The organism is Paenibacillus plantiphilus (assembly GCF_927798095.1).
Lineage (GTDB): Bacteria > Bacillota > Bacilli > Paenibacillales > Paenibacillaceae > Paenibacillus_Z > Paenibacillus_Z plantiphilus.
The window spans coordinates 1-57,671 of sequence record NZ_CAKMMF010000031.1 but is presented as its reverse complement, the minus strand read 5'-3'; the positions used below and the strand labels follow the sequence as shown (position 1 = coordinate 57,671).

The following is a 57,671-nucleotide window of genomic DNA, read 5'->3' as shown; positions in this document are numbered from 1 at the left end:
TACAATAATTATACCGCCCCCAAGTCCAACAATGCTGCCAAACACAGCAGACGTAAGCCCCAGCAGAAGAAGCAGCAGTATGTCGAATAACTCTAGCATGTCAATTATCCCTCTTATCGCCATTCATCACAAGCAGCGGTTTTTCGTCCTCGTCACCCCTGTGGCGCATCCGCCATCCGCAATGACAACATACGGCTCGCAATTACTATTTTACTCCAGCTTATAGCAATTCCGCCACCCTTCTTGTCAATGAATGGAATAAAGAGGGCGATGGATGACTCGGCGCTCCTGGTGAAGCTTTCAACAACCCCGTTCCGTTATGGAACTGCCTGCTTTGCTGTAATTTCACGCTTCGTTAACCTATGCCGCCCTCTGCAAGAACATTCGCACTCTATGCTCGCAGCGAGAGTCCGTCTACAGGCGAAGGGGCAGCGGACGCTTGCGGTACAATCCTCCGTGCGCGTGCAGGACAGGCGCACACAACAAAGAGGACCGCCGAATACAGGGGTCCTCTTTGTTCCTTCTGCCCTTTCAAGCCGAAGGCTGCGCTGTCTTGATCATGCCATACAGACTCGGCTCTAAACGCCTACAATGTTGTAGCCGTTGTCTACATAAATGATCTCGCCTGTAATTCCACGGGACAGATGGCTCATCAGGAACATCGCCGTGTCTCCAACCTCTGCAGTTTCCGTAGTTCTGCGCAGCGGCGCTCTCTCTTCCACTTGGCGCAGAATGGAGTTGAAATCTTTGATCCCCTTAGCAGCCAGTGTTCGGATCGGCCCAGCAGAGATAGCGTTCACACGCACGTTGAATTGTCCAAGATCAGCAGCCAGATAACGAACCGATGCTTCCAGCGCCGCTTTGGCTACACCCATAACATTATAATTGCGAAGCGCGCGCTCTGCGCCCAGATACGTCATCGTCATCATGCTTCCGCCCTCAGTCATAAGCGGATAGACACGCTGCGCCACCGCTGTGAGCGAGTACGCGCTTATGTCATGCGCCAGTGCAAAGCCTGCACGGGAAGTATCGGCGAACATGCCCTCCAGCTCCTCCGTCTTGGCAAAAGCAATGCTGTGCACCAATCCATGGAGAACGCCAAAGTGCTCCTTAAGCTGTGCCGCCAGAGCATCAATCTCTTCATCCACCGTTACATTGCAGGGCAGAATAATCGAGTCTGGAATCGTATCCGCCAGCTTGCGGACCCGTTCCTCAACACGCTCGCTCTCATATGTAAATGCAAGACGTGCACCCTGAGCAGCCAAGGATTGCGCAATCGCCCATGCGATGCTGCGGTCATTCGCAACACCCATAACAAGTATATTCTTACCAGCTAATAGTCCGTTCATAAACAATAAATCCTCCTCTCCCTTGCGGGAAAATCATTGCATTTCTGTTACCCAAAATACCCCATTTACCACAATAATTCAAGCATTATATAAGTAATGCGAATGGCAGACCTCTCTCACAGAACGCAGACGCATCGTATACTATGCCTTCTATACTCAACTCATCAATCGATCTCAATCGTCGCGCCATCAATAACGCGGATGCCTTGGCCTGCTGACTCCAACGCCCGCATGTCCTCCATCAGCTTGAACACCGCAGCATCCTTCTGCTTCGCTTCCAGCATAACATCAAGCCGCTCCAGCGATCCGGCGACTTCTTTCAGAAATCGCACAACAGGTCCGGCTTCCACATAGTCGGCATGGCTTCGCGGTTCCTTATCGCTCTTCGGACTGGAGGCGTGCAGCTTGGGAGGCAGCGGCTGAAGCGCTGATGCCTGACCGTCAGGCACCATAAATTCATTCGCCCATGTCCGCACAATACGCGGCCACAGCTCGCCGTACAATGCGCTGCCGCTTTCACCGCCGTCGTTAACGGCATGATGATGGATGTCCAGCACCATAGGCGTCCCGACAAGCTCCGCTGCTTCCAATGTCTCACGAACGGTGTAGGTCTTATCGTCATTCTCCAGCGTTATTCGTCTGCGAAGCCGCTCCGGCAGTGCGCTGAACTGCTTGACGAACCGCTCTGAGGACAGCGGCTTGTCCCCATAAGCCCCGCCCATATGAATGTTGCATTTGGCTGAATCATCCAGTCCCATCGCCTCCAGCATGCGGCAATGATACACCATATCCTCCTCGGATTTGGCAAGCACCTCTGGCCGAGGCGTGCTGAATACGCAGAAATGGTCAGGATGCAAGGACACCCTCATGTTATGCTCTCTTACGAAGTCGCCGATTCTAGCGAAGCCGTCTGCAAGAGCAGGCCAAGGCGACCAGTCCAGCAGCGCATCATGCGTCACAAGCGGAATCAGCTTCGAGGAGAAGCGATACATGCGGATGTCATTAGCGGCGCAGTGCCGCAGCAGCCGCAGCGTATTCCTCAGATTCTCTTCAGCAAGACTCTCCAGCCTGCGCAGTCCTGCTTCGCGATCCGTCAGCTTGGAGAAATTCGCATACGTCATCGTTCGCGATGGAGATGCATTCTCAAGCTGCATACTCATCGCAACAAAACCGAATCTTACAATCACGCATTCTCTCCGAAGAACATCTCGAATGCCAGAGCGGTCTGGACGCGCGCTTCCTCTTCCGTCAGCTTGCGAACCAGCTCCATCTCCACCTGTGTAATTTCCTCGCCCTGAAAGTTGATCTCGGCGATCGACACGAGAATGCGCACGATGGCAATAGCTTCATTATCCGGTGTATACGCAATAACCTTCTGTCCGGTAGGATAGACGCGGAAACCGCTCTTGACCATTTTGCCCCGGCCGTATTCCAGCAGCTCGTACAGCTCCTGTGCCGATTTGAACTTGCAGACTGAATTAAACTCTGTCCCGAATCCCATCATTCAACCTCCATGTGTGCGAATGCAATATTGATAGTGCTTGTCCCTTCAAGCCCGCAGACTAGACGGGGCTTCCTCCATAATCAATACGCTGCTTCTCCGAATGCCGGATGACAGCCAGCTCAATAAGCGTATCCAGCAGCTCTGGATACGATACGCCGCTTTCCTTCCACATAAGCGGATACATGCTGTATGGCGTAAATCCCGGCATCGTATTCACTTCATTAATGAATAGCTGGCCATCCGATTTGCGCATGAAGAAATCAACGCGAGACAGTCCTGAGCCGTCAATCGCCAGATAAGCGCGAAGAGCCATTTCCCGAATGGATTCCGCTATTTCATCAGCGATACCAGCCGGAATATGCATCATCGACTTGCCATCCATATATTTTGCCTTATAGTCGTAGAATTCACTCGATGTTGCAATCTCGCCGCATACAGATGCCCGCGGCTCATCATTACCAAGGACGCTCACTTCGATTTCCCGCGCATCGACGAACTCCTCCACAATAACCTTGCGGTCAAAGCGGAGCGCGTAGCCGACAGCGTCAATAAGCTCCTCGCGGTTCCGCGCTTTGGAAATACCTACGCTGGAGCCCAGATTGGCAGGTTTAATGAAGCATGGATAGCCGAGAGACACCTCGATCTCCATAATAAAGAACGCTGGGTCCTTCTCCCATTGCGTCCGGTTGAAATGGCGAAACACGCATTGCGGCAGACCTTCCTGCGCGAATACCTTCTTCATCATCACCTTATCCATGCCAACCGCCGAAGCAAGAACGCCTGCCCCGACATATGGAATATTGGCCATCTCCAGCATGCCCTGAACCGTGCCGTCCTCGCCGAAAGTGCCGTGCAGCAGCGGGAATACAACATCAAGCGGCTTGCGATCATTCGATTGGTCCCCGCCATCAACCGCTGCGCCAGACAATCCGTTCAACAGAGGCTTCAATGCGTCCAGGCCAGATTGAGCATCATCGTCCGCAAGTCTCAGCTGTTCAATGCCGGTTGGCGGATTCAGCAGCGTCTCACCCGAACGCCACTGTCCCTCTTTGGAAATATAGAAAGGTTTAATCACGTATTTATCATAGTTGAATGCTTTCATCACCGCCAGAGCAGTTTGCAGCGAAACCTCATGTTCGCCAGAACGTCCCCCGTATACGAGTCCAACGCGAACTTTCTCCCCCATGACCAATCCTCCGGTTACATATAATTTCATACCTGTACATTCCGATGCTCCTGCTTGTATCCTGCCTTACATAAACTCATCAGCAATATGAAAAAAACGATATTTGGTGGATTCCGTCCAAGCGTAAGAATCTTGATAATCCCAGAATCTGTGGCGGCTTGCAACCGTATTGGCATTCACAAGCGGCATGCCCTGCGCATCGAAGGCCGTTACAATCGTACTATGCTGAAAGCGGTTGTCGCCGCCCCAGTCATACGTAATGACATCCCCTAATTCCAATTCCTCGGGGGAATGAACGACCGTTGCTTTGAGACCCTTTTGCCTCGATCCCGATAGAAAAATCTGCAGCGCATTGGATACAGCCCAGCTGTAGCTCCACTGCTCGCGTCCGCCGCTCCGGCCGCGATACCACCAGCCCAAATCTCTTCTACCAGTATAGTTCATCGGTGCATGGCCTGCAAAGAGGCATTGGGATACATAATTCGTGCAATTCACATCGAAATTCTCATACGCCGGGTTCGGCTCCTCCCACCAGCGGTCCGCATAAGCAGCCGCCAAATCCCTGCGATATCGTATCCCTGCGCGCGGATGATTAAAAACAGGCAAAATATCATAATTTATATAGGGTATGGACTGCGCCTTGTACAGAACTCCTTCAACATTCTCTTCGAGGTAAAGAGAAGGATCATGACCGTCTGCCGCGCTGAATCTTGGACGCCGCTCCGAGACAATCGGCTCGATGCGCGTAATGCAGTATCGGCCGTCATCCCTGCTAAGCCAGATGCGCTCACGTTCACAGCGTTCTTCTGTGTAAGCCCGGCCGGACTGTTCCATCGTGCGCTTAATATGAAGACCGAGAATAACAACGATTTCAGCGCCTGAGCTGGATTCACTGACTCGCAGCAGCTCTGCCTTCGTCTGGCTGTGCGTGGGCAGCGCACCCCTCAGCAGCTCCTGCTCCTTCATTCTATACATCCGCTGGCTGCAGCGGGATAAGTGATCGCCATCTTTTACAAGGCCGTCGAATACGGGGGGATAACGATCAATCTCAGCTTGATTGAACACATTGACATAGTTATGAACAACAGCCTTCCAGCCTTGGGCCACTGGCTCTTGAGCATTCCCATTGCTGCGGCTTGCGACACTCCGTTTACCGCCACGGCTCGATTTGCTCGGCGTTCTCGGCATTCATATCCCTCCCTGCAGTCATTCTGGACAGACAAAGCTGTTTCATTATATGAGTGAATAATTGAAATCATGTAAATGTTAAAAAATTAGGAGAGCTACCGTCTTTACGAAACCACCGGATTAACGCTATACTAGAGCTATAAGTGATTTATGAAATCGTGTTTCACAGAATGAAACCATAACAGGAGGCGTCAATCCGAATGACTCATCAAAACGAATACTCCGTTCGCACTTCGCTGGAAGTCGGCGGAAAGCCATTCGCTTACTACCGTCTGCAAGGGCTGGAAGAGCAAGGCGTAGGCAACATTTCCAAGCTCCCATTCTCCATCAAGGTTCTGCTCGAAGCCGCTGTTCGTCAATTCGACGGCCGCGCTATAACGAAGGAACATGTCAAGCAGCTTGCAACATGGGCTGATGGCCGTGAAGATAAGGAAATCCCTTTCATCCCCGCACGTATCGTACTGCAGGACTTCACAGGCGTACCTGTTGTCGTAGATCTCGCGGCAATGCGCGACACCGTTAAGAAATCCGGCGGCGATCCCAAACAAATCAATCCGCTCGTGCCAGTTGACCTTGTTATCGACCACTCTGTCATGGTTGATGCATTCGGCAGCCCGGAAGCGCTTGAATACAATACGAACATTGAATTTCAGCGCAATGGAGAGCGTTACCGCTTCCTTCGCTGGGCTCAAACGGCTTTTGACAATTTCCGCGCTGTACCTCCGGGAACAGGTATCGTTCACCAAGTAAACCTGGAGTATCTGGCTTCCGTAGCAGCTACCAAAACAATCAGCGGCGAAACTGTCGTTTACCCTGATTCACTAGTAGGTACGGACTCCCATACAACGATGATTAACGGTCTTGGCGTTGTAGGCTGGGGAGTTGGCGGCATCGAGGCTGAGGCTGGCATGCTCGGCCAACCGCTGTACTTCGTTATGCCGGATGTTATCGGCTTCCGTCTGACAGGCCAGCTCTCCGAAGGCGCTACAGCAACTGACCTTGCGCTGACGGTTACCCAAATTCTTCGTAAAAAAGGCGTTGTCGGCAAATTCGTCGAGTTCTTCGGTTCCGGCCTGTCCAACATCAGCCTTGCAGACCGTGCAACAGTCGCGAACATGGCTCCTGAATACGGTGCAACTGTCGGATTCTTCCCTGTTGACAGCGAGACGATCAACTTCCTGCGCCAGACTGGCCGTACAGAGGATCAGATCGCGCTTGTCGAAGCTTACTACAAAGCTCAAGGCATGTTCCGTACAGATGACACGCCAGAGCCGGTATTCTCCGATATCGTAGAGCTTGATCTCTCGACCATCGTTCCTTCGCTTGCTGGCCCTAAGCGTCCGCAAGACCGTGTGGAGCTGACGGCAATGAAGGATGCATTCAATGACATCATCCGCACGCCGATCGACAAAGGCGGCTATGGCCTTACCGACAACAAGATTGAAGAATTCGTTGAAGTGAAGCATAAGAACGGCTCCGTGAGCAAGATGGGAACAGGCGCAGTCGTAATCGCCGCTATTACGAGCTGTACGAATACGTCCAACCCAAGCGTAATGCTCGGCGCCGCGCTCGTCGCGAAGAAAGCTGTAGAGCGCGGCCTCAAGAAGCCGGCCTACGTTAAGAGCTCGCTCACACCGGGATCGCTTGTCGTTACCGAATACTTGAAGCGTGCCGGCCTGCTCGAATCGCTTGAAGCGCTTGGCTTCCACGTTGCTGGGTATGGCTGCGCGACCTGTATCGGCAACTCCGGCCCGCTTCCTGACGAAGTAAGCAAGGCAATTGCTGACAATGATATGACAGTTGCGGCAGTATTGTCCGGTAACCGCAACTTTGAAGGCCGTGTTCACGCACAGGTCAAAGCGAACTATCTCGCATCGCCGCCGCTTGTTGTCGCTTACGCGCTCGCCGGCACCGTCAATATTGACCTTGCCAACGATCCGATCGGCTACGACAGCAGCAACCAGCCGGTATATCTCAAAGATATTTGGCCAACGTCCAAGGAAATCGCTGACACTATCGCAATGGCGATGAGCCCTGAGATGTTCCGCAGCAAATATGAGAATGTATTCACGCAGAATGAGCGTTGGAATGCAATCGATGTGCCGCAAGGCGAAAGCTACGAGTGGGATGCCAAATCGACCTACATCCAGAACCCGCCGTTCTTCGAGAACCTGGGCGAGGTGGGCGATATCTCTGATATCAAGAACTCCAACGTGCTCGCTCTGCTGGGCGACTCGGTTACGACCGACCATATCTCGCCTGCTGGCAACATTACAGTGAAAAGCCCAGGCGGCAAATATTTGATCGATAATGGCGTTCCGCAAGTAGACTTCAATTCCTACGGCTCACGCCGAGGCAACCATGAAGTTATGATGCGCGGCACGTTCGCCAACATCCGTATCCGGAACCAGGTGGCTCCAGGCACAGAGGGCGGCGTAACGACTTACCTGCCGACTGGCGAGGTTATGTCGATCTATGACGCATCGATGCAGTATCAGAAGAACGGCTCCAACCTGATCGTTATTGCAGGCAAAGAGTACGGTACAGGCAGCTCCCGCGACTGGGCGGCCAAAGGAACCTTCCTGCTCGGCGTGAAAGCCGTTATCGCTGAAAGCTTCGAGCGTATTCACCGCTCCAACCTTGTCGGCATGGGCGTTCTGCCGCTGCAATTCCAGGAAGGCCAAGGCTGGAAAACGCTGAACCTGACTGGCCGCGAGAAATTCGATATTATCGGTCTGAGCAATGACGTGACGCCAGGACAAACCGTTCAGGTTGTCGCAACGCGCGAAGACGGCACAACCTTCGAATTCCCGGCAATTGTACGTCTCGACTCCACAGTCGATGTCGATTACTATCGCAACGGCGGTATTCTCCAAACCGTGCTGCGTCAAATGATCGCAAACAACGCATAATTATGTAGTATCGGGGGCTATGCCCCTGAATACGATAAAGAGGCTGTACGATAAGTCCAATATCCAATGAGACAGCCCCGAATGATGTGAAAAGATGCCTCCAAAACCACTATAAAAGTGGGGCTGGAAGCATCTTTTTCTTCGTAAATAGGGGACTTAACAGCCCCGTTCAATAGCTAAACCGCCAGCCATCGCCACTCAACAACGCGAACAGTAAGTTTTTCCGGCAAGCAGGCAATCACACAGGAAGCCAGCCAAATTTCTTCCTCTCTGAGCGACGGGGATAGTGCCCTTAAGAACAAAGTACCCCTATCCAGCTCTCCTGCGATTGCCCCACTATTTCAGCATCGTCCCGATATGACGGGCTGCCTCCATGATCGCTGGCGCTTGCTCGCGCATCTTGTCCAGCGTCAAACGATTGGCAGGACCGGATACGGACAGCGCAGCGATCAGCCTGCCCGCGCGATTGAAGATCGGAGCCGAGACGGCTGCTGCGCCTTGCTCACGTTCCTCTATACTGGTGGCATAACCTAATTCCCCTATCTCCTCCAGCTGCTCTTGAAACTGGATCTTGTCTATTGAAGCTGGCCAGGTGTTGTCCGCCAGAAGCTCCTCGCGTTTGCTCTGCTCCTCGAAGGCGATCAATATTTTACTCGATGCCCCGACATATAGCGGCAGACGCGCGCCGATAAGAGCTACCCTGCGCACCGCCTGATTGCTCTGCAGCGCTTGAATGCGAATCCGCTCATTGCCATCTCGAATATATAGGCTGATGGTCTCCCCCAATTGATCGCGAAGCTGCTCCATCTCTGGAAGGCTAATAACAGCGGGGTCATCCGCTCCCCACATATTAGCCGACAGCTCCCATATGCGAAGCCCCATGCGATAGCGGTCCGAAGCAGCATCCCTCTGGACGAAGCCTCTTTCCTCCAGTGTTGCCAGCATCCGATGGACGGTGCTCTTATGAAGCCCTACCTTCTCGGCTATTTCAGTCATCGCCCATTCATTCTTCATCGTAAAGCAAAGCAATATATCAAGCGCCCGTTCAACCGCGCGAACAGTCGATTTATTTTCTACTGACATGGTGTATCCACCCTCTCTCTCAGTTTCATTGAATGAAACCGAGTTACATTCAGTATAACCCAATCCTGATGCAATGGTAAAGCGGTATGCTAGAAGTTCCCATATATTTTACAGCTATATTACAAGTCGCTAACATTACATCGACATACATTGACATGTCAGGTGCTGGACCATACGATAGGAGTATAGAACTAATAAAAACGCTTACATTATCTACGGCCTACAGAGGGGGGAGTACACCATGAGTTCAACTATCATACCTATGCTGCCAGCAGGCGGCAACTTCACACCTGATCTCCTTTCCCCTGAACCGGGTCCGAAGCCAGCCGCTATCGGCAGATCCCGCCGCAAGCATGCAGCTATTGCTGTATTATCTGCTTTCACGGCGTTAATTCTGCTCACTGGACTCGCTTTTCACGGGTATGTCGCCTGGATTATTGCTCATCCTTATGTGGCTCCTCTGACCTCGAACCCAATGGACGCTAAAGGTCTGGCCTACTCTGATGTATCATTCCCAAGCAACAGCGGTCAAACGGATGTTCACGGATGGTTCATCCCGGCAGTGCCAGCAGATTCTCCAAACGCTAGCGGAGCAGTAGAATTGGCTTCCGCAGCAGCAGCCGACTCTAAGCGAACTGTTATTTTCAGCCATGGCTATGGTGCTAATCGCGAAGAGACATGGGTGCCCATGTATGAGCTTGCCAGTCTCCTGCACCAATTAGACTATAATGTGTTGATGTTCGACTACGGATACGCCTACTCCGCAGATCCTTCGCCAGCAACGGGCGGTCACGAAGAATCACAACAGCTACTCGCCGCTGTGAACTATGTCCGTGAGCAAGGCGCTGAGCAGGTTATCGTCTGGGGCTTCTCCATGGGAGCCGGAACCGCATTGCAAACAGCGCTGCAGACGGATCAGATTGACGCGATGATTCTCGACAGCCTGTTTCTGCCGAGCCCGGAATCGCTTTACTCCAATGTGCGCCAGCATTTGGAGCTGCCTCGATTCCCTTCTCTGCCGCTCATCGAATGGATGCTTCCCTTCTGGACGGGTACGAAGTTTAATCAAATTCCAGCAGACCAGGTAATGGAAACAGCTTTCTCCATCCCGTTGTTCATCATTCATGGAACGAATGACGCCAAGGCTCCGCTTGTAACCGCAGAGCATATCGCTTCAGGCCAGAGTGAGCCGTTATCCCGCGAATGGATCGTGCAGGGCGGCAAGCATGAGCTGATTTTCCAAACCCGTCCCAAAGAATACATTCAGCGCGCCGCCCTGTTCTTGAGTCAGGTGGACGCTGCGTTCAAGCAGGAAGCCAGCAACAGCTGACCCACAATGCTGTGCGAGCCAGCTTGCAGCGCTAATGCAGTGCTTACAAACACAACATAGAATAGCCCTCATTGGAATACATCTAGTAGTGGATGCATTCGAATGGCGTTTGGCTGATAAGCCGTCCGATTCCGGGCGGCTTTTGTTATGCGCCTCAGAGATGTGAGGAGGAGTGGTCGTGCTTTTTGTATATGGTTCATTCATGCCTTTACGAGTGCTTGAAGAAATTTGCTTCTGGAAAATGCAAGAGATGGAGCATACCGTTGTCATTCGCCAGATCGTCCCCAATCTGGAGCAGCCTTATGTTGAGCTGCTGAAGGCTTGGGAGCCGATATTCGCCCGCACTGAGAAGATCGCACAGCGGGTGCTGCAAACCGCTTTAATTTGTCCTACCGACCTTTCACCGGCAATCGCCAAGCAGACAAATGCGCTTCTGCAAGTATCTGCCCTTCAATCCAGAACCTTTGTTGCGCAGCTAACCCACTTGCTAACAGCTAGTCCCGCTGTGGCAGCCAGCCCCATCGCCGTGACCGTAATCCATCACATCATCCGTGAATCGGACTACTTCCTCTGTGTACTAGCCACCCTGGTGCATCCTCATCAGCCGCATGGCCTGACCGGACGCGAGCCAGAGCTCCCGGCGACAGGTGACGAAGCCTCATCTCCTGCGGTTGGGACTTTGAATGAGACTGCGGATGGGACTGCGGACGGGACTGCCGCCGCATCTGACGGCGTTCCCAGCTCATCGGAATCCGGCATCGAGCGTGACAATCCCGCTGGGATTACGTCGCCTCCCGAGGCAGAAACCATTCAAGAAGAGACAGGCGCAGAGGCCATCGCAATATCGCGCGATGACCGTGTGCGTCCTGCCCCAGTTCCAATCGGCGGCCATACGCTGCCGCCTCTTCCCTATCCCTATAATGCGCTTGAGCCCTACATTGATGCAACGACAATGCGCATCCACCACGACAAGCATCACCAGAGCTATGTTGACGGTCTGAACAAAGCCGAGAAGGAGCTGGAGACTGCGCGTCAGCAGAACAATTTCGACCTCGTTAAGCATTGGGAGCGGGAGCTCGCCTTCAACGGCGCGGGACATTATTTGCACACCATCTTCTGGGACACCATGTCCCCCCAAGGCGGAGGTCCCGCTACCGGCCCCATTGCGGCGCAAATTCAGCAGGATTTCGGCAGCTATGATGCGTTCAAGAAACAGTTCAGCGCAGCAGCCGAAAAGGTCGAGGGCGGCGGCTGGGCCATTCTGGTCTGGAGTCCGCGAAGCCGGAGACTTGAGATTCTAACCGCTGAGAAGCATCAGAATCTGTCGCAATGGGATGTCATTCCGCTGCTGCCGCTCGACGTGTGGGAGCATGCCTATTACCTGAAGCATCAGAACAAACGCGCCGACTATATTAAAGACTGGTGGAATGTCGTCTACTGGCCTGCCGTGAATGAGCGGTTCACGAAAGCTAGCAAGCTGGTATGGGAGCCTTACTAGACGCATTGTGCTTCTCTTCGCCCGCTATCCCCCGCAGCCAGGCGATATCCTGCGACAACGCGCGATAGGGCTGCGGTCCGAACCACTCCAGTGACGCATACAGCCCGGATTGCTCAATCGCCTCAATGATCGGCCGATACTCCAGCGCACCTTCGCCAAGCGTCACAATCCCATCCCGGTCGCCGCTGGCTGAATAGACCTGATTCGGCTGGAAGACGCCAAGGCGGTCCGCTGACGAGACATTTTTAAGATGAAAATGCTGAACCCAGGGCTTCAACTGCTGGTAGGAAACGAGCGGATCATCTCCAGCCTCCCACAAATGCAGGAAATCCAAATTAATGCCAAGGCTCTCATGCCCTACCTCATCCACAAGCAAACGAACGGAGTCGAGCTGATCGGCCAGTGTATCGGGATGCGTCTCAACGAGCAGCTTCAGCCCATTGTCCGAGCAAATTTCGCACAACTTACGGAGCCGCTGAGCATACTGCTTTCGTTCCGCTGCCTTCACATTCATGCTGGGACTTGCTCCGGCGAACGTTCGGATTCGATCTGCGCCGAACCATCTCGCCAAGGCCGCAAGTCCTCTTAATCGTTCTACAGTCGCGGGGAAACGCTCCTCTGATGCAATGTCCAGATAGTCGCTGATCATCGTAATTCTCAGCCCCCGGCTATGCATAATTCTGAGCTGCTCCTTCGTCCGCTCCTGCTCCTCACCCGCCAGATAAGAGGCGTGCGCGCCCCACAGCTCAATCCCATTGAAGCCCTGCTGCGTTGCAAATTCAACCAAGCTGCCAAACGATACAAGCCCATGACGGAACGAAATGGTGCACAGTGCGTATTTCATCAATTGTCCCCCTTTCTCCCTTCGATTCAAGTAAGCAGCCGCTCCGCAGGTGAATAGACCGACTCCTTCCACAGCCAATACTGCCTGTCTATCTCGGCTTTAATGCTGAATTCAATCGCATCCGCACGGTCCAGCTTCGACAGAATTTCCGGCAGGAGCGCCAGATCCTTCGTCATCGACATCTTCACCGCCATGAACTGAATCGTGTTGAAGACCTGAACCAGATCGCGGATCTGCTGGCACCAATGCTCATAATTGTCAGCAGAAAGGCCCAGCTCATCGCGAAAATACATAAGCGCATAATCATAGCTGTACTTGCGGATAACGAGAATATTCAGCTGCTTGACCGCTGGCATCAGCATTTCCAGCGAACGTCCATCCCGCCCCTCAGCCATGCTTAGCACAATGTCTCTCAGTCGGGAGATCAGCTCATTGCCATCCCGCCGCATCGTTGCTCCATAATATTCATCAATAACGTCAGGAGCAGGCGCTGTTATCGTATCTGCATCAATAATATAGCCGCCGCCAAACTCATTTCCGAGAAAAGCCTCGATCACGCGTTCCTTCGGAAGGTTCCCCTCCCAGCGGAAATCGGGGTCGAACATAAACCATTCATCCTCATTGTCCGTCTTGGAGAGCATCAAATAATGGGGAAACGGCTTCTGCGCGAACTTGTTCTCTCGCTCTGGCAGGAACGACATATCAATCTGTACGACGATATAGCGGTGCTCCGGCTTATTATCCAGCAGCTCCAGCAGCACATCCAGATTCGATTGGCGATCCTTCGCGGGATCGTACCATTCCGAGATCGACACGCCAAAAAATTTGCGATACCAATTCACGAAATGATCATGGCTCGTCCGTCCGGAATAGTAGGTGATGCAGCCATTCTCCGTCACATCGAAATACGAGTCCCACACACCGAAATAATAAGGCCAGTGATTGACCTTGCTCCGCCTCTTAATAATTTCGCAGAAGCAGCTGACCAGACAATGCACCTTAATCATCCTTCAGTCACCCCGATCCTAGAAGGAACAGGCTCGCTCAAGGCATCTGCATCCCGCTGGCCTTCAATCGGCGCAAGCCGCTCCAGAAAATCAAGCAGCGAGCCGATTGTAGCGAATGCCTTGGCGTCCACCTCTTCCTCAGGTATGCTTAACCGCAAATCCTGCTCAATGAATACAAGCAGCTGCAGCAGCATAATAGAGTCGACCCGCAAATCCTCATTAATTCGAACCGGGTCCTCCAGCGGCATAGCAATAGGAAGCTTTAGCCTATTTTCCATTACGGCCTGCAAAGCGCTTCTTAATTCATTACGACATGCCATCATACGTCTCCAATTCCCCCTTCTCCTCCAGCTCTTGTATCCATCTCCGGCTTAATTTGCCCGTTGCTGTGCGCGGCAGCTTATATGCCATTCGTATCTCCGAAGGAACCTTGAATGACGGCAATCCTTCCTGACACCAAGCCCGAATGTCGCTCGGCAGCACACCCCCATCGGCAACTGCTATTGCCTTCACGCTCTCTCCCATTATCGGATGCATGCCCCGATAGACAGCGGCTTCCTTAATACCGGGAAGCTGTGCAATCCTCTCCTCGACCTCAAGCGGGAATACTTTCTGGCCCCCGATATTAATGACATCATCCATGCGGGATATATAGATCAGACTTCCATCTGACGCCCTGTAACCAAGATCGCCTGTTGCAATGTCCACTGTACCGCCCGATATATTGGCAGAGATGACAATTTCTGCTGGCATTGCCGCCTGATCGCTCGTCGATACCGTCAAATGGCTCAGCGGCTTCCCAAGATCGGCAGCACTCGTCATTTGCTGGGCAACGCTTATACAGCCGACCTCCGAGCAGCCATACTGGCCCATAACAGCGACATCCGTCATTCGCTCCAATAGGTGCAATAAAGGTTGCGGCATCGACGCGCCTGAGCTCATCAGCCGATGGAAACGGAAGCCCTCCGGCGCAATACCTGCGATCACATGATGCAGAAGCGGCACGCCGTAGACTAGATGCTCCGGTGTATCCCGAATAATGCCAAGCGCAAACTTCGGATTGGAGTTGGTCACAACGACGGGCGCAATGCCTCTCTTCAATGCGGCGAGTACGCCGCAAATCAGGCCGTACGAATGCGACACTGGCGCAAGCACAACAGGCTTGCAGCCCGCAGCCTCACCGAGCGCTGCATTATAAGCGTCGATCTCCCTCTCCACTTCCTGCCAGGATCTTCTCACAAGCTTCGCATTGCCCGTCGTGCCTGAGCTGTATTGCAGCAGGGAAGGCTCCACATCCGATTGCAGGAGCTGCTCCGCAGCCCCCTGCCCCTCCAAGTGCGGTTGAAGCTGGACCAACGCTTGCGCCGATTGCAGCATCATTGCGCGGCAGCCTGCCTCTACAGCCAGCTGTTGCGCACGATCCGGCGGCGTATCGCCATGGATTAGAAGCACCGATGCCCCGCGCTCTCTTAACGCGAGTATAGCCGCGATGACATCAATAGGGTCCTTCAAGCAGAGAGCAATCCGACTGCCCCCGCTTCTCGCGATTGGCTCCATATCCTGCATCGCCCTTAGACGGGCGCTGAATAGGGCAAGCCCTACCTCTTCGCGATTAATCGTCAGCATGACAGGTTCTCCTCTCGTTCTCGGTTCATCGATGCCAGCCCCCTGCTCGCGCTATGCAAAGGATTGGGAACCTCATGCATCAGCGCCTCCGAGGAAACAAATAACCGCTTCTTCGTCAATTGCTCCAGCCGGGTCGTCTGCGCATATACATCCAGTCCCTCCAAGCGGGATGCCAGCTCAGGGAATTTGCGCAGATGCGCCTCAAGCGTTCCCGCAGCCAATGCCCAGAAGTCTGTCTCCGCATAGCCGTATTTGTCAGACAGCAGCATCGCAAGCTCGCCTAGATTAATACAGTACAATGCGCCTAGAAGAAGATAGCGGAGCGGCTCCACATTCTCCTGCTCGAAGAACTTGAATGGAGCAGCCTCAGCAAATACCCGATGCACGCCGCCGAAATCCGGGCAGATATCAGGGTTGCTCAGAAACGACCGGCAGAACATCGCATCCTCGTGAAAATCCTTCAGCGCCACCCTGCCGGGCAGGCCATTGTGATGAATCAGCACCATGTTCTGAGCATGGGATTCCAGCGCAACGCCATGTGCGACCAGCAGGTGAACCACAGGCAGCACGCAGGTTTCAAACAATCGGGTCAGCCACGTCTGCAGCCCGTTAGCCTGAACCCACGGGTCGATGAACGGCGTGCCATCAAGCTCCAGCGCGTTCAGCGCATGGAATGGAGCCGCCTGCTCGTCTGTCAGCAGATGCGGTTCAAGCCGTTCGCGCCAGACACAGGAGAGAGCGCCCTCCATAAGTCCTTTATCTATGGATGAATCCCGGTTAACAGGGTCGTATCCGATTCCGGCAAACTCTTTTAACAGAATCACTCTCGCTTCATGCTTCAAATAAGGATCAGAATCTACCAGCTGCTGAAGCCATGCCGAGATCGCTGGCGCCACCGCTGCATAATGCGGCTCAATGTGACGGTAGGACGACGTATTGAGCAGGCTCAGCGACAGCTTCACATAAGGCTTGGCGGCATCCGACATATTGGCCAATGTCCGAATAGACTGCTGTGGACGGTATTCGTCCTGTGAGGGACCGAGCGGGATGATCCTTCGGTTCCGCAGCTCATGCAGCAGCGAAGGCCCTGCAATATTGTGCCACTGCCAAGGATGGACCGGCAGCAGAGCCACCTGCTCCAGATTCATCCCTTCACCCAACAGTCGTTCTTCAAAAAGGTTCAGTTGGCGCTCGCCGAGCTCACTTCTCCATAATTCATGAAAAGCAAGCCCTTCGCTGATTGCCATCGCCGCTTCCTCTCTACGTATGGCAATCCAGTACGGACGGATTCCTTCACCGGACTCTGGTCCGTATGCAAGCCCGTCCTGCGGGGTAAAGCCAATGCGGGACTTGTAGCTGGGATGATACGGATGACCGTCCATCGCTGCTGTTTCCAGCGCATCATAGCCCCTCCGGCTGTGCAGCCGCTCACCGCTCTTCTTTCGTGCATGCTGGGCAATCGTATCGTTGAGAAATGTTCTCTCCAGCTCTTCCGCGAATGCGGACAGTTTATCGGGGTCCGCGCCAGAGAATGCGATAACCTCCTGCAGAAACTGCCCGATGGAGTCGGCCTCCTTCTTGCCTTCCTTGGATATCCGCAGAACAGAATCCGCGAGCAGGCGAATTCGTCCGAACGTCAATCTTCTGCCCCCTCGACAGTTGTAAGTAACTGGCGTCCCGTCCGCATCTCGTCCATGCAGTATAAACAGCGTTTCCTTGCCGAGCTGAACCGTCTCAACGGATACAATCTTCTCGAATATCGCGGATTCCAGCAGCTGCCGGAATATTCTGCGGCGTACGTCCACATAAGCTTCCGATGCAATTGCCTCGAATAGCTGTGTATCCCAATCCAGCACTCGCTCCATCTCTATCCTCTCCTCCTTTGCTATCGCTATAGTCGGGCTCCTAATTAAGCCCCCAACTGCAGCTGATTCAATCCGGGTCAGGCTGCCTGTTCAACTGCAGCGCTTGCTCGCCAATGCTTGCGCAAGCGGATGAAAGCTGCAAACAGGAGCAGATTAGCGGCGCTTATAATCGCTGCACCCACGAATGGCGCAGACAGACCTGCCTGCTGCACAAGCGAAGTTGCCAGCAGCGGCGAAGCCAGCTCGCCCAAATTCTGAAAGGCGACAATAATGCCGAAATGCACATGCAGCTCTCTGCCCTCGCTTTGATTGAACAGCATCATATCCAATGCGGCCATCGTCAGCGCCATGCATAGTCCGAAGGCAATTCTGCCTGCGGCCAGCAGAAGCAGTGAATCAGCAGCCTGGAGCAGCAGTCCTGCTGCCATTAAGGCCATGCCAATTCCATATACTCTTGTCAGCTTCTCGGGCGTGCACCACCGCCGAATGAGCGGCAATGCCAGAACAGCCATCAGGTTCGGAACCAGGAACCACCACCCGCTTCGAACCGTATCCATGCCGTATGCGGCACTCTCCATATAAGGCGTAAAGTAAGGCCGAATCATATTGCACGCAATCATCATACTGAAAAATAATGCCCCTATCAGCAGTACAGTCCCATTCCAGCTCTGTGCAAATCCCCTCCAAGCAGCAGCCGCACGCCGTCCCATTGTCAGGCCGCTACGGGAAACATTATTCCCTGAAGCCGCATGCGTGGAAGCAGCATTGCTAGAAGCAGCATGCGTGGAAGCAGCTCTTCTAGAAGCAGTACTTGCGGAGGCAGCACTTCCGGAAGCATCACTCGCGGTCTGCTCGTCCGTTTCGCCCCAGCCCGCACTTTCAGCCTTATCGCTGCTGTTCCGCAGACCTCTTAAAGCCCATACGCATATTCCAAGCTGAATAGCGTCCAGAATAGCGGCGAAATAGAACAGCGACAGCGGATTTTCCATTTCCAGCATGCGGGCCCCTGCCAGCGTGGAGAGAATAACAGCCGCATGGTACACCGCGTGGAATACTCCGGCGGCGCCTGCTCTCTTTTCCTTCCCTGTCAGCTCCATAATCATCGGATAAATAAGAATGTAGCTGCTTTTGAACAGAATCAGAATGATCGTAACGGCAATGAATTGCCCTGCTGTTTCGGCAGCCGCCATCAATGCGGTGCAAATCGCTGTGCCCAACTGGCCGACGAAGAGCAGCTTCTTGGCTGCGAATCGTTTGGTCAGCATCCCCCACAAGGGCGAGAAAATGACCGCCGCCAATCGGCAGATGAACAAATAAATCCCTGTGAAGGCGAACCCTTCCACCCCGAACACTTTGGAGAAAAACTGCGGGTAATACGGTGACAGCAGCACCTCCGAGAACAGGCCGAGGAAAACGCAGCCCAGCAGCACGAAGCGAGCGCGGGCGGCGAGCCGTACAGCCTGAGGAACAGATACCGTAACGACTTCCCTCATCGCGCTCCGAACTGCTGAAACACATTTCGGTCACTGACCGGATACACAACCCGTCCCGCGACAGCATTAAGAATGACACTGTTGCGGTATGCGCCCAGCCCCAAATCCGGTGCGCCGACGCCATGGGTATGCAGCTCTCCATTTTGCACGAAAATGCGCCCCTCGACCGGTTCTCTCAGCTTTAGCCTGTAGTCCTTCTCTACGAAATATCTTCCCTGATCATCCCATTCCACAAGCTCATGAAGCGGGTCTAAACAGGCCGGTACAGGATGCGCATATCCTGTTGCAAACACGATTGCCTCGCTGTCATGCAAGAAGGCTGTTCCCTGCTCCCGATGGCAGCAGTCCAATCTATAATTGACGCTATCGACAGCAACAGCTGTTGCTGCTGGCGTACCTACTGATACAGCAATTCCTGCAGCTACTTGTGCTCCTGCTAGTACTGGCGTGCCTGCTGATACAGCAACTCCCTCTGATATTGGCGTACCTGCAGATACTGGCGTGATGCTCATGACCTCGGTATGCGCCAGCAGTCTGACGGGCGGTTTTGCGCCTCCGACGCTCATGTCGTACAGCCGGTCGTAGATCGCCGCAATCGTTACGGCGCTGATGCCTTTGTACAGCAGATGCTGGCGGCTTCTGACGTCATCCTTCTGCTCCTGCGGCAGCCCGTAGAAGTACTGGGTGTAGTCCGGCGAGAAATGCTCCAATCCAAGCTTGGAATATTCCATGGGGAAAAATCCCGGCGACCGCGTGAACCAGTCCAGCTTGTAGCCCCTCTCCGGCTGCTCCTCCAGCAGATGGAGGAATACCTCGGCTGCGCTCTGGCCTGAGCCGACAACCGTCACCGACTTCGCCTCGCGGCAGCGCTCCAGCCGCTCCATGAATTGCGCGGAATGAAAAACATCCTCTGACGGGAGACCTCTGAATGGCTCGCCGACAGACGGCACGCTTCCAACACCCAGTACCAGATCGCGGGTATAGTAGACGCGGATGCTGCCATCGCCGCCCTTCACCTCTACCGCATATTGCGCCGCTCCTTTGCCCGCTTCCTTGCTGCCAGCCTCACCAGCGCCGCTGCGCTCACTCGCTGACAGACGGCGAACTGCCGTCACCTCTTCACCGAAGCGGCATGAATCAAGCTGGTTGGCCGCCCACTGGCAGTAGTGATTGTATTCCTGACGAGGAATTTGAAATTTCTCCAGAAAGTAAAAATGATACAGCCGCCCCTGCTCCTTCAAATAATTCAGGAAGCTAAGACGGTGCGTAGGGTCCGCCATCGTTACCAAATCGGCGAAGAATGGCACCTGCAGCGTCGTTCCGTCCAGCAGCATGCCTGCATGCCACTGAAATTGCGGCTTGCGGTCGAGGAAGAGCGCGTCGACCTCAGAGGCAGCCTCCAGCAGAGCTGCGAGCCCCAGATTGAAGGGTCCGATACCGATACCGATCAGATCGTAGACCCGATTTCCGTTTTCTTTTGACGCCGCCGTATTCATTGCCTTATCCATCAATCCCGCCCCCGTCTTCCGGATGATTCCGATAGGCGAACATCAATGCCCCGGTTTTATCTGGCAGCTCCACTTCCTTACGGAATCTGAACCCGCATTTGTGAAAAATATGAATCATCTTCGCATTGCGGATATCCGGCTCGGCAACAAGCTTCTCCGTCTCGGCATGCTGATATTGAAACCGCATCATCGCCTGCAGCAGCGGAGCCGCCAGCCCTTTCCCGAGATATTGCGGGGGACCGATCAGCAGATGAATGCCTTGATCCGCAGCCGCCGCCTCATAATAACGGCCAATGATATCCGGCTGTGCCCAATAGGACTCGAAATAGCTCATCGGCTCGCCATCCAATAGCCCGATATAGAGCGATTGATGCGTATCCGCCAGAAACTTCTCCAGATGCACGCGGTATTGCGCCTCCGGTATATTTAGATTCCAGTAAGGGACTACATGCGGCTCCTGCTGCCAGGCATGCAGCCGGGCAAAGTCGCGCTCCATGGACACCTTGCGGAACCCAATTGTCATTCCGAGCGTTGCATTGTATTCCTGATAAACGCAGTCTTCATTAGAAGATAGCGGCGGTTGTTGGTTAGAAGCGGCCTGCAAGCTGCGGCACCTCCTTCACGAGCGGGTTCGGTATGCTCACATAGACGGATTGCGCTTCAAGCGAGCCTACCAGCTCATCCATATCGTAGAGTCGAGTCAGCAGATTTGCTTTGCACGGGAGATGATCCCATTCCAGCAAACTTTTCAGGAAGATAGACGGCTCGCGGTTCATCGGCACGAACGCTTCCAGTGCTTCCCTCAGCTTAGCGAGCAGCAAGCTCTCGCTTGCAAGTCCGGCGTAGCCGAAGCCATTAATCAGACCGAACATATGATTCAGCACCATATAATAACGGAAGCGTTCGTCAGCAACCGCATCCTCGCAGACAGTCAGACTTTTGGACCCGATGCCGGGAAGCAGCTTCTCCAGCGTCTGCTCTGTCGATTTGCAGAAATAGTACCCCTGATTATCTCTAAAATAATAATGGACCGGATAACCGTCCTTCAGCCTCACAACGCTGTTCTGCTGATGCGCCTCCAGTGCAATGCCCCATTGCTGGTACAGCCACACCATAGGCTCCAATGACAGCTTCAGATAGCGGTTGAACCAGTCCAGGCTGACCTCTGCCTCGCTCCGGCCTTCCCGCTTGGCAATAGCGCGAATCGAATGCGCAAGCAGCGTTTCTCCTCCAGGCAGCGGGTCCTGCACAAGAGCAGCGACCATAACAGCGCCCTCCGCCAATTCTCCACGAAACGGATTATCGCGCAATACAAGCTCGAAGCCAGACTCCTCATCCTCCTGCCCCTCAAAGCGGAGCGTTATGAATGCAGGGTCCGCAACAATATCGAAGCCTGCGAACCGATTGCAGATCCCGCCAATCTCAGTGCCCATCAGACGATGGACCTCCACCCCGCGCTCCAGCTCTTTATACTTGTTCACGCGCAGCGAATTCGTGACCTTCACAGGGATGGAGCATTTGTACATGAACTGTGCATCGGGATGATAGATCGTCCGCAATGAAGAGGTTGCCATGAAGGAGCGGCCGATTGCGCCCAGATCCTGCAATAGTCCATGCGCGATCGCATCCTGCACAGGCTGCTGCTTGCGCAGCTGCTCCGCTTGCAGCGGGTGCACCGGAACGAGCGACCAATCCTCCGCTGACGCAAATTGCTCCAGCCACTCCGCGCTTACGGATGAATCCCCGCGCAGATCGCGCTTGATCAGCTCCGTAGCGGACAGCCCCAGCGCGGAATCCTCAAGCACGATGGAGCGATGTGCACGGAAGTAATGAAGCGGGAACGCTCCTTGCAGCTCGGGTGAATAAATCGCATTCTGCTCCTCCGGTATCCCTTGGCGGCTCTTCGGTGTAGGATGGAGCAGATGCCCATACAGGAGCGACTGCTCTGCAGCAATGAAGTCCATCGGCTGAGACTGCTGCTTCGACTTCATCTGCTGTTCCGCCTCCAGCCGTGCCTGCACGAAGCTCTCCACATTGCGGCAGCTCTGAATGGCCCGCAGCATTAATTCATCCGTGCTTGCGCCCTCATTGGCAGACAGCGACAGCTCTTTTCCCAGCAGCGCAATAAGTGTGACATAATCAGCTTCGGTCGCGCTGTCGGCGTCTGCGCCATCGCCCGTTCCCGGCAAATAATAAATCGGAAAGTCAAACCTGTGTCGGCCGGTGGGAGAATAATAGTCCACTCCTGCCAGCAGGGTTACATTTTGCTTTGCGAGGCGGCATACCAATGTACCTGCGGCGCCAGCCGCAACAGCTGCGGCCCCGCCTTTCAATCCCGCCAGGAAGCGGTACTCAGGCCGCAGCGAGTCTTCCGCCGGCAGCTCTCCGGCAGCGTATATCAATCCATCCCCCGTTTCTCTCAAATAGCAGTTCAGCATATTTTGCATCGCAGCCTGATCGGCAATCCTCTTGGCAGCGCGGCTGTTTTCATTGAACATCCTATACTCTCCCCCTTGAATCTAGTGATACGGCAAGCTCCCTTGCCAATGCCTCTCCCGTCTCAACCACCTTGCGCAAAATAATTGCCGTATGCTTGACCTCCGTCCGTGGATTCAACAGGGTCAGCTTCAAGCATCGCCGCCCGTTCACCATCGTTCTGGCCAGCACCGCCCAGCCCTCTCTCAAGAGACGCGACCGGATGGCATTATTAAGCTCATCTGACCATTCGCCCGGCTCTGTGCCTTCCGGACACCATGCTGGAGCGTAACGAAACACAACCGTGCTAAGCGCAGGCTCCGCGATCAGCTCCAGCTGCTGCTCCTCGCGGATGAGCCGCGCCGTTGCAAGCGCAGTTTCCATCGTATGGTCCACCATCTCCCCGAACGACTGCCTTCCATAATGCTGCAGCGACAAGTACAGCTTCAATGCATCGAAGCGGCGGGTTGTTGCAATGGATTTGACCACCAAATTCGGAACGCCATCCTCTTCATCATCCTGCGGATTCAAGTAATCCGCATTTAGCCGAATCGTTCCAAACCGCGACTTGTCCTTCAACAGAAAAGCGCCGCAGCTGATGGATTGATAGAACCCCTTGTGGAAATCAACCGTAATGGAGTCCGCCTGTTCAAGCCCTCGCAGAAGGCCGTTATAGCGTTCACTCATCGCAAGCGTCCCGCCATAAGCCGCATCCGCATGCAGCCAAATTCCATATTGCTTCGCAATAGCAGCCAGCTCCGGCAAAGGATCAATGCTGCCAAAGTCGGTTGTTCCCGCAGTTGCCACAATGGCAAAGGGCAGCAGACCGCCATCAACAAGCTCCCTTACCCGGCGCTCCAGCGCCTCTGGACGAATCCGGTGATTATGGTCCGTCTCGACAGTTACAACCGCTTGCTCGCCAAGCCCCAGCAGTGCAGCAGACTGTTTCACAGTAAAATGCGCCGCCTCTGAGCAAAGCACCCTCATACGGCAAGCAGCCACGGGCAGGCCTCGCTTCTGGATATTCCAGCCCCATTTGATCCGGGCATATTCATTGCGCGCCAGCAGCATCCCCATAAAGTTGGATTGTGTCCCTCCACTGGTAAACACGCCATCCGCTGAAGAGCCATATTTGTACAGGCGCAACAGCCATTCAATAACTCTTTCTTCCAGCAGCGTTCCGGACATGCTCTGATCCCATGAATCCATCGATTGATTCGTTGCGCCAATCCAGGCCTCCGCCGCTATCGACATCATGAGAGGCGGACAATGGAGATGCGCGATGCATGCCGGATGCGTAACGACCGCAGAATGCCGCAGCACCTCTGCACCGACGCGCTCCAGCAGCGTCTTCATGTCCGTGTCGGGCTTTTCCGGGCAAACTGGCTGCCTGCCAAGCGCTGCCGCAATTTGATTCGGCTCCGCCCCGCTGTATGGCTTGCTTGCAGATGAGAATTCCCGCAGCAGCACATCAGACACGAGGTCCATCATCTCACGGTAAACCTCTTGGCTCTGCGGCGACTCCGTCAGGAACATACCCGCAAATCGCTCCGATTTGCGCGTCCCGGCGGGGGACTCCGCAGAACTCCGGCTTCCGGTATTCTCCCTCGCAGTTTGCGGATCACCGGCTGTCGCCTCTGCTGATTGTGAGCCCCCGACATTCCGCTCTGCGCGTTGCGTGTCATCGGCTGTCGCGTCCTCGGGCTGCAGCACATATGTCTTGGGGCTGCTCATATCCGCGCCTCCTGAAGAACGCCCAGCAGGACCCGTTCTGCCGCACCAACTGCATCATGGAAGATCGCCGCTATCTCCTCTATTTGCTCCTCTGTCACAATAAGCGGAGGCAGGAATCTCACCACACTGCCATGACGGCCTCCGAGCTCAATAATGAGTCCCCGTTCCAGACAAGCCTGCTGGATCGCTCTGGCCATCTCCGGCATAGCCGGATAGCTGCCCAGCACATCCGCACCCCCGCGCTTATCAACAATCTCAACACCAATCATCAGCCCGCGGCCTCTGACCTCTCCAATACACGAGGACTGTTCCTGTATCTGGCACAGCCTCTCCTGCAGCCTGCCGCCAATAGTGGTTGCATGCTCGTCAATCCGGTTCTCACGGATAAAAGCCATCGTAGCCAGGCCAGCCGCCATAGCCAATTGATTCCCGCGAAAAGTTCCGGCATGCGCCCCTGGCCCCCATACATCCAACTCCTCGCTGTACACAACTACCGAGAGCGGAAGACTGCCCCCGATTGCTTTCGACAGCACCAGAACATCGGGTACGATTCCTGAATGCTGGAATGCAAACATAGCGCCTGTACGTCCGAAACCCGTTTGCACCTCGTCCATAATAAGCGGAATACCGCTCTCCTTCGTAATACGGCGAACCTCGCGCAGCCATTCATCAGGAGCGGGGATAACGCCGCCTTCTCCCTGCACAGCTTCAACAATCATTCCGGCTGGGGAAGCAATGCCGCTCTCAGGATCATTCAGCGTTCGTTCGATGAATTTGCTTCCAACACGCCAGCCCTGCTCCCCGCCAAGCTCAAAGGGGCATCGGTAGGAATAAGGATACGGCAGAAAATGAACATCCGGCATCAGTCCTGCTATATCTCTCTTAGGCTGCAAATTGCCCGTCAATCCAAGCGCTCCATGCGTCATTCCATGATATCCGCCCTGATAAGAGAGCATCGATCTCCGCCCTGTCGCTGTCTTCACAAGCTTGACTGCAGCCTCGACGCCATCGGCTCCCGATGGACCGCAGAATTGAATGCGAGCCCGGGAGGCAAACGATGGCGGAAGCAGACGGAACAGCTCATCGACAAACGCCTCCTTCACAGGCGTAGTCAGATCCAATGTATGAAGCGGAAGACCGCTCTCCAGAACATCACGTATGGCCTGCACGACAACGGGATGGTTATGCCCCAAAGCGAGTGTGCCCGCGCCAGCCAGGCAATCATAGTACATTTTGCCGTCAGCGTCCTTCACCCTGATCCCTGACGCCTCACGAATAGCAATCGGGATTTTCCTCGGGTATGTTCTGGCATTGGATTCACGGCGCTTCTGGCTTTCCAAATAATGCGAATTACTTGGAATCACATTATATTCCTCCCTCGAAAATGAGAATCATTATCATAATACTACCTGTATGATTGTAAATGATTCTCATTATCATCGCAATAGGAAGTTTGTTTTATTCTGCGGGGTCGAAGCAAGAAAGCTGTTGACGCTGATAAGGTTCTCCTTGAGCAGTCAGCTCCAGCACTTGGAAAAGCCGTCTCTTCGGTCAGCCCTCGCTGATCTCGCTGCGGCTGTAAGCCGATTTCGCGACATGTTTAAATAAGCAGCGGCAGCCTGAACATAATTAAATGTTGTAGACTGTCGCTGCTTATTGAGCTGCTGTAGACGAAGCTCAATAGGGCCTCCGCATCGTTGCTCGCTGTAACCCATGTATAGCTCCATTTCTCTCAATCTTCATTAGATGGTGCTGGGTCACTTTTTTCGACATTGCTACCACCTTTGTATGCCTTTATTCCATTATTCGTCACAATCACCATGCCATTATCTATTAAGGAGGGTGAATAATTGATAAAGTCATCCTCTTGATATCGCCATTGCTCGTTACCTGTATTTACATCTAGAGCAAATAGAGTGGAGTACCCTGCATATGCTTTGCGCTGTTCATTCTGTCCTTCCCATACACTAATATAGAGTGTGTCTTCGGCAACGATAGGGTCATTGAATGTTCCACCATAAATGTGCGCGAACCATGGCGTCCCCAATACCTTCTTCCATAATTCTTTGCCAGTCTTTCCATCCAGCATGACAACCTCGCCACTTCTTACATAAGTTAGAAGCACCTTGTCATCTAACAAGATCATATTAGCCCTCGGTCCCATTCCCTCTATTTCTTCAAGCACATATTCCCATTTATGATCGTGGCTCTTTAGATCAAATGCATGGATACTTCTATTAAAGTCGTTGTACTCCGCTATCATGAGGTTATCACGAACAGCGATACTTAATGCCTGCATTTTCATTTCTATAATATCGATTTCTTTTCCTGACTTCTCATTGAGCACATGTACCTGATCCATAGAAGGTATATAAAGCTTATCACCTACAACTATTGGTGTGCTAAGAACTCTTTCTCCGAAGCTCCAGCTTTCCTTTCCTGTTTCGATATTCAATGCCTTAAATGTTGTGCGGCCGTCTTCAAGAATTTCATGAAATAATATATGATTTAACGAGCCCACGGACATTGCAATCATTGTATCTTTGTTGCGCTCTCGTTCCCAAACCAACTCTCCTGATTGTGCTCTCAGCGCATGTATACCCGTCTTATCAATGTAGCTGACTATTCCTTCTACTAATACTGGCTTTAATATTCCGCCGTTAGTCTGATGAGTCCATTTCTGTTCACCTGTCTTTGTATCAACCGCATATAACGTCTGATCGTCACTAAAGTACGTTGTAGCTTCAGTAACCAGTGGACCACTCAATTCACCATTAAAGTCTGATTCAAGTGCCCAGGCAACGCCTGATACACCTTCTATGGCTTTACCTGGATAGACTCCTGTTTGAGCGTTCGAACTACCATTATTACTGCATCCTGAGATAATTAATAGGATTGCAATTAGGACTGGCGCTAACACGTTATTCAACATAATACCCCCTACGATCTACTTAAGTAAGCCTTGATTACTTCTGTTACTTTTGCTGTAGCTCCATTATCACTGAAGTCGGTCACATTAGTCCGACCAATAGAAAGAGTGCCCCAGCTGTTACCGTTTTTATAGAAAGAATGCCAGCCAAATGCGAATAAATTACATTTAGTAGAATTGAGAATGTTATAAAATTCCGTGTAATGGTATGTAATTTAGGTTGTCATCGAACATTTGAACTTGCCCCGAGGTCTATATAGGGATATATATCTATTATTCCATGTACTAAGACCTACTGCAACTAAATATACCATAAAATATCTATTAACAGTATATTGTGGATTATTTAATTCAAATGAAAAATATTGGAGAAAGAATCAGGAAACTCGACACTCTCCTGTATGAGAAAACAGTAACAGCGTGGAAATAAGTTATAGTACGTGGCGGCACCATACCTTGAGTTATGTAAAATGATGAATAGAGAAAAACAAAAAAAAGCACCTGACACGGCGCTTCTTCAGATAAATTTAGTGGAGGCGAAGGGATTTGAACCCCTGTCCGAAGACATCGCCACACAGGCATCTACGGGTGTAGTCACGGTTTTGATGTCACCTTAGCAAGTACCCTTACCCCTACTGTCATCCAAATTTAGTGTTCAATTTGTATCATTCCCGTTAACCGAAGCCCATTGATACATAGGGATAAATTTAGAAGTATTTGCGTTCCAGCTTAACGGGGTTTGCAAATACCCCAACGTATCTGCATTATACAAACCGATCACACGTTGGAAAGGCCATATTTCATATACACGATCCCCTTGCAGGTCGATCGGATAAGCCCCGCTTACGCCCATGACGCTGCCTTCAACTGGTTTTTTCAATTTCCCGTTCGAATCATACAATTCAGACAAGTACGATGGGTCGCGCTTGCTGATGTCCAGAATGTATTCCTTCTGCAAGGATCGATTCACAATTCGAACCTTGTAGTTGTCCTCATAGAAAACAGAGGCGTCACTGTATGTTTCGTAGAACCATTCATTGTTATAGAGCTCGCGAAACACGTTCTTCATAAAGGAAAAGATGTAATTGTAAGTAAATCCACCGCTACCGCCAGAGTCGATACTTACAAGAATATTATCCACGCGTTCTCCCGTAAAATCACCTAAAAAGAGGCGAGCGTTATAACCTGCATTGTCCTTCAATTGGCTCGTGTATCTTACACCGCTGCGTCCATCCACAACGACCAGTTGTATATTCTGGACAAAGGAGCTGGTCGTGTCTCCTGTAGGATTACCTGTCAAATATACTTGGTCTGGCGTTCCATCCCCGTTTACATCCCCCCACTTCACATCCAATACGACTGTGCCGTTTCTGATCATGTAGTGACTTCCCCAAATATATGCATAAACCATAATGAATCCACCTCTCTGCATTTGCCAGCCATAACATCTTATGCAATGGCCCAGTTGAAGGTTTCATTTGAAATGTCGGACCTAGCAAAGCGGCGACTGTTACTTTAATCAGAATATATTACAAGTATTGGGATTTGAATTGCTCTTGTCGCGATTTTCAGTCGGCTCAGGGGTATCCCATTCATGATTAAAGTTGCTAAAGCAAAGGATTCGCGGATGACGTTCTTAGATGAAGGATCAGATGCCGTGCTCGCTCTGCTCCGCAGACCTGTGCGCGGAACGAAACCCAATGTTCTCCTTCGGGCTGGGTCGCCCCCTCGCCACCACCATATAGAATAAAAAAACACTGACCTCATGCGCACCTCATGTGGTCAGTGTTCTTATGGTGGAGGCGAACCGTGGCTGTGCATAACCACAATTCGCCGCGGCGTATTGCTGAAGTTGTTTTTGGGCTCACTAAGATGCAGAAAAAGAAACTTTTTTCTGCATCTCAATAGTAGTCCAAAGTAACCCCGCCGTTTCACACTGTCCTTACACCGCAAAAGAAGCATCCTGCTCGGATTCGTTCACGCACTTGGAACTATCGACTACTATACGCCGCCCCCTGCCTTGCGGAACACATAACGGTGTGCCGAAGAAGGGGTCCACCATGAGCTCGCATTCCATGCCGAATACGCTTCTGACCAGTTCTTTGGTGATGATATCCTCCGGCCTGCCTTGCGCGGCAATGGTTTGATTCTGAACGGCAATCAAATTATGCGCATACCGGCAAGCCATATTCAAATCATGGAGCACCATGATGATGGTGCTCTGCTTTGTCTCGTTCAACTCAAACAGCAGGTCCAGCACATCAATCCCATGCGCTATGTCCAGATAGGTCGTCGGCTCATCAAGCAGAATCGTCTCCGTGCCCTGTGCCAATGTCATGGCAATCCATGCGCGCTGACGCTGCCCGCCTGACAAGGAGTCCACAGCACGATGAGCAAGCTCTGTCATCTTGGTGGCCTGGAGCGCTTCATTGACCATCCGCTCATCTTCTTCGGACCACTGATTCAGCCAGCTTTGATAAGGATATCTCCCCTGCTTGACCAGTTGAAACACCGTCAACCCCTCCGGGGTGACCGGACCTTGCGGCAGAATCGACAGCGTCTTGGCTACCTGCTTGGTTGACATACGGGCAATATCGCGCCCATCCAGAATAACTGCCCCCTTCTGCGGCTTGAGCAGCCGCGCCAATGAGCGCAGCAGCGTGGACTTTCCGCAGCCGTTCGGCCCGATCATAACGCTAATCTGCCCCTTGGGAAGCTGCAAATTCAAGCTGTCCAGAATCGTTTGACCATCGTATGAAACCGTCAGCTGCTTTGTCTCCAAGTGCGATGATTGCATGTAAGCCACTCCTTTCTTATCGTGCATGGCGCGTTCGATAGAGCAAATAAATAAAGAAAGGCGCTCCGATTCCGGCAGTAAAGACACCGACCGGTATATCCTTCGGAAGGAATAGCGTTCTCGCCACCAGATCGGCGATGAGCACGATCAAGCCGCCCAGCAGTCCCGCTATCGGCAATACACTGCCTGCAGTCGGCCCGACAAGCCTTCTTGCCATATGCGGCGCCAGCAACCCGACAAAGCCGACCGGCCCTGACATCGAGACTGCCGAGCCCGCCAGTCCGACACTGACAGCCAGCATGAGCAGCCGCTTGCGTTGAACCGAGCTGCCGGCACCTGCCGCAATATCATCTCCAAGCTGATGAATATTCAGCTCCTTGATGCAGAATGCCGACAATATGAGGAAACCGGCCGTCCACGGCAGCAGCGAAAGCACATTATCCCATGATGTGCCGTAAATAGTGCCCGTCATCCACAGAAAAGCGGAGCCAGCTGTATAGATCGAAGGCGACATGACAATCATGACAGTCGTCAACGACGACATCAAGGAAGCGATGCCGATGCCGACAAGCACGAGCCTGACCGGCTTCACTCCTTTTTTCCATGCCAGCAGATAGATGATCGTCGAAGCCGCCACTGCGCCAAGCATAGCCGCTACAGGCAGCAAATGAATGCTGTACAGACCAGGAAGAAGGGTCAGAAAGGCTACAGCGGATAAAGAAGCGCCTCCGGTAATGCCGATAATATCCGGCGCAGCCAGCGGATTGCGGATGATGCCCTGCAGCATCGCCCCCGCCACCCCCAGAGAGGCGCCAACCATTACGGCTATTACGATGCGCGGCAGGCGAAGCGTCTGCACGACCAGCATATGATCTGCCTGTCCATGTCCCATTGCCGCCCGCCACACATCGAGGGGATCAATATACATATCGCCGATTCCCGTACTGACGATCATCGAAAGAGCTACAATCGCAAGCATTAGCAAGAACAGCAGAACGATCCGCTTATGAAGCTGAAAGGAGACGGACAATGCGGAGGAGCGAATGGTGATATATTCCTTTCTCATTTCGCCAGCCCCTTCCGCGCAATGATGATGAAGAATGGTGTGCCGATTACAGCGGTCATAACCCCTACCGGCAGCTCCTGCGGCATAATGACATAGCGGGCCATAATATCCGCAGAGAGAAGCAGCAGTGCGCCCGACAGAGCGCTGTACGGAATGAGCCAGCGATAATCCATCCCGGCGAACAGACGACATATATGCGGAACGACGATGCCGATGAAACCGATAGGACCCGCTACAGCAACCGAGCTGCCTGCCAGCATGACGATAATGATGCAGCTGATGATTTTCACCGCTAGCGTCCGTTGTCCTAAGCCCTTCGCCGCATCCTCGCCCATGACCAGCACATTGAGATGCCGGCAGATGATCAGCGCCAGAATTCCGCTAATCGCCATATAGGGCAGAACCGTACCCAGATTCTCAAGCGAGCGTCCCGCGATTGAGCCTGTCAGCCAGAACAGCACATCATTCAGGCCATTCTCATTCATGACAAGCATACCTTGCGTCACGGAAGCGAACAGCGCCGTCATCGCAGAGCCTGCAAGCACAATACGGAGCGGAGACAGTCCGTCCCGCCCTAACGAGCCTAGTGCAAACACCGCAGCGGCGCCAAGCGCTGCGCCGGAGAATGACAGCCAGACCAGCACATTCATCGAGCTGATCCCGAATACCGTAATCGCGGCAACAACTGTCAAGGTTGCGCCTGCATTGATGCCCAGTACAGTCGGATCGCCAAGCGGATTGCGGGTAATCGCCTGCATGATCGCGCCCGCAATAGCAAGACTTGCTCCGATCGCAGCAGCAATCAATGCGCGGGGAACCCTCGTCGTCCGTGCAATAATCTGCTCGTTCGAGGAATTGTCGTATTCAACGATAGAGGCGACAGCCTGCTGTACTGTAATTTTGGTAGCGCCCAGCACGATGCTTAATCCTATGAATAACAGCGTCGCCGCACATAAAACCGCAAGTCCGACACTTCTCGCCCAAGGATTCGTAATCCCTTGTGAAGTCAATTTACTCGCCCCTGTCAGACGCACAAAAGAATGAGCATTCCCGCCCATTCTTTTGTGGTGCTTATAAGATGTTGGCTGACCGACTAGTCAAGATCAAAGTAGAAGTAAAGATCGTCAAGCATCATTTTCGCTGCTTGCGGTCCGCCAGACATATTCCAGGAAACAACGTTAACCTTGTAGTATTTCTTGTTCTTGACAGCATTGAGGTTCTTCCACAGATCGCTGTCCGTCCATTCCTTCTGATGCTTGTAGACACCGCCGTCGCCGGTCCAGTCCGTTGTGAAGTCAAAGATGTAATCGCCGTCCAGCAGCGATGTTTGCTCCAATGTCTTAACCGTTACGATGTCGCTCTTCGCATCCTTCTGCGCTTTAGGGAAATCGAAGCCCAACTCTTTGAAAATGTTCGTTGCGAATCCGGCCATGTAAGCGCGAGCCGATCCGTCCGGATTGAAGCGGATAACGGACACTTTCGTTTTTGCCGCTTTGGAGCCGATTTGGGATTTGAAATCTGCTACACGTTTGTCCCAGTCTGCAATGTATTGGGAAGCTTGCGCTTCTTTGTTATATACGATACCGCCGATTTCCAGCGTTTTCTTCCAGGAATAGATATCCTCTGTCATAACCGTTGGAGCGATGGCTTGAAGCTGGCTGTAGATTTTCTCATGACGCATTTTGGAACCGATAATAACATCCGGCTTCAGGGCAACGATTGCTTCAAGGCTCGGCTGTGTCTCATCTCCCAGGTTTTTAACGCCTGACATTTTACCCTTCAGGAAGTTGTACCAAGGCTGCTCCACATAGGATTCTACAGCGCCAACCGGTTTAACGCCCAGTAGAGTTGTAGCATCAACCATACCGTTGAAAAGAACGACAACGCGCTCAGGAACCTTTTTCAGCGTCGTCTTGCCCATTGCGTGTTCGATCGTTTTCTGCGTTTCAAGCGATACGGTAGCTGTGGAAGCCTTCCACGATACCCATACGCCAAGGGACTCGCCCAGGAAGCGCAGCGGAACGAGCGTGCTGCCATTCTTCGTTATTGGAGCTGCATCCAGTTTAACTGCTTTGCCGTTGATGGTAGCATTCGTGCTGCCAATCGTCAGAACGACCGTTTTGCTGCCTTTAACAACACTTACTTTATTCGTTTTGGAATCATATTTAACCGTTGCTTTCAGTTTCTCAGCAAGCGCACGGTAAGGAACCAGCGTGCTGCCATTGCTGATTTGCGGCTTCGTATCGAAGGCAATTTGCTTGCCGTCGAGTTGAACCTTAATGTCTTTGCTTGCCGCAACCGCGAAACCCGGTATAACGGAAATGGTTAATGCGAATGTCAGAAGCAATGCTAGAATACGAGTCTTATTGATTAATTTCATGATAGCGATCACCTTTCTCTTTCTGGAATGATGAAACTTTTGACCGTGCCCCTAACTCTTTGTCCTCATGCTTGCAACTACTCTTTTACTCTTTCAACGCTTTGCCAAGGTCTCTGAAGCGTTGGTATAGCTGGTAATCCTGCTGTATGACGAGCTCTCTATCGATGGCTTCCCCACTGGCAGAGTCAAGGAATGCTGTCATCTCCTGCGCAACAGCCGGATATGTATCTCCACTCTGTGCCTCCAGGTCTGCTTTGATCTCTTCCCAGACACCAGCAATTTGGGCGACCAGCTCTTTCCTCTGTCCCTCGTCATCGGCTTCAACAGCTTGCTTGAAGTCTTTCGTCAACGTGCTCAGCATCGAAATCCCTGTTGACAGATCAGCTACCTCCATCTTCTTAGGCGCGACTGCCTGCTGACGATCCTCCTTCCCGCCCCCGTCTGATCCAGCATTGCCGCCACCCGTACTATCCGGGCTCGAACTGCATCCGATCATTGCAAAGAGCAGGAATATAGCAAGTGTTACTTGCCAACCCCTCATTTATGAATCCTCCTATCATTTTCATGATAATTGATAATGAATATCACTACCGCCATAGAGTATGATAATCATTCTCAACGATTTTGTCAATAATAACCTTAACATTTTTTCGTTAATTGCCAAGCTTTTAACAGTACGCATTGCGAGCGCTATCGAGTGAACCGATGTCTAGTGTATACTTCCTGAGATATTGCCCAAACATTATATCAACTGGTAGATGTATGAAGCAGGGGAAAAGCAGTAAAATAAATAAGAATCCTATTTATGAGAGAGGTGATGATAACATGACCCATACAAACGGAGAAAAGAAGCCCCTTCACAAAACACAGCCAGAACCGATCCTCTCCAGCCATAAAGACTCCGTTATTCACGAAAATCTGCTGCCCATCCAAAGAATTGAAGGGGGCGGTCCTCCGAAAAGAGTAGATTTCAGCACATTACCTAAGCCGATTCGATATTTTGGCTATTTTCTTGTAGCGGCAGCAGTGATTATGGCAGTTATGGTGGCTGTGGTCTCATTGTTTCGCTAATGGTTGACCAGTTGCACGTTAGCCGGCAGTGGCAGGCAGATTAGTCCGCTTAAGCAAAAAAAAGGCTGCCCCAACAGTGATATGCACTGTAGGACAGCCTTTTCCATATGAAAAAACCTGTATGCTTCTATTGCTTGAGCAGCGAAAGAAATTCCGAGCGAAGCGCCGAGCTTGTGCGGAAATCGCCGCGTACAGCGGAAGTGACCGTCTTGCTGCCAGGCTTCTTGACGCCGCGTGCGCACATGCATAGATGCTCGCCCTCGACAACAACCATGACGCCGTTTGGTTTCAGAACCTCATCAAGAATATCCGCAATCTGTGACGTAATCCGCTCCTGTACCTGCAGACGTCTGGAAATCGCTTCAACAAGACGTGCAAGCTTGCTCAGTCCTGCTATCTTGCCGCTGGGAATATATCCAATATGCGCTTTTCCGAAGAAAGGCGCCATATGATGCTCGCATTGACTGTAGTAGACGATATCCTTTACGATAACCAGCTCTTCATGCTGCTCATCGAACGTAACGCCCACTACATCTCTTGGATCGACATCATAGCCTGCAAATATTTCCTCATACATACGGGTAACCCGTGCAGGTGTCTCTAGCAATCCTTCGCGCTCCACATTCTCGCCGATCAGCTTCAAAATCTCTTTGACATGAAACTCGATTTGCTCGCGATTGTTGGAAACTTTGGAGTTTACGTAGTCCTTCATACCCGCCACTTCAATTGCCCCCTTCTATAGCAGGCCAAAAGGTCACTATCTGCGCCCGCCGCCTGGACGTCCGCCCTTCATCATCTGCTGTGCCTTTTGCATCTGCTGCTTGTTCATATTGTATCCCATCTGCTTCGCCATTTTCTGAAGCATTTCAGGATCGCTCTGCATTTTCTCCAATTGCTTCCGCAGATAGTAAACGCCTACAAAAAATCCGCCAACAGCGCCTACCAGCAGCGTCACAATCGCAATAATGACCGTCCACATGACTCAATCACCATACCTTATCTGTAATGACTAACCTAATCAGCATTCATCATAGCATGTCCGAACGAGCCTTCGCAATCCGTTTGACAGAAGTCCCTCTTAACCAAGCACCTGTTCGATAAAAATCGTATTATGCTTGGCGAGATCAATCTCCCTGCTGTTGATATCATCATCGCTTTCCCGATTCAGCAGTCTTATGACCGGCCTCCCAGGCAGACCGCGATGCTGTCCGACAACTACGCCGGCTTCCCGTGTGGAGAGCATGACGGAAACGCCATTCGGATAGACGGACACAGCGCGCATGAATTGAACAACGACCTCGTGGTCAAGCTCCTTGCCTGACATAGCAAGCATCTTCTCGCAGGCGATATGAGGCATCATTTTCTTCCCGTGATAATCCTGCTGAAGCAAATTGTCGAAGGTGTTGGCTACCGCAACAATACGCGAATAGAGATGAATTTGATCCTCGCTTAGCTGCCGGGGAATGCCAGAGCCATCCACATGCTCATGATGCTGCAGGGCAACATGGGCGATTAGCAGACTGAACTCCCGCTTGGACCGCAGCAGCTCGAAGCCTACCCAGGTGTGATGCTTGGCAGGCGGCTCTCCTTCAATGCCAGGCTTCTCTGAGGCTTTGCCGATATCGTGCAGCAGCGCCCCAATAGCCAGCTCCTTGAGCTGCGTTTGATTCAAATGCAGCCCCATGCCAAGCAGCGAGGAAATCATGCACACATTCATCGCATGAACGAATTCTGCATTATCCTTCGTCCGAATCTCATTCAATTGGATCAGAACCTCTTTATTCCGCATCACATCATCAAGCAAATCATCAATCACCAGACTAATAGAGCGCGAATTGAAGTCTTTGCCGGAACGGATGGAATCCATCGTCTCTGACATGTTGCGAATAAGATTCCGCTTGGTTTCTTCGGACAATATTTCCTCCGGCTCTACATCCGGCATTAACGGGTCTCTGATATAAATGTTCGTAACTCCGATTCGCTTCAGCGTGCTGATCATATAGACGGTCAATTGGATGCCTGCCGACAACAGCACGGTACCATTCGTTGCATAGATCGTCTTCCCCAGAAAATGTCCGGGCTCTACCATTTCAATATCAATGTACCTCATGGCACTCACCCCTTCGTATCTGTACGTTCATGCTGCAATCAACAGGCTTTCAAATCAGGCGTTGCATTCATCCTCTTTGGAGGCCTCATCCTTGAAGGAGGCCAGCGCAGCAGCAATCGCCTCGATAACGGGCTCCTCCCGCTCGCGCCCCGCTGCGCTCCTGAGCGCCGTCTCCGCATCATCCCCGCCGATGCGGGCTAGTGACCAGGCTGCTGTCGCTCTCAGCTCGAAACGAGGATCCTCAGCCAGCACCTTGGCAAGATGAGGGATCGCGCTCTTGTCTTTGAAATTGCCCAGCGCGATAACAGCATTGCGCTGAATCGGCTTCCTGCCGCGCCAAGCCGATGCCCCGCTGCCGTAGACCTCCTTGAAGGTTCTGTTGCCCATCGTGAGCAAAGGAACCAGCAGCGGCTTCACCTTCTCTGCATCCGGCTGCAGCTCCGGCTGATGCGTCCAATTCTTGCCCCGATTCTCTGGACAGACGATCTGACAGGTGTCACAGCCGTATAGCCTGTTGCCGATCTTCCGCATCATCTCATCCGAGACAAGCCCTTTCGTCTGAGTAACGAAGGAGATGCAGCGCTGCGAGTTAAGCTGTCCCGGACCAACAAGGGCATCAGTCGGGCAAGCATCTATACAAGCGGTGCAGGTGCCGCAATTGTCTGTAATAGGTATATCGGGTGGAAGCGGCAAATTCGTAATCATTTCACCAAGGTAAACCCATGAACCCCACTCAGGAGTAATAATTGCACAGTTTTTGGCGCTCCAGCCTATGCCCGCCCGTTCCGCTACAGCGCGGTCAGAGAGCGCTCCAGTGTCCACCATGCTCTCCACACGAACATTAGGCACATGTTCTCTCAGCCATGTCTCCAGACGGCTTAGACGGTCACGCAGCACCGTATGATAATCCACCCCCCAAGCAGAGCGCGATAAAATGCCTCGTCTGGCTCCCGGCTCAGACTTGGGCGCATCCTGCAGCTTGGAGGGGTAAGCGATTGCAATTGCAATAATGCTTTGCGGGTCCTCGAACAGCAGCGCCGGTTCTGTGCGCCGGTCCAGATCAGGCTCTTCGAAGCCGGATTCATGGCCCCGCTCGCGATGAATCAGCAGACGCTGCTTGAGCGTTGTGAACGGCGCAGCCGACGCTACGCCAATTTTGTCAATGCCCAGGCTCGCCGCAGCTTCCTTCATATCTGCTTTCAGCTTAACCCATGCTGCCGTGCTGTCCACTTCAAATGTCCTCCTTCGAATACTGCCCTGCGGCCCTCAGAACGCTGCCGCTCGGCCCGCGAAGCAGATCACCCAAGCGAAGCCTACATACGTTTGATCGCCTCGCGTGCAAGCTCGTCACAGCGATTGTTCCACTCATTGTCGCTATGTCCCTTGACCTTGACGTAGCTGACTTGATGCTTCTGCATAAGCGCCCACAGCGCTTGCCACAGATCTTGATTCTCAACAGGCTGCTTCTTGCTGTTCTTCCATCCGTTCTTCAGCCAGCCCCTGATCCAGTTTTGCTGAAAGCAATTGACGACATAAGCAGAATCACTATATACCGAAGCCTTGCATGGCTCCTTCAGCAGCTTCAGCGCTTCAATAACCGCTTGAATTTCCATACGGTTGTTCGTAGTTGCCGGCTCTGCTCCTGATATTTCTTTTCGGTGATCACCATAAAAGAGGACGGCTCCCCAGCCACCAGGACCGGGATTGCCGGAGCAAGCGCCGTCCGTATAGATCATGACATCCTTCAACCTTCACAACTCCCAACGCTTACAATGCGTTCATTTTGGTAATGGGCCATAGAATGAAATCTGCGCGGCCCTTGATCAATTCACGCGAAACGGGACCGAATTCACGGCTGTCCTTGCTTCCGTTCGCATGACGATTATCCCCCATAACATAATACTTGTCGGCATCGATTTTAATTGGTCCGTAGTCCATATCATCAATTTCCGAATCGGTGTAAGCCTCGATAACGAGCTCTCCATTGCGATAAAGCTGCCTCTCCCGAATCTCAATCGTATCGCCTGGTATTCCGATGATCCGCTTAACCAGTAACTTCTTCTTCTCTGGACCATTCTCCGACGGGTCTTCCAAAATAATAACATCGCCACGCTCCGGCGATCCGAAGCGGTAGGGTAATTTGTTCACGAACAGCCATTCCTTCTCCAGAAGTGTAGGCTCCATGGAATGTCCTTCCACCGTGGATAAATTAAATACGAAATAATGAACCAGCAGAACAATAGTGACGGCAATAACCAGCGTGCGACCCCAATCCCACAGCTCTGCCGCCCACTTAGGCATTGGCTTGCCCGGCTTCTTGTCCTTCTCCCGCTTGCGAGGCTTGTCCGGCTTGCTTACTTTCGGCGGCTTGTTGTCAGCTCCCGAACGTTTGCGGGGACCGATTGAAGCAGGCTCAGCTTCATTAAGCGAATCCGATAATTTCGTCATCCTGTGCTACACCTCGCCCATTTGTTTGTGCCATGCCTCATAATATGCGATTACTTCGTCATCATGAAACGGCTCACTTCTCTTCTCAATCCGCTTGCTCAGCGCTTGAAGACCGCTCATAACCTTCCTGTCCACAACCGCCGAATAATGATAAGCGGCCTTGTGCAGCTCATACTCCTCGCGATCAACCACTTGAGCGGCGCCGCCATGAGGCAGAATAACGTCCAGATCATAATCGATATACGTCAGTATCCCCTGCTGATAGAATAGAGGCGATGCAATATTGCAGTAGTACCGGACGCCAGTATTCTCCAGCAGAGCAACGACATTAAACCATTCCCCCGGAATAAAGAAAGAAACCGCCGGAACCCGGCTAATCCACTGCTTGCCGTCGGCCTCCTGAATCGGTGTCTGCCGATTGATGAGCACGATCATGGATTCGGCTGCATGCTGAGGCCGAAGCCGTTCATTCGGAACCTGCCAATTCTCAAGCCACATGCGATGCAGACGACCATTATGCTTGAAGCTCTTAATAAGACAATGACGGTAAATTTCCATATCGTTGTTGTGCTCCCACAGAAGTTCTTACTATAAGAAAAGCATATCTGCACGCCAAAATCAATGGCATACAAATATGCTTCTCTCTTTTTATCTTATGCTCTTAAAGCGATTTCAAGCCCCGTACCGCAGTTAGCCTGCAACAATACTCAGCTTCTGGAACGAACGAAAGAAATCCGTAGCTGCATATCCAAGCGATTCGTACATTTTCAGAATCGGCTCGTTATGCTCGTCCGCAGTAATCATGATTTTCTGTACATTCCGCTGCTCAAACCGCTGACGCAGAGAACGGATCAACAGCTTGCCAATACCTTGACGCTGATATTCCGGCAGAACAGCTATGCGATAATAGTATCCTTTGTTGTTATCTATGGTGCCAATAATCATACCGACAATCTCACCTTCAATAGAAGCGACAAGCACAAGCTCACTGTCCCATGACAGCTGCCGGGCAAACGCCTCAATTGTCAGCTCATAGCATTCTTCCGACAAAACCGTTTCAAGTAATTGAGTAACAGGCCGGTAATCGGACAACTGGAAAGTACGAACGTCCATGATTCAAACCCCTCTACGTGCAGTCTCGAAAAATTTAGGCAAAATTAATAATACGACAAAATCATCCGAATTCCTTCTAATTTCTTTAAAAAACCTTAAAAAAATAAAGAAATAGCCGTTTTTCTTTTGAAAACGCTATCAATTAAGCGCTTACATTGAAATTCGACTTTTCATTCCCATGAAATAGAAAAAAAGTCCCGCTTCATAATCGAATATCGGGACCATTCGAGTCTATTGTTAATTTGCACGCATTGACATTTAGCGATAATTGTAGGAGGTTTCCACTCGCCCGTCTTTGCGATGAACAATTACAATGCCGTTATCGTCTGAAGCCATCTCCTTCGCTTTGGCCAAAGTCTCTTCTTTCGTATGAAACACCGCATCTGTAATGTTTGACCCTTCGAGCTTGATCGCCCAGCCTCCCTCATGCGGTACGACATGTCGAATACTGTGAGTTGGCGGTGAGACCGCGTCCTGACCGTCTTTCGAATGATCGGGATGCGCTTCATTCCACTCCTTCGCTTGTGCGGTTGCTATAGCGATTGCCCGTCCTTCCTCATACCCTTCCTCTTGCAAAGCATTTGCGATTTCAATCGCCTTATTGCGCACGCGCGGCTCAAAGTTTTTGAGTGACTCGGGGTAATTCCGGCTGTTCCATGGCATATTCATCCCTCCCAACATTTTGGCTAGGCTGTGGTTTGCCAGGCTCCATTCTTCTGTGAACATAAACACTCCTTTGTTGAGCTTATGCTCACAGCCAAGACACCAAGACATAATTTATAGTATCTTTTTACCCTATTCAGAGCCAATCCAATCCGAACGGGCATGCTCACATATTTCCATGTTTCAATAAATGCGCAGAGCGGTTAATTGTAATTGTCCTTTTTTGGAGAAGCTATAGAGGATCTTTAGAGGGGTATAAAACGAATGGTTAAGGTAATTCTATTCGAGTATTCGATGTCAAATCAACATAGCTATGGATCACAGACTTTCTAAACATTTATGTTGATTTATTATCCTTAATCAGAGATAATGAGTAGTGAAAATGATACATAAAACAGGAGGTTTTATTAAACATGGCACACCAACTACCTGCTTTATCTTACGCGAACAATGCACTTGAGCCGCATATTGACGAAACGACGATGATGATCCACCATGACCGTCACCATAACGCTTATGTAACGAACCTCAACGCTGCGCTGGAGTCCGCTCCTGAGCTGCAAGGCAAATCCATTGAGGATCTCATTGCTGATCTGAACAGTGTTCCTGAAGCGATCCGCACTGCAGTACGCAACAACGGCGGCGGTCACGCCAACCACTCCTTATTCTGGGAAACGATTGGTCCTAACGCTGGCGGCGCTCCTGCTGGCGCACTGGCAGCAGCAATCGACAGTGAGCTTGGCGGCTTCGACAAGTTCAAAGAGGATTTCGCTAAAGCGGCTGCTACTCGCTTCGGCAGCGGCTGGGCATGGCTTGCGCTTGGCAAGGACGGTCAGCTGAAAGTTTACAGCCTTCCGAACCAAGACAGCCCAATCATGGAAGGCGATACGCCGCTCCTTGGTCTGGATGTATGGGAGCACGCATACTACCTGAACTATCAGAACAAACGCCCTGATTACATCGCCGCGTTCTGGAACGTTGTGAACTGGTCTGAAGTAGGCAAGCGTTACGAAGCTGCGAAGTAATACTTGCAACCAGCGTACTTAAAGCACCTCTTAGAATAGACATTGGACAATCTTGTCCGATGGAATTCTGTGGGGTGTCTTTTTATTAAAGTTGCAAAAACGACAAAAACTGACGCCGGTTCAACACCGGCGCCAGTTTTCTTTTCTTAATATCATTGCTGTTTTATCTTAATCAACGCTTTATTACGGCTTTGGCGGGTATACACCCTGCAGTGCAATTATAAAATTCATGGCCACAAAAGGCTGCATGTTGTTATGAGGCTGACTGCCTCCTGTAAGATTTAGCGCCAGGGGACTCATCGCTACATTCGGAGTAGCGCTATAGATCGCCTGCCCCCTGTTTGCCGTCGAGCTGGCCCATATAGCTCCTGCCGGATCTGCCTGCGTCGGCGTTGTCTGGGCATTGACGCTATGCGTATGATAAGGAAGCTCGGTCGTTATCAGCGTCACCGCCTGGGAGCCTCCACTCTCTCCTAGCGTTCGGGGAGTCAATCCTGCTCCGCTTCCCTGATGGATTGGAGCAGCTCCCATGAAGTTCGGCAAAGCAAACGTAGTCTTCCCATCGCCGCCATAGGTCGTGCCAAGGATAGAGAAGAGCACCGAATTCTGCTGAATACTTACTAGACTTCCATCACACAGCGCCCAATCCCTAGGCGCGAAATTCCCTGCAAAAACTCGTATCTCACCAACATACGGATCTGCCATAATAACCCTCCTCTGGATTAACCTCTGCTCGGGAAAATGCCCGCCAGCGCTATACAATAATTCAATGCTGTGTACGGCTGCATATTGTTATGAGCCTGGCTTCCGCCGCTTATTCCAATAGAATTGGGACTCATAACAGCATCAGCCGTGGTGTCATATATATTAGTGTTGGTGCTGTTCGTCCCCCAAGTGAAATCCGTAGGCTTGGATGAAGTAGCGGGGTCCATGCTTCCAAACACCTGATGCGTATGCATCGGCATTTCGTTTATCGTCAACGTATGAGTGCTTTCCCCGGCTGATGTACCATATGGAATGGTGCTGCTTCTATGGATAGGGACCCTTCCCTGCAAATTCGGAAGTGCGAAGGTGGTGCGTCCATCTCCTCCATATGTATTTCCAAGAAGAGAGAACAGCGCTTGATTCTGTTGAATCGAAAGCAGCTGTCCGTTGCAGAATGCCCAGCCCCGAGGGGCAAAATTAAATGAAAAAGATCTGATCTCGGCCAAAAACGGCTCCGCCATAATGAAACCTCCTTATTTTTTCTTTAGCCCTGGGATGGGAAGATTCCTTGCAGTGCGATAATGAATGAAACCGTTAAGAATGGCATCATGTTGTCATGCGGCTGGCTGCCCCCGGCATTGCCAATACTTTGGGGGTTCATTGCTGTGTTAGGTGCAGTAGCGGCATATGGAGTAACATTCACAACAGTGGTTGCTGACCATACAGCGTTCGCTGGATTCGCGTTTGTACCCTCGACATTTGAAGCATTCGGTATATGAGTATGCGCAGGCATCTGGGTAGAAAGGAGTGTCACACTTTCCGTGCCGCTTTTTGCCCCTATGGGATAGCTTGAGTTCATATGAATCGGAAGTCGTCCCTGAAGATCAGGTAACGCAAAGGTCGTCCGTCCATCTCCTCCGTAGGTCGTTCCGATCAGTGTATATAAAACCTCATTTTGACTAATGCTCAGCAATTGGCCATTGCACATCGCCCAGCCCACAGGAGCATAGTTTCCCGTAAACATCCGAATTTCACCTACATACATATCACTCATGCCGCTTCCCCTTTCGAAAATAATGAGATTGCCAACAATTAATCCTATTTAGCCTCCATTTGATGGAGCACGCAGCAGGCTGAAAACCGCTTCATAAAGATAGCTGTCCGCTTCTTTGCCAACAGGAACGAGCAGCCATTCGACGATCCCAAGGCGCTCCTCCTGCAGTGTATACACGCCCTGCGGCATTGGAAGGTCCACTGATCCTCTGAAGAGAAGCGCAAACTGCTCAAAGCTTGCATTGGAGCCTCTGTCCATAACCTCGTCCAGCGTTAGCGTCAGAGCATCGTAAGACGCATTGCACACTTGAAACCGACCTCCCGTCACGCTATTGGCAAGGGAAAGCGAGAACATATTATTCACCTCCTTCAGCGTAATATGACTGACTGTCAGGCAGCTTCCACTCCATGGATAGATAGGGAGGCTGTTCGCCTGTAACCTGGAAGCCCATACGGTCATAAAGGCGCTTCGCGCGATTATGCTGCAGGACGTGGAGCCTGAGGTTCAGTCCCAATGCTGCGGCATGCTGCTGGAGACCGGTTATGATCTCTGTGCCGATGCCCTGATTGCGACAATCAGGCAGCAGCGTCACATCAACAAGCACAACCGCATGCTCCGTGACAGCGGTGGTAAGCTGGCCTGCCCGCCTCTGTTCGAACATTACAATTTCTTGCCGAAGTTCAGAATACTGAAACCGATAGGAACGCCGTTGCGCGTCGAATTGCATGCGGAGAAATGCTTGCTCCTGCTCCTCCTGCCAGTTCAGCACACTCAGTTCCTCGCGTCTTGTCTCGGCATAAAGCTCGTACAGAAAGAGCTCGTCATCCGAAGACGCTTGTTCAAATTGAAGCATTCTTGTTCCCTCATTCATGTCTTTTCAACGGACTAATCTATCATACGAAAGTCCTGATTTCAGTTTGCTAGAAAAGTCGAAAATTGTCAATGACTGCATTGCGCTAGCGGATACAGAAATCGGGAAGTTCATAGGAACTTCCCGATTCTGGCCGATTTTTAAATCAAGTCTGCAGCTACCAGCATTCTCTTGACCATTGCCGCTGTCTCTGCTCTCGTTATGTTGCTCTTCGGACGAACCGTACCGTCGCTTCCCTGAACAATGCCAAGCTGGCTGGAAATCGCCGCGGAAGGTCTTGCCCAATCCGAGAACATCGTCTTGTCATCATATACACTCAGTTGAGCTGCAATCTGATCTTCGGTCAATTCAACATGGGTACCTGCAAGCTTCAATGCCCGCTGAATGATCGCCATCGCTTCTTGACGTGAAATGAGCTTGCTTGGTCCAAACTCCGAGTCGCTGTAGCCCTTAATCAATCCGTATTCCTGCCCAATCGCCACCGCTGTATAGAACCAGTCGTCGGCAGCTACATCAGTGAATGCGATTGACTTATTCGCATCACGGAGCCCGAGGGCACGCACAATTACTGCCGCAAACTCTGCTCGGGTAATCGCGAGATCGGGAGCAAATCGCTTGTCATCCACTCCGTTGATGACGAGTCTTGCACCCATTTCGTTCACAACCTCCTTGGACCAGTGCTTCTCCAGGTCAGCAAACGATTTCTCGTTGTAGATAACGGAATACACGTTATTCGTCAAGCTGTTGATAACGGCATAATACTTGCCGTCCTTCTGTATCACTTTAGTAGGCACGTGAACCAAGGTTCCGTCCGGCTTCGTTGTAACGCCTGTCGTTATTTTCCGGAAATCAACACCATCGGGAATTGCAATCGTTCTCTCTACATAAGCGTCGAATTGGTTGATCTCCACCGTCTTGCCGTTATAGCTGGCGAATACTTTGAACGCTACTGCTGGGGCAACAATCGCCACATTGCCGCTGCCCAGTTTCTGAAATGCTGCTGAAGTATCTTCCTGCGACAGTCTAGTCATCTCCACTTTCACTTCAATATCAGCCAGCTTCGCATTATCCAACTGCGAGGACAATGCGCTCAAGTCGATGAGTGCTGTTGGAAGGCTGTATGAAGCGATGTTCGTGTGCATCTGCAGCCTAGCTTGCTTGTCACCCATGCTCTTGACCATCTGGCCGTTCAGCACGCTGACAACACGCTCGCCCTCTTGCATGGAAGATGTCGTTATAATTGAGATATTTCCTTCTTTATCCAGAATGTCGTTCAATTGCTTCTCATCAATCGTTATCGTACTAATTTTTTTACCATCAGAGCCTTTCGTTGTTTGGGTAGTACCCAGTCCCTCCTGGACGTTGCCGTTAATGGTAATGATTATTGAACCCTCAGTCGGTGTAACCGGCACATACACACCGCCGGAGACGACTTTCAGAACGATGCTCAATGAGGCTGCCTCATCGGAATACAATTCTCCGTCGTTGCCGTTCCATTCCAGCTTTATCGTGCCGCCCCAGCCGCTTTGCGGAACATAAACAAGCTTGTTGATATCTGCAAGATCAATCTCCTGACCCACTTTAACTGCCACATCATTCAGCTTGAGCATTCCATGCTCAGGAAGGCTGACGAGCTTGATCTTCTGCAGCTCGCTGCCATCCTCACTGCTGTACCCAAAGTCAGCAAGAGACAGCTGAATACGCTGGTTGTCCTGACCGCTCTTATTGATATTCGCCAGCTTCGGCAGCGACTTGTAAATAATCGTATCCGTTATAGCCGGGCTGATGTTCCCCATCGCATCCTTCAACTGCATGTATACGGTCTTGACGCCCTTGCCGTTCGTCAGCGTCCATTCCTTGGTCAAAGGCGCGTTCTCCCAACTGCTCCACGTCACACCATCATTGGAGAACCGCGCTTGAATGCCGCCTACTCCGGTTCCGTCACCGGAGGTCACCGCAAGATTAACCTTCTTATGCTTCGTATTCGCATCGCCATCGTTAATGATTAATGTGCCGGTTGGAGCGGTCTCATCCAGCATGATGTCGTCCTCATACGTTGCGCTGGACAAATGCGCGTCATCGCGCAGCTGCATGTATACGGTTTTGCTGCCATCCGGCGCAGCTAGCGTCCATGCCTTCTGGGCCGCATAAGCTTCCCAAGCGCTCCATACCGTTCCATCGTTGGAGAAGCGCATCTCCAGAGAGTCGCCATCCGGGTCGGCAGCAGTCACGTCCAGCACAACCTCGCTAGAAGCCGTATTGACTGCAGAATCGTTAATAACGACAGAACCCGTAGGGGCTTCATTGACATCATCCACTGTAATGACAAGCACTTTCTGATACGTATGATTAGCAGAATCCTCTACCTGAATACGAATGCTGTAGCTTGCCTTTGTTTCGAAATTGAATGCATCATTCGTCTGCAGCGTATCGCCGGAAATGCTGAAGCTGGCATTGTCGGCGCTTCCGATTCCGCTAACCAGACTGTAGGTGAATGTTTCGCCTGCATCGATATCCGCCGCGCTGATTGTGCCGACCGCCGTCCCTGCCGGAAGATTCTCCGCCACGCTCGCGTTTGTCAGGCTAATATCTGTCGGCGCATCGTTGCCGTCAGTGACTGTGATAGCAAACTCCTTCTCGAAGCTGAATGCCGGCGTTCCGCTATCCGTCACTCGGATACGAATGCTATAAGCATTTTTGGACTCATAATCAAAGGTTTCATTCGTTAGCAGATTGCCTCCGGCGATCGTGAAGCTGGCATTGTCTGTATCACCCGCGCCACTCACCAAAGTGTACGTAAACGTATCGCTGCCGTTCGAGTCAACCGTGCTGAACGCCCCCACCGTTGTACCGCTGGCTTCATTCTCCGCTATGCTTGCGGAGGATATTGAGATGTCAGTCGGAGCGTCATTTCCGTCGACGACTGTTATTGCGAACACTTTCTCAAAGCTCAGTCCATCGCCGTCTGCCACCCGTACCCGGATGCTGTATGAGTTCTTCGTTTCGTAATCAAGCGCTATGCCCGTCTTCAGCTCGTTGCTCGTTATGGAGAAGCTGGCATTGTCCGTGCTGCCCGCGCCTGCTACCAAGGTGTAGGTGAATGTATCTCCCGCATCTTCGTCCGTGGCGCTCCATGTTCCCACGGTCGTGCCGATTGGCGCATTCTCCGACACACTGTCATTCGACAGATCGATATCCGTCGGCGCTTCATTCACATTCGTCACCGAGATCGTAAACTCTTTATCAAATGTATTGTTGGCCGAGTCTGTTACTCTCACACGAATGCTGTAGCTGGATTTCGTCTCAAAATCGAGCGTTGTGCCCGTCACCAAATTGCTGCCAGAAATCGTGAAGCTCGCATTGTCCGTGTCGCCCGTTCCGGCAACGAGGCTATACGTGAATATCTCCCCAGCATCCTGGTCTGTCGCGCTCAGCGCCCCCACCGTTGTGCCGCTCGCCGTATCCTCGGACAGGCTTGCATTGGACAACGCAATATCGGTTGGCGTCTCATTCACATTCACGACAGTTATCGTAAACGGCTTCTCGAACGTATTGTTCGCCGAATCCGTCACCCGCACGCGGATGCTGTAGCTCGACTTGGATTCATAATTCAAAGCCGCATTCGTCTCTAGCGTATTGCCGTCAATCTGGAAGCTAGCATTGTCCGTACTGCCGGCCCCGCTTACCAAGCTGTAGGTGAATGTTTCGCCTGCATCGATATCGGCCGAAGTGAACGTGCCGACTGCCGTGCTGCTGGCTACGTTCTCATTCACAGTCGAATTCGACAGCGTAATATCGGTTGGCGCGTCATTGCCATCGAGAATTGTAATCGTAAATTGCTTCTCCACGATCAGTCCGCCATTATCCGTTGCTCTGACACGGATGCTGTAGGAATTCGTCGACTCATAGTCGAAGATCGCATTCGTCTGCAGCGTCCCGCCTGAGATCTGGAAGCTAGCATTGTTCGTGTCGCCCGCACCGGTCACCAGACTGTAAGTGAACGTATCGCCGGTATTCGAGTCGACCGTGCTCAACGTTCCCACCGTTGTACCGCTGACCATATTCTCCGCAACACTTGAAGCGGAAAGTAAGATGTCTGTCGGTACATCGTTGCCGTCGATAACTGCTATTGCGAACACTTTCTCAAAGCTCAGTCCATCGTCGTCTGTCACCCGTACCCGGATGCTGTATGAGGTCTTCGTTTCGTAATCAAGCGCTATGCCCGTCTTCAGCTCGTTGCCCGTTATGGAGAAGCTGGCATTGTCCGTGCTGCCCGCGCCTGCTACCAGGCTGTAGGTAAATGTATCTCCCGCATCTTCGTCCGTGGCGCTCCACGTTCCCACGGTCGTACCGATTGGCGCATTCTCCGACACACTGTCATTCGACAGGTCGATATCCGTCGGCGCTTCATTCACATTCGTCACCGAGATCGTAAACTCTTTATCAAATGTATTGCTGGCCGAGTCTGTTACTCTCACACGAATGCTGTAGCTCGGTTGTGTCTCAAAATCAAGCGTTGTGCTCGTCACCAAATCACTGCCAGAAATCGTGAAGCTCGCATTGTCCGTGTCGCCCGTTCCGGCAACGAGGCTATACGCGAATGTCTCCCCGGCATCCTGGTCTGTCGCGCTCAGCGCCCCCACTGTTGTGCCGCTCGCCGTATCCTCGGACAGGCTTGTATTGGACAATGCAATATCAGTTGGCTTCTCGTTCACATCCACGACTGTTATCGTAAATGGCTTCTCGAACGTATTGTTCGCCGAATCCGTCACCCGCACGCGGATGCTGTAGCTCGACTTGGACTCAAAATTTAAAGCCGCATTCGTATCCGTCTTCAGCGTATTGCCGTCAATCTGGAAGCTGGCATTGTCTGTGCTGCCTATCCCGCTAACTAAGCTGTAGGTGAATGTTTCGCCTGCATCGATATCGGCTGAGGCCAGCGTGCCGACTGCCGTGCCGCCGGCTACGTCCTCATTCACAGTCGAATTCGACAGCGTAATATCGGTTGGCGCGTCATTGCCATTGAGAACTGTAATCGTAAATTGCTTCTCCACGCTCAGTCCGCCGTTATCCGTTGCTCTGACGCGAATGCTGTATGAGTTCTTCGTTTCGTAATCAATCGCTGTGCCCGTCTTCAACTCATTGCCCGTTATGGAGAAGCTGGCATTGTCTGTGCTGCCCGCGCCTGCTACCAGGGTGTAGGTGAATGTATCTGACACATCGTCATCCGTGGCGCTTAATGCTCCCACGGTCGTGCCGATTGACACATTCTCCAAAACGCTGTCATTCGACAGGTCGATATCCGTTGGCGTTTCATTCACATTCGTCACCGAGATCGTAAACTCTTTATCAAATGTATTGTTGGCCGAGTCTGTTACTCTCACACGAATGCTGTAGCTGGATTTCGTCTCAAAATCGAGCGTTGTGCTCGTCACCAAATCACTGCCGGAAATCGTGAAGCTCGCATTGTCCGTGTCGCCCGTTCCGGCAACGAGGCTATACGCGAATGTCTCCCCGGCATCCTGGTCTGTCGCGCTCAGCGCCCCCACTGTTGTGCCGCTCGCCGTATCCTCGGACAGGCTTGTATTGGACAATGCAATATCAGTCGGCGTCTCGTTCACATTCACGACTGTTATCGTAAACGGCTTCTCGAACGTATTGTTCGCCGAATCCGTCACCCGCACGCGGATGCTGTAGCTCGACTTGGACTCAAAATTTAAAGCCGCATTCGTATCCGTCTTCAGCGTATTGCCGTCAATCTGGAAGCTGGCATTGTCTGTGCTGCCTATCCCGCTAACTAAGCTGTAGGTAAATGTTTCGCCTGCATCGATATCGGCTGAAGTGAGCGTGCCGACTGCCGTGCCGCCGACTACGTTCTCATTCACAGTCGAATTCGACAGCGTAATATCGGTTGGCGTGTCATTGCCATTGAGAATTGTAATCGTAAATTGCTTCTCAAAGCTCAGTCCGCCGTTATCCGTTGCTCTCACGCGGATGCTGTAAGAGTTCTTCGTCTCATAGTCGAAGACCGTATTCGTCTGCAGCGTCCCGCTTGAGATCTGGAAGCTGGCATTATCCGTGTCGCCCGCACCGGCCACCAGACTGTATGTGAACGTATTCCCAACGTTTGGATCTGCAGCGGTAAGCGTGCCGACTGCCGTGCCGCTAACCATATTCTCCGCAACACTTGAAGCGGAAAGCGAGATGTTCGTCGGCGCATCATTGCCGTCTGTGACTGTAATTGCAAACACTTTCTCAAAGGCTAGCCCGCCGCTGTCTGCAGCCCGTACACGGACGCTGTAGGAGGTCTTCGTCTCGTAATCAAGCGCTATGCCCGTCTTCAGCTCATTGCCCGATATCGAGAAGCTTGCATTGTCTGTGCTGCCCGCACCTGCTACCAGAGTGTAGGTGAACGTATCTCCCGTATCCGGGTCTGTAGAACTCAGCGTGCCAACTGTTGTTCCGATGACTGCATTCTCCGAAACCGAGCCGCTGGAGAGCGCAATATCTGTTGGCGCTTCGTTCACATTCGTCACTGAGACCGTGAACTGCTTGTCATACGTATTGCTCGCTGAGTCTGTGACCCTTACACGAATGCTGTAAGACGATTTGGACTCATAATTGAAGCTGCTAGCTGTTCTCAGATCATTGCTGGAAATCGTAAATTGCGCATTGTCCGTGTCGCCCGTACCGGAAACCAGCTGGTAACTAAACGTCTCTCCGGCATCCGCGTCAGTCGTGCTCAGTGTTCCAGCCGACGTGCCCGGAGCTTGATTCTCAGCTACTTGACCAGGAGACAAGCTCATATTGGTCGGAGCGCTGTTCATTGATCCAGCAAAGATCAATTGCGGCTTGTAAGCCGCATTCTCGTCGGGATAGATGGAGAAATAGGATGTTTTTCCCGCATCTTGACGACCCGTCATCAAAAAAGTAACCTCCGACTTACCTAACGTTGTTATTTGATTCATCACATAATTCGTGACATCAAATTTCAGGCAGCCCAGAAGAACATTATTGATTGGCGCACAGTCTCCTGAAGTATCCAGATGCATCGTTTCGTTAACATCTGCAACCAAGATGTTCTTCACGGCGGCAGTCAGCAGGGGATCGTTGTTGTTCGCCGGAAAATTAGCTATGTTGTTGCTCAGCCCTTCGGGCCAGGCAATATTGTCAGACCCGTTAAGCGATACCCTGATGTCGTTATTAGGATGTGTTCCAATGTTAATATAAATATATGGCACGAAAACCTTTAACGTAACGGATGTGATCGAACCCGGAAGGCCGCTGTTCAAATCGTTGAAGCCAATTGCGGTCTTTTGGTTGCCCCCATCAAAATCGGGACCAATAACATTGATACCTACATTCGGCTTTCCCGGAATAATAGTCCCTGCATTTATGCCAGTTGGATAAACAAACGCATTATCCACAAAAACGTCTTTATAAGCAAATTTTGTAACCTCACCTCCAGATGCATAAACTGTTTGTCCTATCCCGATCGGTTGCAACAACGCGATCAATAATGAGCAAACAAGAAAAAACGATATCCTTTTGACCAAACTCCTCACCTCAACACTTTCCATTTATTTATAGGACCAAACTCACTCCTATTTAACAATACGAAACCTTCAATAATTTTATTTCGACATTAATTTACAGATCCCTTCCTCCCTACTGGCAGTTTTGTTCATTTTATGTATAAAAAATGTCTCTGGCCTCCAAACTGCAAAGAGCCGCCCCTACAGATCACAAGCGATCAGCGGGAGCAGCTCCTTTGGGATATATTAGATTATTGACTTGCAACGGACAGCAGCCGCTATAAATGCGATTGAATCGCAACGCGAATCTGCTCCAACGTGCGGGTTAACTCCACATTCTCGATCACATGCTCGCATTGCTTCCTATACACAACTTCTTCAGGATATTGCTCCAGGTAGCGTTCAACCACATCATAGGACATTCCCTTGCTCTCCAGGCGCTCTCTGACTGTGCCCTTATCGACGTATATAAACAATCGAATGACCTTGTCGCCGTACAGCTTCTTCAGCAAGGTTGCCGCTTCGCTGTTGAGTACCAGGTACACATGCCTGCCATCCTGCAGCGGCCTGTCAAGCTCATGGCTGAGAACGCCATAACGCTCTTTGCCAATCGTTGCGGTCTGCAAAAATTGTCCTTGCCCATCCAGCTCATTGAATTGATCTCTGGAAATGTAATGATAATCCTGATTCTTCACTCCTGTTGTGCGAGCCTTGCGTGTTGTGCAGGACAACACTGGCACGATGCCAAGCTCTGTTCCAATGCGATGAGCAATCGTTTTTCTGCCCGAGCCACTCGTCCCGGTAAATACGAATATATACGGTCCTGCCATACATAAACGCCCCCTTCAAATGCTCTGTTATCATGTGATCACTAGGAGTATGGAACCAATTCGACATACGACGGGGATTCTCCTGTTTATGGATGAAGCTTCGCTAAGAAACTTCTCCATCTGCCGTCGTGGATATCAGCCGATTGTATCTGACAGGTTGCCGTTCCGCAGCAGAGGCTCAATCTCCTCCACCGCTAAAGGCTTGCTGATCAAATAGCCTTGGACCTCGTCGCATTTGCGACTGCTTAAAAATGCCAGCTGCTCCTTCGTCTCCACGCCCTCGGCGACCACCTTCAGCCCAAGCCTCCGGCCTAGCGCGATAATCGTCTTCGTAATTGCCGTGTCCCGCACTCCATGGGGAACATCCTGTATGAATGACCGGTCTATCTTTAGCGCGTCAATCGGGAAGTGCTTGAGATAAGTAAAGGAAGAATAGCCCGTCCCAAAATCATCGATAGACAGGAATACGCCCAATTCCTTGAGCTGCCTCAGTTTGAGAATGACCTCCTCATCGCTCTTCATCACCATGCTCTCGGTCAATTCAAGCTCCAGCATATCCGGCGGCATCGCTGTTTCCTCAAGAATTCGCCGGATCAAGCTGACAAACTCATCCCGTCCAAACTGGACTACAGATATGTTCACCGATATTCGAAGCGGCGGCATCCCTTGCCTTTCCCACTCTTTATACTGATTGCAAGCAGCACGCAGCACCCACTCGCCGAGCGGAATGATGAGGCCTGTCTCCTCGGCTAGAGAAATGAATTCCTGCGGCATTCTAATCCTTCCGGCTCCCGGTTCCGGCGATATCCACCTGACCAATGCCTCCAACCCGACGATACGCTTGCTGGCCGTCTCCATCCGAGGCTGGTAATATAGCGACAGCTCATTCTCATCCAATGCCCTGCGCAGGTCATACATGAATTGAAGCCGTTCGAGCGTCCCTTCGTTCATGCTCGGATTGAAAAATTGATATTTATTCCTTCCATGACTCTTGGCATAGTACAGCGCTGTGTCCGCACGCTTAATCAGCTCCGCGCTTTCCTTGCCGTCATCGGGGAATATGCTAATGCCGATACTCGCTGATACGACGATCTGATGTCCACTAATTTCCATAGAAGCGCACAAGGCTTCAATAATTTTCTCAGCTGCTCTTCCTGCATGCTGCGGGTCCTCCAGGGATGGCACGAGCAGCAGGAACTCGTCCCCTCCCATTCGCGAGACGACAGCATTGCTGTCGATGCTCCCCTTAATTCGGCTAGCAATAATGCGAAGCAGTTGATCCCCCGCATCATGCCCCAGCGTATCATTAATGTGCTTGAAATGATCCAGATCGATGAACATGACCGCTGCTTTCAGCCGCTCTCTCTCCGCTTTTTCCAGAACAGTGAGCAGCTTCTGTTGAAATAATACGCGATTCGGCAAATCTGTCAGAGCATCGTAGAAAGCCATATACTCGATACGTTCTGTTTGCCGTCTGCTCTCCTCCATCGTTTGGTCGAATGCCTCAACCATTTTGTTGAAGGCTGTGCCTACATGATACAGCTCATCCTTGGTATCCAGCGCGACCCGAGCAGTTATATCGCCGCCAATAATTCGAAGAGCCGTACGCTTCAGTGCGATGACTACACGAATGACGGAATAGTAGAAGGCGACGAAAATATACAGCACCATTGCAATAGACAGTACAGACAGTCCGATAAACCACAGCTTGCGCTGCTGCAGCTCAGCGATTCGCTTCTCAAGTCCCGTGTAGAGCAGCGGCGATTCCAGATCGTACAAACGAAAGAGCTCTTCGATCGCATCGGTTCCTATCCGAAACAGCTCATTGGAAGTGATTGTAATCTGCTCATTATGAACGACCTCCCGCTCCAGCACTTCAAGAAACGAATTTGTTGTCGATAGAAACGATGTGATTCGGGGATTCAGCCTCTCCAGCTGCTTGTTTTCCCACTGCTTCCCGGGCAGCTCCATGCCTAGTTCATTCAAATGCGTGCGAATCATTCCCGAAAGCACAATCAGACGTGTTTTATCCTCTGCCGCTATGAACTTCACAGCCGCGCCCCCTGTGCCAATCCCCCTCACCTGACCCATCTGCTCAGAGATAGCAGGCAGCTTGCTGCTTATAGAGTCCATTATGTAGTACGTATCCTTGCCAGGATCGAGCTTCAAGCCAGATGTATCACGAACATGGCCGATAAGATAAAGCAAGTCCGTGATCATATCGGAATGCTTCTTGAAGCTGATGCGGCTCATCATCGATCGTTGGGAGTAATTGTCCGGGGCGTTGCCAGGATAATTTTCTTTTAATACAGCTCTCCATTGCTCCTTGATTCCAATCCAGCGATCTCCAATTTGAAGCTCGCCGCCGAGTTCTTCGTCCACTTGGTCAACCGACAACGTGATGTTCTCTATATCGCGCTCTGTTTGAGCAATTGGCCCGATGAAGGAGCGATCCCCATGCAAATAGGCATTAACCTCTCCACGGTGACGCTGCAGCTTCTCAAGTAATTGCCGTACTTGGTCGGTGTAGCGGATTCCTTGCATTTCCTTCCGGGCAAATGCGATCTCGCGGTTTATATCAGAGATTAGCAGCTGTACCGCAAACCCCACAGGAAGAAAGCAAAGAATACCGATCAACGCAAATTTTTGCAAATAATTCAGCCTGTTCATTAATCCCACCGCAGGAAAGAGAATACGGTTCATGATGCTATTGCCTCCTGTGAAGAAGTTGCGCGCGCATCAAGGAATTAAGAAAGCCCCGCAAGCACGAGCGGCCTACCAGTACAACGCCTCCGGCGTCTACCAGTTAAACCGCGGCTTGCAGGGGCTCCTTTCCAGTGCTGCTCACGCCATCTATCATCCAACTAAAAACCTATTTATATAGTTCTCTAATACTATAAATTATAAATAGTAAAGGACCATGCGTCAACTATTATGACATTTAATGTTACTGCGTTTTCGATGGTTTCACATTATTAATAGTTACACATTGTTGCAAGCCATTGAATTCATTAAGAGCGCCTTATCGCGGGGGGATGGGATTGATAATTGCATGAGCTGCTGATTAAGGATTAGGAATGGGCTGAGAAAAAACGTTTAAGCAGAGTATAGAAATTTTCAATATCTGCATGATCCGGCAAACCCGACACTTGTGCATCGCCAAGCTCAACGATAATCCAATCTCCGCTGTCTGTCTGTGCCAGATCCATGGTGAAAAACGGGCTATTGACTTGTTCAGCAACTTGATTGAACGCACTCAACTGGGGCGCAGTCTCATCATATTTCCCCTCATCCCAGTAATTCACCAGAAAAATGGGCTGCCCCTCGAAATAGAAAACACGATACTCCTTGGATAACGGCATCCCGCTTATCGAATGATCTGTTAAATGTGCAAGCTTAACATATGCTCTGAAAACAATTCCTTCATTCAACCCCGTGCCTTGAAGCTCCAGAAACTTCTCCAATACCCGCTGCACATGATTAAGATCTGACGCATCAGGCACAAAGCATGCCTCATGCCAGTGATGCTTTTGCGATTTAACAAAATCCTTGATCATTATCGGCGATTGACCGAAGCATTGCAGAGCTTGTTCCAGCTTAATAGAATCGTTAAGATCCTCCTCATGCAACCAGACTGTGCCAGGCGTATATTCCTTTATTACAGGATAAGATTCTGGAAGATGATGACAATTCCTGTAGGCGAGATTATCTGTTATCAACATAATATTGTTTCGCTTCAGGCACTCATAAAGAAGCTCGTAGTGCATTGGTTTCATCATCCAGCCTCTATATATTGCTCGCTCGACATTATCCGCCGCAGGAATTGATCGGATGGCACGCACCGGATTGCCTTCAATCAGCTCCTCCAAATTTATCAAATCCACTTTGAACCCCGCGTTTCTAGCACATTCATATTCTTCCCGGTAATCCGCATCAACCTCTCTTCGATTCATCGGGTCGCTGCAAAATAGAATCCTCATCGCTAACTTCTCCTTGGTTACGCTATAATGCCCCCCATTATATCATTAAACGGAAATTGGTTTGGTTTCAGTTTTCACTGCTCGCCCAACGATTCAAGCGATTCATAGCTTCGAAAAAATTCACACAAGTGGACCAGCTCTGTCTGCATACAATTAATCGGAGACATCTGCCTAACCATTACAGGTAAAGGAGAAACGTACATGTGGCATAACTGGTACACACCCGGCCAATCACCGGGAGGATATTTTTATACTTACCCGCCTTATGAAGGTGCATTCAACTACAGCTACGCTGGGTCACGGGGTATGGGACCTGGCGGCATGGGACCCGGTGGCATGGGGCCCGGTGGCATGGGGCCCGGTGGACCGGGGGGGATGTTCCCGTTTCCACCTGGTCCTGGTCCTGGCCCCGGCCCAGGCCCGGGGCCATTCCCACCGCCTTTCCCACCACCTTTCCCGCCGCCTTTCCCACCACCATTCCCGCCACCTTTC

At 51.6% G+C, this 57,671-nt stretch carries 49 protein-coding genes (1 of these 49 running past the window's edge); 6 read left to right on the top strand and 43 right to left on the bottom strand.

Annotated elements, in window-relative coordinates; genetic code table 11:
• From L6H65_RS22010 to L6H65_RS21985, 6 genes are all read right to left on the bottom strand, one after another.
• A protein-coding gene (locus tag L6H65_RS22010; protein ID WP_236344950.1) for a sulfite exporter TauE/SafE family protein crosses the window boundary here: on the bottom strand, positions 1 to 99 show its start. Its footprint begins 732 nt before the window's first position; 99 of the gene's 831 nt are visible here — the first part of the coding sequence; its start codon is at positions 97 to 99; its stop codon lies beyond the left edge, outside the window.
• A 479-nt stretch (positions 100 to 578) separates the two neighbouring features.
• The gene (gene fabI / locus L6H65_RS22005) at positions 579 to 1,349 is read right to left on the bottom strand and encodes an enoyl-ACP reductase FabI (protein ID WP_236344949.1); all 771 of its coding nucleotides are present in this window, start codon (positions 1,347 to 1,349) and stop codon (positions 579 to 581) included.
• A 164-nt stretch (positions 1,350 to 1,513) separates the two neighbouring features.
• Complete coding sequence (gene uvsE / locus L6H65_RS22000) at positions 1,514 to 2,536, bottom strand: UV DNA damage repair endonuclease UvsE (RefSeq protein ID WP_236344948.1); 1,023 nt, start codon at positions 2,534 to 2,536, stop codon at positions 1,514 to 1,516.
• Positions 2,533 to 2,850, bottom strand: a complete 318-nt coding sequence (locus L6H65_RS21995; RefSeq protein WP_236344971.1) for a hypothetical protein — start codon at positions 2,848 to 2,850, stop codon at positions 2,533 to 2,535. The genes uvsE and L6H65_RS21995 overlap by 4 nt, the downstream gene beginning before the upstream one ends.
• A gap of 61 nt (positions 2,851 to 2,911) precedes the next feature.
• On the bottom strand, positions 2,912 to 4,039 hold the full coding sequence (locus tag L6H65_RS21990; protein ID WP_236344946.1) for a D-alanine--D-alanine ligase: 1,128 nt from the start codon (positions 4,037 to 4,039) through the stop codon (positions 2,912 to 2,914).
• 66 nt (positions 4,040 to 4,105) lie between these two features.
• Positions 4,106 to 5,227, bottom strand: a complete 1,122-nt coding sequence (locus L6H65_RS21985; RefSeq protein WP_236344944.1) for an amidase domain-containing protein — start codon at positions 5,225 to 5,227, stop codon at positions 4,106 to 4,108.
• 200 nt (positions 5,228 to 5,427) lie between these two features.
• Here L6H65_RS21985 and acnA point away from each other — a divergent pair, with 200 nt between their 5' ends.
• On the top strand, positions 5,428 to 8,139 hold the full coding sequence (gene acnA / locus L6H65_RS21980) for an aconitate hydratase AcnA (protein ID WP_236344942.1): 2,712 nt from the start codon (positions 5,428 to 5,430) through the stop codon (positions 8,137 to 8,139).
• A 336-nt stretch (positions 8,140 to 8,475) separates the two neighbouring features.
• Here the strand turns inward: acnA and L6H65_RS21975 are convergent, their stop codons facing one another.
• Positions 8,476 to 9,222, bottom strand: coding sequence for an IclR family transcriptional regulator (locus L6H65_RS21975; RefSeq protein ID WP_236344941.1), 747 nt, complete (start codon positions 9,220 to 9,222; stop codon positions 8,476 to 8,478).
• A gap of 241 nt (positions 9,223 to 9,463) precedes the next feature.
• Between L6H65_RS21975 and L6H65_RS21970 the strand changes: the two genes are divergently transcribed.
• The gene (locus L6H65_RS21970; RefSeq protein WP_236344940.1) at positions 9,464 to 10,552 is read left to right on the top strand and encodes an alpha/beta hydrolase; all 1,089 of its coding nucleotides are present in this window, start codon (positions 9,464 to 9,466) and stop codon (positions 10,550 to 10,552) included.
• A gap of 178 nt (positions 10,553 to 10,730) precedes the next feature.
• On the top strand, positions 10,731 to 12,050 hold the full coding sequence (locus L6H65_RS21965) for a Fe-Mn family superoxide dismutase (protein ID WP_236344939.1): 1,320 nt from the start codon (positions 10,731 to 10,733) through the stop codon (positions 12,048 to 12,050).
• Here the strand turns inward: L6H65_RS21965 and L6H65_RS21960 are convergent.
• The 18 genes from L6H65_RS21960 to L6H65_RS21875 all read right to left on the bottom strand — a co-directional run bounded on the left by L6H65_RS21960 (position 12,022) and on the right by L6H65_RS21875 (position 34,315).
• Positions 12,022 to 12,894 (bottom strand): sugar phosphate isomerase/epimerase family protein, encoded by an 873-nt coding sequence (locus L6H65_RS21960; protein WP_236344938.1) that lies wholly within the window; start codon positions 12,892 to 12,894, stop codon positions 12,022 to 12,024. The genes L6H65_RS21965 and L6H65_RS21960 overlap by 29 nt on opposite strands.
• A 26-nt stretch (positions 12,895 to 12,920) precedes the next feature.
• Positions 12,921 to 13,901 (bottom strand): DUF6005 family protein, encoded by a 981-nt coding sequence (locus tag L6H65_RS21955; RefSeq protein ID WP_236344937.1) that lies wholly within the window; start codon positions 13,899 to 13,901, stop codon positions 12,921 to 12,923.
• Positions 13,898 to 14,179, bottom strand: a complete 282-nt coding sequence (locus tag L6H65_RS21950) for a phosphopantetheine-binding protein (RefSeq protein ID WP_371877754.1) — start codon at positions 14,177 to 14,179, stop codon at positions 13,898 to 13,900. Before L6H65_RS21950 ends, L6H65_RS21955 begins: the two co-directional genes overlap by 4 nt.
• A gap of 28 nt (positions 14,180 to 14,207) precedes the next feature.
• The gene (locus L6H65_RS21945; RefSeq protein ID WP_236344935.1) at positions 14,208 to 15,527 is read right to left on the bottom strand and encodes an AMP-binding protein; all 1,320 of its coding nucleotides are present in this window, start codon (positions 15,525 to 15,527) and stop codon (positions 14,208 to 14,210) included.
• Positions 15,521 to 17,392, bottom strand: coding sequence for an IucA/IucC family protein (locus L6H65_RS21940; protein WP_236344934.1), 1,872 nt, complete (start codon positions 17,390 to 17,392; stop codon positions 15,521 to 15,523). Before L6H65_RS21940 ends, L6H65_RS21945 begins: the two co-directional genes overlap by 7 nt.
• A gap of 77 nt (positions 17,393 to 17,469) precedes the next feature.
• A complete protein-coding gene (locus L6H65_RS21935) occupies positions 17,470 to 18,885 on the bottom strand; it encodes an MFS transporter (protein ID WP_236344933.1) in 1,416 nt (471 codons plus the stop codon).
• Positions 18,882 to 20,393: a lysine N(6)-hydroxylase/L-ornithine N(5)-oxygenase family protein gene (locus L6H65_RS21930; RefSeq protein ID WP_236344932.1), complete on the bottom strand. Its 1,512-nt coding sequence runs from the start codon at positions 20,391 to 20,393 to the stop codon at positions 18,882 to 18,884. Before L6H65_RS21930 ends, L6H65_RS21935 begins: the two co-directional genes overlap by 4 nt.
• Positions 20,386 to 20,916 (bottom strand): GNAT family N-acetyltransferase, encoded by a 531-nt coding sequence (locus L6H65_RS21925; RefSeq protein WP_236344970.1) that lies wholly within the window; start codon positions 20,914 to 20,916, stop codon positions 20,386 to 20,388. The genes L6H65_RS21930 and L6H65_RS21925 overlap by 8 nt, the downstream gene beginning before the upstream one ends.
• Positions 20,917 to 20,980: 64 nt before the next feature.
• The gene (locus L6H65_RS21920) at positions 20,981 to 22,891 is read right to left on the bottom strand and encodes an IucA/IucC family protein (protein ID WP_236344931.1); all 1,911 of its coding nucleotides are present in this window, start codon (positions 22,889 to 22,891) and stop codon (positions 20,981 to 20,983) included.
• A 1-nt stretch (position 22,892) separates the two neighbouring features.
• Positions 22,893 to 24,602 (bottom strand): pyridoxal phosphate-dependent decarboxylase family protein, encoded by a 1,710-nt coding sequence (locus L6H65_RS21915; RefSeq protein WP_236344929.1) that lies wholly within the window; start codon positions 24,600 to 24,602, stop codon positions 22,893 to 22,895.
• Complete coding sequence (locus tag L6H65_RS21910; protein WP_371877753.1) at positions 24,599 to 25,963, bottom strand: aspartate aminotransferase family protein; 1,365 nt, start codon at positions 25,961 to 25,963, stop codon at positions 24,599 to 24,601. The genes L6H65_RS21915 and L6H65_RS21910 overlap by 4 nt, the downstream gene beginning before the upstream one ends.
• Before the next feature lie 371 nt (positions 25,964 to 26,334).
• Positions 26,335 to 27,534, bottom strand: a complete 1,200-nt coding sequence (locus tag L6H65_RS21905; protein WP_236344925.1) for an outer membrane protein assembly factor BamB family protein — start codon at positions 27,532 to 27,534, stop codon at positions 26,335 to 26,337.
• 652 nt (positions 27,535 to 28,186) lie between these two features.
• A complete protein-coding gene (locus L6H65_RS21900; RefSeq protein ID WP_236344924.1) occupies positions 28,187 to 28,909 on the bottom strand; it encodes a YybI family spore inner coat protein in 723 nt (240 codons plus the stop codon).
• A 564-nt stretch (positions 28,910 to 29,473) separates the two neighbouring features.
• On the bottom strand, positions 29,474 to 30,328 hold the full coding sequence (locus L6H65_RS21895; protein ID WP_236344922.1) for an ABC transporter ATP-binding protein: 855 nt from the start codon (positions 30,326 to 30,328) through the stop codon (positions 29,474 to 29,476).
• A 16-nt stretch (positions 30,329 to 30,344) separates the two neighbouring features.
• Complete coding sequence (locus tag L6H65_RS21890; protein WP_236344921.1) at positions 30,345 to 31,394, bottom strand: FecCD family ABC transporter permease; 1,050 nt, start codon at positions 31,392 to 31,394, stop codon at positions 30,345 to 30,347.
• Positions 31,391 to 32,404: a FecCD family ABC transporter permease gene (locus tag L6H65_RS21885; RefSeq protein WP_236344920.1), complete on the bottom strand. Its 1,014-nt coding sequence runs from the start codon at positions 32,402 to 32,404 to the stop codon at positions 31,391 to 31,393. Before L6H65_RS21885 ends, L6H65_RS21890 begins: the two co-directional genes overlap by 4 nt.
• 83 nt (positions 32,405 to 32,487) lie before the next feature.
• A complete protein-coding gene (locus L6H65_RS21880) occupies positions 32,488 to 33,774 on the bottom strand; it encodes a stalk domain-containing protein (RefSeq protein WP_236344919.1) in 1,287 nt (428 codons plus the stop codon).
• 85 nt (positions 33,775 to 33,859) lie between these two features.
• The gene (locus L6H65_RS21875) at positions 33,860 to 34,315 is read right to left on the bottom strand and encodes a hypothetical protein (RefSeq protein ID WP_236344918.1); all 456 of its coding nucleotides are present in this window, start codon (positions 34,313 to 34,315) and stop codon (positions 33,860 to 33,862) included.
• 221 nt (positions 34,316 to 34,536) lie between these two features.
• On the opposite strand from L6H65_RS21875, the gene L6H65_RS21870 reads away from it, so the two are divergent.
• Positions 34,537 to 34,845 carry a hypothetical protein gene (locus L6H65_RS21870; RefSeq protein ID WP_236344917.1) on the top strand — a complete coding sequence of 103 codons (309 nt, stop codon included), beginning with the start codon at positions 34,537 to 34,539 and terminating at the stop codon, positions 34,843 to 34,845.
• A gap of 127 nt (positions 34,846 to 34,972) precedes the next feature.
• Here L6H65_RS21870 and folE read toward each other — a convergent pair whose 3' ends face one another.
• The 9 genes from folE to L6H65_RS21825 form a co-directional block, all read right to left on the bottom strand.
• Positions 34,973 to 35,566 (bottom strand): GTP cyclohydrolase I FolE, encoded by a 594-nt coding sequence (gene folE, locus L6H65_RS21865; RefSeq protein WP_236344916.1) that lies wholly within the window; start codon positions 35,564 to 35,566, stop codon positions 34,973 to 34,975.
• A 36-nt stretch (positions 35,567 to 35,602) separates the two neighbouring features.
• Positions 35,603 to 35,824: a YneF family protein gene (locus L6H65_RS21860; RefSeq protein WP_236344915.1), complete on the bottom strand. Its 222-nt coding sequence runs from the start codon at positions 35,822 to 35,824 to the stop codon at positions 35,603 to 35,605.
• 99 nt (positions 35,825 to 35,923) lie between these two features.
• Complete coding sequence (locus L6H65_RS21855) at positions 35,924 to 36,955, bottom strand: HD-GYP domain-containing protein (RefSeq protein WP_236344914.1); 1,032 nt, start codon at positions 36,953 to 36,955, stop codon at positions 35,924 to 35,926.
• A 54-nt stretch (positions 36,956 to 37,009) separates the two neighbouring features.
• A complete protein-coding gene (gene queG, locus L6H65_RS21850) occupies positions 37,010 to 38,146 on the bottom strand; it encodes a tRNA epoxyqueuosine(34) reductase QueG (RefSeq protein WP_236344968.1) in 1,137 nt (378 codons plus the stop codon).
• 122 nt (positions 38,147 to 38,268) lie between these two features.
• On the bottom strand, positions 38,269 to 38,703 hold the full coding sequence (gene rnhA / locus L6H65_RS21845) for a ribonuclease HI (protein ID WP_236344913.1): 435 nt from the start codon (positions 38,701 to 38,703) through the stop codon (positions 38,269 to 38,271).
• A 19-nt stretch (positions 38,704 to 38,722) separates the two neighbouring features.
• Positions 38,723 to 39,403, bottom strand: a complete 681-nt coding sequence (lepB, locus tag L6H65_RS21840) for a signal peptidase I (protein WP_236344912.1) — start codon at positions 39,401 to 39,403, stop codon at positions 38,723 to 38,725.
• A 6-nt stretch (positions 39,404 to 39,409) separates the two neighbouring features.
• The gene (locus L6H65_RS21835; RefSeq protein ID WP_236344911.1) at positions 39,410 to 39,961 is read right to left on the bottom strand and encodes a DUF402 domain-containing protein; all 552 of its coding nucleotides are present in this window, start codon (positions 39,959 to 39,961) and stop codon (positions 39,410 to 39,412) included.
• A 132-nt stretch (positions 39,962 to 40,093) separates the two neighbouring features.
• Entirely contained in the window at positions 40,094 to 40,516 is a 423-nt protein-coding gene (locus L6H65_RS21830; protein WP_236344910.1) for a GNAT family N-acetyltransferase, read from the bottom strand.
• A 258-nt stretch (positions 40,517 to 40,774) separates the two neighbouring features.
• Positions 40,775 to 41,179: a DUF2188 domain-containing protein gene (locus L6H65_RS21825; protein WP_236344909.1), complete on the bottom strand. Its 405-nt coding sequence runs from the start codon at positions 41,177 to 41,179 to the stop codon at positions 40,775 to 40,777.
• Positions 41,180 to 41,592: 413 nt separating this feature from the next.
• Here L6H65_RS21825 and L6H65_RS21820 point away from each other — a divergent pair, with 413 nt between their 5' ends.
• Complete coding sequence (locus L6H65_RS21820) at positions 41,593 to 42,204, top strand: superoxide dismutase (RefSeq protein ID WP_236344908.1); 612 nt, start codon at positions 41,593 to 41,595, stop codon at positions 42,202 to 42,204.
• Positions 42,205 to 42,387: 183 nt separating this feature from the next.
• On the opposite strand, the gene L6H65_RS21815 is transcribed toward L6H65_RS21820, so the two are convergent.
• The 8 genes from L6H65_RS21815 to L6H65_RS21780 all read right to left on the bottom strand — a co-directional run bounded on the left by L6H65_RS21815 (position 42,388) and on the right by L6H65_RS21780 (position 55,902).
• Positions 42,388 to 42,909: a phage tail protein gene (locus L6H65_RS21815; protein ID WP_236344907.1), complete on the bottom strand. Its 522-nt coding sequence runs from the start codon at positions 42,907 to 42,909 to the stop codon at positions 42,388 to 42,390.
• A 17-nt stretch (positions 42,910 to 42,926) separates the two neighbouring features.
• On the bottom strand, positions 42,927 to 43,430 hold the full coding sequence (locus L6H65_RS21810; protein WP_236344905.1) for a phage tail protein: 504 nt from the start codon (positions 43,428 to 43,430) through the stop codon (positions 42,927 to 42,929).
• 23 nt (positions 43,431 to 43,453) lie between these two features.
• A complete protein-coding gene (locus L6H65_RS21805; RefSeq protein ID WP_236344904.1) occupies positions 43,454 to 43,963 on the bottom strand; it encodes a phage tail protein in 510 nt (169 codons plus the stop codon).
• Positions 43,964 to 44,011: 48 nt separating this feature from the next.
• Complete coding sequence (locus tag L6H65_RS21800) at positions 44,012 to 44,317, bottom strand: DUF6916 family protein (RefSeq protein ID WP_236344903.1); 306 nt, start codon at positions 44,315 to 44,317, stop codon at positions 44,012 to 44,014.
• Position 44,318: 1 nt separating this feature from the next.
• Positions 44,319 to 44,816 carry a GNAT family N-acetyltransferase gene (locus tag L6H65_RS21795; protein ID WP_236344902.1) on the bottom strand — a complete coding sequence of 166 codons (498 nt, stop codon included), beginning with the start codon at positions 44,814 to 44,816 and terminating at the stop codon, positions 44,319 to 44,321.
• A gap of 158 nt (positions 44,817 to 44,974) precedes the next feature.
• The gene (locus L6H65_RS21790; RefSeq protein WP_236344901.1) at positions 44,975 to 52,261 is read right to left on the bottom strand and encodes a cadherin domain-containing protein; all 7,287 of its coding nucleotides are present in this window, start codon (positions 52,259 to 52,261) and stop codon (positions 44,975 to 44,977) included.
• A 386-nt stretch (positions 52,262 to 52,647) separates the two neighbouring features.
• Positions 52,648 to 53,199: a guanylate kinase gene (locus L6H65_RS21785; RefSeq protein ID WP_236344900.1), complete on the bottom strand. Its 552-nt coding sequence runs from the start codon at positions 53,197 to 53,199 to the stop codon at positions 52,648 to 52,650.
• Between the two features lie 135 nt (positions 53,200 to 53,334).
• Positions 53,335 to 55,902 (bottom strand): putative bifunctional diguanylate cyclase/phosphodiesterase, encoded by a 2,568-nt coding sequence (locus L6H65_RS21780; protein ID WP_236344899.1) that lies wholly within the window; start codon positions 55,900 to 55,902, stop codon positions 53,335 to 53,337.
• Here L6H65_RS21780 and L6H65_RS21775 point away from each other — a divergent pair.
• A complete protein-coding gene (locus L6H65_RS21775; protein ID WP_236344897.1) occupies positions 55,901 to 56,083 on the top strand; it encodes a hypothetical protein in 183 nt (60 codons plus the stop codon). The two genes, L6H65_RS21780 and L6H65_RS21775, sit on opposite strands and share 2 nt — an antisense overlap.
• Positions 56,084 to 56,270: 187 nt before the next feature.
• Here the strand turns inward: L6H65_RS21775 and L6H65_RS21770 are convergent, their stop codons facing one another.
• Positions 56,271 to 57,179 carry an ATP-grasp domain-containing protein gene (locus tag L6H65_RS21770; protein WP_236344895.1) on the bottom strand — a complete coding sequence of 303 codons (909 nt, stop codon included), beginning with the start codon at positions 57,177 to 57,179 and terminating at the stop codon, positions 56,271 to 56,273.
• Positions 57,180 to 57,671 lie beyond the last annotated feature (492 nt).

Bases quoted from the DNA above. Each gene is read 5' to 3' on its own strand.
- L6H65_RS21930 (WP_236344932.1), bottom strand. From the start codon at position 20,393: ATGGATAAGGCAATGAATACGGCGGCGTCAAAAGAAAACGGAAATCGG.
- L6H65_RS21815 (WP_236344907.1), bottom strand. From the start codon at position 42,909: ATGGCAGATCCGTATGTTGGTGAGATACGAGTTTTTGCAGGGAATTTC.
- L6H65_RS21895 (WP_236344922.1), bottom strand. From the start codon at position 30,328: ATGCAATCATCGCACTTGGAGACAAAGCAGCTGACGGTTTCATACGAT.
- L6H65_RS21985 (WP_236344944.1), bottom strand. From the start codon at position 5,227: ATGCCGAGAACGCCGAGCAAATCGAGCCGTGGCGGTAAACGGAGTGTC.
- L6H65_RS21905 (WP_236344925.1), bottom strand. From the start codon at position 27,534: ATGTTGAATAACGTGTTAGCGCCAGTCCTAATTGCAATCCTATTAATT.
- L6H65_RS21880 (WP_236344919.1), bottom strand. From the start codon at position 33,774: ATGAAATTAATCAATAAGACTCGTATTCTAGCATTGCTTCTGACATTC.
- L6H65_RS21915 (WP_236344929.1), bottom strand. From the start codon at position 24,602: ATGAGCAGCCCCAAGACATATGTGCTGCAGCCCGAGGACGCGACAGCC.
- L6H65_RS21810 (WP_236344905.1), bottom strand. From the start codon at position 43,430: ATGGCGGAGCCGTTTTTGGCCGAGATCAGATCTTTTTCATTTAATTTT.
- L6H65_RS21830 (WP_236344910.1), bottom strand. From the start codon at position 40,516: ATGGACGTTCGTACTTTCCAGTTGTCCGATTACCGGCCTGTTACTCAA.
- L6H65_RS21805 (WP_236344904.1), bottom strand. From the start codon at position 43,963: ATGAGTGATATGTATGTAGGTGAAATTCGGATGTTTACGGGAAACTAT.
- L6H65_RS21970 (WP_236344940.1), top strand. From the start codon at position 9,464: ATGAGTTCAACTATCATACCTATGCTGCCAGCAGGCGGCAACTTCACA.
- acnA (WP_236344942.1), top strand. From the start codon at position 5,428: ATGACTCATCAAAACGAATACTCCGTTCGCACTTCGCTGGAAGTCGGC.
- L6H65_RS21935 (WP_236344933.1), bottom strand. From the start codon at position 18,885: ATGAGGGAAGTCGTTACGGTATCTGTTCCTCAGGCTGTACGGCTCGCC.
- L6H65_RS21945 (WP_236344935.1), bottom strand. From the start codon at position 15,527: ATGCTGACGATTAATCGCGAAGAGGTAGGGCTTGCCCTATTCAGCGCC.
- L6H65_RS21860 (WP_236344915.1), bottom strand. From the start codon at position 35,824: ATGTGGACGGTCATTATTGCGATTGTGACGCTGCTGGTAGGCGCTGTT.
- queG (WP_236344968.1), bottom strand. From the start codon at position 38,146: ATGAAGGAAGCTGCGGCGAGCCTGGGCATTGACAAAATTGGCGTAGCG.
- L6H65_RS21800 (WP_236344903.1), bottom strand. From the start codon at position 44,317: ATGTTCTCGCTTTCCCTTGCCAATAGCGTGACGGGAGGTCGGTTTCAA.
- fabI (WP_236344949.1), bottom strand. From the start codon at position 1,349: ATGAACGGACTATTAGCTGGTAAGAATATACTTGTTATGGGTGTTGCG.
- L6H65_RS21955 (WP_236344937.1), bottom strand. From the start codon at position 13,901: ATGATTAAGGTGCATTGTCTGGTCAGCTGCTTCTGCGAAATTATTAAG.
- L6H65_RS21855 (WP_236344914.1), bottom strand. From the start codon at position 36,955: ATGAGGTACATTGATATTGAAATGGTAGAGCCCGGACATTTTCTGGGG.
- L6H65_RS21995 (WP_236344971.1), bottom strand. From the start codon at position 2,850: ATGGGATTCGGGACAGAGTTTAATTCAGTCTGCAAGTTCAAATCGGCA.
- L6H65_RS21890 (WP_236344921.1), bottom strand. From the start codon at position 31,394: ATGAGAAAGGAATATATCACCATTCGCTCCTCCGCATTGTCCGTCTCC.
- L6H65_RS21785 (WP_236344900.1), bottom strand. From the start codon at position 53,199: ATGGCAGGACCGTATATATTCGTATTTACCGGGACGAGTGGCTCGGGC.
- L6H65_RS21950 (WP_371877754.1), bottom strand. From the start codon at position 14,179: ATGGAAAATAGGCTAAAGCTTCCTATTGCTATGCCGCTGGAGGACCCG.
- L6H65_RS21835 (WP_236344911.1), bottom strand. From the start codon at position 39,961: ATGGAAATTTACCGTCATTGTCTTATTAAGAGCTTCAAGCATAATGGT.
- L6H65_RS21960 (WP_236344938.1), bottom strand. From the start codon at position 12,894: ATGAAATACGCACTGTGCACCATTTCGTTCCGTCATGGGCTTGTATCG.
- L6H65_RS21775 (WP_236344897.1), top strand. From the start codon at position 55,901: ATGATGCTATTGCCTCCTGTGAAGAAGTTGCGCGCGCATCAAGGAATT.
- L6H65_RS21975 (WP_236344941.1), bottom strand. From the start codon at position 9,222: ATGTCAGTAGAAAATAAATCGACTGTTCGCGCGGTTGAACGGGCGCTT.
- L6H65_RS21940 (WP_236344934.1), bottom strand. From the start codon at position 17,392: ATGGAGCGAGTGCTGGATTGGGATACACAGCTATTCGAGGCAATTGCA.
- L6H65_RS21990 (WP_236344946.1), bottom strand. From the start codon at position 4,039: ATGGGGGAGAAAGTTCGCGTTGGACTCGTATACGGGGGACGTTCTGGC.
- L6H65_RS21900 (WP_236344924.1), bottom strand. From the start codon at position 28,909: ATGATCAGAAACGGCACAGTCGTATTGGATGTGAAGTGGGGGGATGTA.
- L6H65_RS21820 (WP_236344908.1), top strand. From the start codon at position 41,593: ATGGCACACCAACTACCTGCTTTATCTTACGCGAACAATGCACTTGAG.
- L6H65_RS21780 (WP_236344899.1), bottom strand. From the start codon at position 55,902: ATGAACCGTATTCTCTTTCCTGCGGTGGGATTAATGAACAGGCTGAAT.
- L6H65_RS21825 (WP_236344909.1), bottom strand. From the start codon at position 41,179: ATGCCATGGAACAGCCGGAATTACCCCGAGTCACTCAAAAACTTTGAG.
- L6H65_RS21925 (WP_236344970.1), bottom strand. From the start codon at position 20,916: ATGACAATTGGGTTCCGCAAGGTGTCCATGGAGCGCGACTTTGCCCGG.
- L6H65_RS21920 (WP_236344931.1), bottom strand. From the start codon at position 22,891: ATGTTCAATGAAAACAGCCGCGCTGCCAAGAGGATTGCCGATCAGGCT.
- L6H65_RS21770 (WP_236344895.1), bottom strand. From the start codon at position 57,179: ATGAGGATTCTATTTTGCAGCGACCCGATGAATCGAAGAGAGGTTGAT.
- L6H65_RS21795 (WP_236344902.1), bottom strand. From the start codon at position 44,816: ATGCTTCAATTTGAACAAGCGTCTTCGGATGACGAGCTCTTTCTGTAC.
- lepB (WP_236344912.1), bottom strand. From the start codon at position 39,403: ATGACGAAATTATCGGATTCGCTTAATGAAGCTGAGCCTGCTTCAATC.
- L6H65_RS21875 (WP_236344918.1), bottom strand. From the start codon at position 34,315: ATGAGGGGTTGGCAAGTAACACTTGCTATATTCCTGCTCTTTGCAATG.
- L6H65_RS21870 (WP_236344917.1), top strand. From the start codon at position 34,537: ATGAAGCAGGGGAAAAGCAGTAAAATAAATAAGAATCCTATTTATGAG.